Here is a 56,663-nt window from a genome sequence, read left to right on the forward strand (position 1 = left end):
AAGTATTGAATAAAAAGAAGCGCTCAGATGAGTTAAATTCAATTCATCTGAGCGCTATTTTTCTGAGATTTATGTCCCAGACCCTTTCTGACATTTATATCCCAGACCCCTTTGTTAAATTTTGATTATTTTTACTTGTTACCATTAAAAAACCGAGCTCAATGGCTCGGTATAAAAATGTCAGATTTATTTTTTAAATTGATTCTAAGTATTTTTGTCCTTTTTCTTTGTCGTAAACATTTTCCCATTTTGCAATAACTACTGTTGATAATGCATTACCACAAACATTGACACATGTACGTACCATATCAAGAATACGGTCAACACCAATGATTAGTGCTAGTCCTGCTGCCGGTATATTCATCGCACCTAACGTTGTTAATAGTACAACGATGGACGTACCAGGAACAGCCGCCATACCTTTAGATGTTACCATTAATGTCACCATCAACATAATTTGTTGGGACAATGTAAGATGATGGCCATACATTTGCGCCACAAATAATGCGGCAATCGATTGATACAATGCTGAACCATCTAAGTTAAAGGTATATCCAATAGGTATAACAAAAGATACAATATCTTTTGGTGAACCAAATTCTTCCATTTTCTTCATCATACTAGGCAATACTGCCTCAGAACTAGATGTTGAAAAGGCTAATAAAAGTTCACTTTTCAGTATTTTAATAATAGATAAAATACTAACTCCGCACATTTTAGCTACAATACCTAAAACAACAAGTATAAAGAATACCATTGCAAATACTACTAATAATACTAATTTCAATAAAGGTAAAAGTGCTGATGCACCAAATGTAATAATTGTTGTACAAATAAAGGCAAATACACCTAATGGTGCTAATTTTAAGATTTTATTAATCATCCAGAATACAGCATCTAGTGTCCCACTTAAGAATGCCTTAACAGGTTCACCCTTTTCTCCGATTGCTGCCAATGCTAAACCAAAGAATACAGCAAAGAAGATAATCGGTAATAATTCACCTTTTGTTAAAGCTTCGAAAAAGTTAGTAGGTACAATATTTACAATTGTATCAATGAAATGATTACCATATGTAGAATGTTCAGCTGCTTGTGCTGTTGTTTGATATTTTGAGATATCGCCAGAAGGTAATTTAGAACGATCTAATCCTTGACCTGGTTTAAACAAGTTTGCAAGGATAATACCTAATGCAATTGCGATTGTTGTTATAATTTCAAAATAAAGAATTGTCTTCCAACCATATCGTCCAACTGTTTTAGACTCACCTACACCAGAAATGGATAAAGCAAGCGAACAGAACACCACTGGAATTACAATCATTTTTATGAGATTAAGAAATACATCTCCAAATGGTTTAATGTAATTCGCAACTTGGTCTTGTCCATAAAGTAAAAGTCCGACGATAACCCCTAATACTAATGCAATTAATACTTGCATTGGTAAACTTATTTTTCTCTTGAATAGAGCCATACTGCAACCCCCTCATCTGACATCGCTTCATTATATCATTTATAAATAAAATTGGATATAAATTTTTAAAATATTACAGCGATAATGTTTAAATATTCTGTTATTTAACCGTATTAACATATCAGATACGCGTATATTGTAGCGCATCTGATAGTGTTTTTTAACTTATGGTTTATAGTTTTGGTCAAATGTATTATGTTTCGCACCCTTAATATTTTTCTTTGTTTCAGTATCGAAACCTTCTAAGAAAATACCTTTTCGTGTGCTAATTGGCTGAACAACATAAGTTAATTTTGGCTCATCTTTAAACACGATTTCTTTATAGTATACACCTTTTTTGGCACTATATTTTGTTTCCTCTTTTTTAATTAATCCTTTAAGATGCTTATCTTCTATGTAACTATCCACAAGCTGAATATTTTTATGACTTTGATACATTTTCATTCCAAAAAAGAAAGCAATTGCGACTACTAAAGAAATCACTAATATGATGATAATTCTGGTGATAACCTGCTTTTTGGTCATTGTAAATCTCCCTTTACTAAAATCTTTAACATGTCCGTTAAATTAAGGTACTATTCAAACTATTATGAATGAAACAGCACGATTTTTAAAGTATATCACTTCACTTGTAACAAATTTTTCTTAAAATATGTGAAATTGTTTACGAATATATTGTATATCAACTATAGATTTTATAATTATAAACTAATTGCATAAAACCTTGACATCCCTAACTATTCCTACTATTGTTATGGGATAAGGAGTGATTAAATGCAGCATAAAGAAAGCTATTTAGACAATCAGCTATGCTTTTTACTATATGTATCATCAAAGGAAATCATCAAAAAATACACCACGTATTTAAAAGAACATGACCTTACTTATACAGCTTACATCGTTATCATGGCTATAGAAGACAAAGAAAAACTGAATATTAAGACATTAGGTAATCGAGTTTATCTTGATTCAGGTACACTTACGCCTTTATTAAAAAAACTCGAAAAAAAAGGTATTGTCACACGCATACGTGAAACAAATGATGAACGCAACTTGCAAATTTCACTAACTGAGCAAGGTGTAGCATTAAAACCTGAATTAGCTTCTATTTCAAAAAATGTATTTTGTGATGCAGGCGTTAGCAAAGAGGAAGCACAAAAGCTCATCAAAATTATGCATCAATTTGTTGTCGATAATTTTTAACAATGATGATTACAAGCGATTAAAGTGACTATTCATTAACTCATTATTAGATGATACTTCTTGGCTGCTCATTTCAATCACTTGATGCAACATTTTATTGTTATATACTAATGATTATAATTATAAAAAGCCCTTGTTCATTGCGCACGTTTAACATCGCAAAGAATAAGGGCTTCTAAAACGTTGAGCAAGCAACTAGTCATAGGCTTATACTAACTTGATTTTATACATATTCCTTTTTATATAAGTGAAACATTGTAGCAAAAGCCACGACCCCAAATAATGCAAGTAAAATAAATGCTAAATGACTTGTGCCAGTTAGAGACTTTGCCAACGAAATAATCAAAGGTGGGAAAAAGCCCCCGAGGCCTCCCATCATAGAAACGATGCCATTCGCAGTACCTGATTCTTTAGAAAAGTATGATGGTACAAGTTTGAATACAAGACCATTTCCAATTCCTGCACAAACACTTATCATTAAACAACCAATGGTAAAGAGTGCGATATGATCTGATACCCCCAAAATAATTGCACCAATAATTAAAAATATAAAGTCCATCATTAATCCTTTTACGGCATTAAATTTATCACCTATCATACCTCCAATTGGACGTAAAAATGTAGCTAAAGCAATAAATACACCCGACCGAATACCCGCATCTACTTTATCTATAGTGAAATGATGCACTAAATAATTCGGTAAAAACAAACCAAATGCCACAAAAGCACCAAATGTGATAAAGTACCATAAACTTAAATAATATGTTCTATAATTACCAAATAAATCCTTCATTTGTGCGATTAAAGGAATTTTAACCTTCGGCTCTTTTCCATCTCCACATAAAAACATAATCAATGCAAAGACAGCTATAAATATAAGATAAAAGCGTACAGTTGTTTGCCAGCCAATAATCCCTGCAATAGGTGGTGCTAAAAAGGAAGATACTGCTGTACCAATATTACCTACACCATAAATACCATTTGCTAAACCAACTTTATCTTTAGAAAAATACTTCGGTATTGACGTTACACCCACAGAAAAGATGGCACCACCAACACCTAGAAAGAAACCAGATGTCATAAGCATGCCAGGTGTTTGTGCAAGACTCAAGAAGTAAATTGGAAATAATAGCACAATAAAACTACTGAAAAACACCCATTTTGCGCCAACCACATTGGTTAAATAACCAAATGGAACACGCAATATTGAGCCTAAAATTACTGGAATTGCTACAATAATTGATATTTGCACATCACTTACTTTAATATCTTGCGACATGAATGGCATTAATGGAGATATAATACTCCACGCCATAAATCCAACAACTAGACTCAATGTTTGTAAACCAAGTTGAAAGGCACCTTTTGTCCTAAACATTTTTTCACCTTCATTATTTATGTAATTAGTGTTAGTACATGCATGAGGATAGCAATCAACTATATGACATCACACACCCTACTTGAGACATATTTCTATAACACATACCAACTATAATTAAAGTTTATAATCCTTGTGAAAAATTGAACATAAGGATAATCCCTGATGTTTATAGGCAATTTCCCTATTTGTTATCGGTCGCTATTTATGTCATTTTAGTTCTGATATAAAAAATGCACAAAGACAATTTTTAATTTCAAATCATCTTTGTGCTATTATTTTGAGATTGATGTCCAACCTGTGTATGTTATTTCACTTTTTATTTTCTTGTTATACACCATCAATTTAAATAAGATCAAAAATCTAATAACTTTTTCTTGAGTGCATATTCTACAAGTTCTGGCTTAGATTTTAAGCCTAATTTTGACATAATATGCGTCTTATGTGCTTCTACCGTTTTAACGGAAACAAAGAGCTTTTCTGCAATTTCTTTATTGCCATAACCTTTAGCAATTAATGGTAAGATTTCCAATTCTCGTTTCGATAATATTTTAAAAGGATCATTTGTAGTGCCAGTATCATATTGTGGCTGATTGACAAACTCATTAACGAGAGATGTTGTCAGCTTCATATCCACATACATCTCACCTTGATAAACAGTCCTTACTGCTAAGATTAGCTGTTCATCTGGTGCATTTTTTAGTATATAACCTTTAGCACCATTTCTTAGAACATGGAATAAATATTCTTCGTCATCATACATCGTTAATATTAAGATTTTTGTTTCTGGAAAACTGTCTGCAATTTTACTTGTAGCAATTAAGCCTGATTCGCCAGGAGGCATACTTAAATCCATAATTAACACGTCAGGCTTATGCTCCATAACCTTTTGATATGCCTCTACGCCATCAGCAGCAGTATCTACAACTTCCATATCGTCTTGAAAATTCAGAATCATTGAAAACCCTGTGCGCACTACTGCATGGTCGTCTGCTATAACTATTTTCAATTGAATTCCCCTAACCTACATTAAATTGGTATTTCTAATGTAATAATTGTTCCTTTGCCAATTTGAGTATCAATATTTACATTACCATTGACTAACTCTGCACGTTCATTCATGCCATATAAACCTAGACCTGTTCCTTTAGGCTGTGACTGAGGATTAAAACCCACACCTTGATCAATCACTTCTGCAATGATGTGATTACCTGTATCTTGGATACTCACATCAATGTGATTCACGCTAGCGTATTTCAAGGCATTTAAAATACTTTCTTGCACAACTCGATACACAACGGTTTCAATGTCGCTATCATAGCGCTTACCCTGAATATTCGCCTGATAACTAATGGCTAATCCATAGGTTTGTTCAAAGTGTTTAAAATAAGATTTAAAAGCTGCTTCTAAGCCTAAATCATCTAAGGATGATGGCCGTAATTCGACAGAAATATTTCTAATATCGTCGATTAAATTGGCCATCAAGCTTTCAACTTGTTGGGCTTTATCGGTAATTAATACTTTATCTTGTTGATATTTTAATAATCTCAATTCAATATTAATATTTAATAATTCTTGTACAACACTGTCATGTAATTCTCGAGAAATACGTTTACGTTCGTTCTCTTGAGCGGCAATTACTTTTCGAATCATTTGACGTTGATACATTTTTTCTTGACGCTCAATTTGTGGAGAGATATTTTGCAAAGTAAACGCATAAATACCTTTTACGTCATCGATACATTGATATGTCGCAGTAAAAGGTTGTACCTGTTGATCTACAGTTTTCATAAACACTTGGAAGTTTGCATCTGTTGGTTGAGTCGTATCCATAAAACAATTCATACAGCTTTTTAATGCAAATTCGTTGGAATAGCCCTCACACTGACGACAAATTGCATTGGTCATGGTACTGTAATTGTTGTCTTCAGAAATAATTTCCTTTGCTGCATCATTCATTGCGATAACTTTACCGTATTTGTCTACAAAGACAATCTTTTCCTGTGTTGTTTTATAATATTGTTGTAATAACTGCTCTAATTGTTCTTCATTAATATTGAGCACTCCTATCACCTATCATCCTTCTGAAAATACGCTTAGTTTACCTTGAATATTAACCTTATCAAAATTGTCTGGCAATGGCTTATTTTGACGTTGACCAAGCAATAATACGCCCCATAACTCATTTTCAAACCATAGTGGAATCGCAATCAAACTCGTTAAATTTTCACTTAGTAAAATGGGGTACTTTAAGCGCTCTTCAAAGCCAATCTCTTGATCAACCTGCTCAATGATCATTCTTTTACCTGTTTTCATTACCATACCAGCGAGGCCACGCCCTTTTTTTAAAACAATTAGCTTATATCTATCGTTGGTATTGCCAGAAACAAATTGCCATTTAATTGGTGCGCCTGAGCGAAAGCGTTCTGGTGTCGCTATCGCAGCAAAATCATAGCCTTCACATTGTCTTAAAGTTTCTAAATCTGCTTGCAAACTGTTCGTTTCAATATAAGATCGAGGAGACAATATATTAACCCTTTCTTTAATGTTATTTATGTTTACGATAAATGATATACCGACGATTCACATATGATAATGGTACGCTCCATACATGGACTAACCTTGTAAATGGCCAACATGCCAGAATTGTAAATCCTAATAAGATATGACACTTAAATGATAGTGGGACATGATTCATCAACATGGCATCCGGTGAGAATGTAAATAGATGTCTAAACCAAATTGATATCGTTTGGCGATAATCAAAATCTGGCGTAACCGCATTTGTAACTAACGTCGAATAACATCCCATAAAGATAATAATGAGTAATAAGAGATTAACAAATATATCTGATGCTGAACTTAAGCGTCTAACATTCTTAAGTGTTAAGCGTCTACTTGTTAACAACAACATGCCAATCAACGTCATTATACCAAAGATACTACCAATATACACAGCGCCAAAGTGATACAAATGATTGCTAACACCTAAAAACTCTATCCAGTGTGCTGGAATGGCTAAACCAACAACATGCCCCAAAAACACAGGAATGATACCTAAATGAAATAATAAACTTCCCCATTTCAATTGTTTCTTCTCAATTAATTCGCTTGATTTAGCTGTCCATGAAAATTGATCATATTTATACCGCGCGATATGACCAATTACAAAAATAGCAACACAAAGATAGGGATAAATCACCCATAAAAATTGATTAAGCATGTGTTGTCACCCCTTTTGGTGCTTCAAGACATTCTTTTAATGTCTGACGCAAAGCACGGACCACATAGGCATACGGATTGTGATCCTCAGCCAACAAGTTTGCCATCGTATACGTGCCATCTTCAATAATCATAATGACTAACTGAATATTATCTTCCGCACGTGGATCATCATGCCATTGTGCCACATGTAAAAACTGCAACATTAGCGGTAAATAATCAGACAGTTCATTATCAACCATTTTCAAGCCAAACATCTCATATAAGACCTTTAATTTAGCCAACATCTGCCCGCGTTCTTTTTGTGTATCAAATTTATTATATGTCATATATAATGGTGCCTTCTTACTAAAATCAAAGGTATCCGTGTATATTGCCTTAATTTCTGATAAAGTGTACTGTTCCATCATTGTGCGATAAGCAACAAGGTCGGCATATGCAGGATGTGAAGGCGCTATGGTCTCTTGAAAGATATTTTGATTGAAAGTGATTTTTTCTGGAAAATTCAGTTGCTGTGCAATATAGCCAAAACTATCTTGATATTGTCTAAAATTTGCAAGATTAATCACGGAAAATACCTCCATAGAAATGATCATTATAAACTTCTTGTCCTGTCTTTCCAGAACCTACTGCTACGCCACAACCTTCACAATTTTCTCCAAAATATTCTCCACCATACCCTTGGCTACCTTGTGCACGATACGTATCTAAGTAAGTTTCTTTGTGTGATGTAGGCACTACAAATCGCTCTTCATATTTAGCTATACCTAACAAGCGATACATATCTTTTAACTGCTGCTCAGATAAGCCTAATCTTTCTAATTTATGCATCGCAAATGGTTGATTCGTTACTTGAGCACGCATATAACTTCGCATCATTGCCATGCGTTGCAAAGCTTCTTTCACTGGTTTCGTATCTCCAGCTGTAAACAAGCTTGCTAAATACTCAACAGGTAAACGCATTTCATCAATTGCTGGGAAGATCATATCTGGATCTTGCTTAGCACCTTTACCTTCAAAATAACTCATGATTGGACTAAGCGGCGGACAATACCATACCATAGGCATCGTTCTATATTCGGGATGTAGCGGAAAGGCCAACTTATACTCTATAGCCAACTTATATATCGGAGAATGTTGAGCTGCTTCGATCCACTCATGGTTAATGCCGTCCTTTTCAGCCTGTGCAATCACATCTTCATCAAATGGATTTAGAAAAATATCAAGTTGCTTTTCGTACAACGCTTGTTCATTTTCAGCAGATGCCGCTTCATGCACACGATCTGCATCATATAAAAGCACACCTAAATAACGCATACGACCCGTACATGTTTCAGAACAAACTGTAGGAAGCCCGGCTTCAATTCTTGGAAAGCAGAATGTACATTTTTCTGCTTTATTTGTCTTCCAGTTAAAATAAACTTTTTTATACGGACAGCCAGTCATGCAATAACGCCAACCACGGCAGGCTTCTTGGTCAACAAGTACAATACCATCTTCATCCCGTTTGTACATTGCACCAGATGGGCATGATGCCACACAACTTGGATTTAAACAATGTTCACACAAACGTGGCAAATACATCATAAATGTTTCATCAAATTGAAACTTGATATCTTCTTCAATTCGTTGAATATTAGGATCTTCTGGTCCAGTAACATGTGCACCTGCAAGATCATCTTCCCAGTTAGGACCCCATTGTAAATCCAACTTATCACCTGAAATAACTGAATGTGCTTTTGCTACAGGAGAATGTTGCCCTTGTTTAGCTGTTGTCAAATGTTCATAATTGTAAAACCATGGTTCATAGTAATCTTTAATTACTGGCATATCAGGATTATAGAAGATTTTTCCTAAAGCAATTTTTGACCAGCGACTCCCTGATTTAAGTTGAAGTTTGCCTTTATTGTTGCGCACCCAACCGCCTTTATATTGCTCTTGGTCTTCCCAACGTTTTGGATATCCAACACCTGGCTTTGTTTCTACATTATTAAACCACACATACTCCGCACCCGGTCTATTCGTCCATGTATTTTTACATGTCACACTACACGTATGACAACCAATACATTTGTCTAAGTTCAATACCATTGCAATTTGTGCTTTAATCTTCAAGCCAATTGACCTCCTTCATTTTTCTCACGGCCACATAGATATCTCTTTGATTGCCAATCGGTCCATAGTAGTTAAAGTGATAGCTTATTTGTGCATATCCACCAACCAGCTGTGTCGGTTTTAAATGAATACGAGTTGGTGCATTATGAGAACCTCCTCGCGTATCTGTGATTTCTGAGCCAGGTGTTTCAATATGCTTATCCTGTGCGTGATACATAAACATTGTTCCTCTAGGCATTCGATGAGATGTGACGGCACGCGCAGTCACAACACCGTTTCTGTTATATACTTCGAGCCAATCATTATCACTAATGCCATGCGCCTCGGCATCTTCATTTGATAACCAAACAACAGGTCCACCTCTAAATAATGTCAGCATGTGCTGATTGTCTTGATAAGTCGAGTGGATATTCCATTTACCATGTGGTGTTAAGTATCGTAATACTAGGGCATCTTGTCCGCCTTTCACCTGTTTATCTCGTGTGCCAAAGACCATCGGCGGTAATGTCGGTTTGTATACTGGTAAACTTTCACCAAATTGCTGAAATATTTCATGATCAATATAGTAGCTTTGTCTTCCTGTTAATGTTCTGAAAGGAACAAGTCGTTCGATATTTGTTGTAAACGGTGAATAGCGACGGCCATTTTTATTTGATCCAGGAAAAACGGCAGTTGGAATCACTTCTCTAGGTTGTGCAGTAATATTTAAAAATGATAGCTTTTCGGCTTCACGTGCGCTAGAAATATCTTTCAATGGCATACCGGTTTGTTGTTCTAAATCGGTATATGATTTTTGAGATAACTTACCATTCGTCGCAGATGAAACATTTAAAATCGCATCAGCCACTTTCCTTGCTGTATCGATACGTGGACGTTGATTTCTGATTGATGTTATGTCGTCATCATTCCATGTTCCTATCATACTTTTTAGTTCCTCATATTGTTCACCCGCATGATAACTCACACCATGCGCACCTATTTTCCCGTTTTCCAACAAAGGTCCTAACGTAACAAATTTGTTATATATTTGAGTGTAATCCCGTTCAACTACAGTAAAATTAGGCATTGTGCGTCCGGGAACTGCTTCTATTTCTCCTTTAGACCAATCTTTGACTTGACCGAATGGTGTTGAAATCTCTTGCTTAGAATCATGACCTAATGGTGTAGTCACAACATCCTTATAAGTACCTGGCAAATAATCTTTTGCCATTTCTGAAACTGCTTTACTTAATGTCTTATAGATATCCCAATCTGAGCGCGATTCCCATAGTGGATCTATTGCTGGATTGAATGGATGTACGAAAGGATGCATATCCGTTGATGAGATATCATGCTTTTCATACCAAGTTGCAGCTGGCAACACAATATCTGAATAGAGTGGTGTAGCTGTCATTCTAAAATCTAATGATACTAATAAATCAAGTTTGCCTATTGTATCGTCTCGCCAAGTAATTTCTTCAGGCTTATCATGCTCATTAGGTTCAGCCATCAAGCCAGATTTAGTACCTAATAAATGCTTCATAAAATATTCTTGCCCTTTTGCAGAGCTTGAAATTAAATTTGAACGCCAAACAAATAATGTTTTAGGATGATTCTTCTTCAAATCAGGATCTTCAATTGCAAACTGTGTTTCTTTATTTTTCACGGCATCAACTGCACGTTTAATAATTGCTTCGTTTGACGCATCGCCAGCTTCTTTCGCCTCTTCTCCAAAGAGTAAGCTGTTTTTATTAAACTGTGGATAAGATGGTAACCAGCCTAAGCGAGCAGCAGTCACATTGTAATCAGCAGGATGCTGGTGCTTAACATGTTGTGCAAGAGGTGAAGTTAAACTAGCTACATTGGATTCTTCATATTTCCATTGATCAGTCGCAAAATAAAACCAACTTGTACCATTTTGTAAGCGTGGTGGTGCTTGCCAATCTTTGGCAAAGGCAACCGTATTCCATCCTTCAATAGGACGACATTTTTCTTGTCCAACATAATGTGCCCAGCCTCCACCATTTACACCTTGACAGCCACATAACATGACCAAATTTAGAATTGAGCGATAAATGGTGTCAGAATTAAACCAATGATTAATACCTGCACCCATAATAATCATCGAGCGACCACCAGTTTCTATCGCATTTTGCGCAAACTCTCGTGCAATTTGAGTCACAGTCGATGCTTTAACACCAGTAATTGATTCCTGCCAAGCTGGTGTATACTTGGATTGCTGGTCATCATAGGATGTTGCCTCCATGGCATGATTGAAACGCTGTATACCATACTGACTGGCCATCAAATCATAAACTGTCGTCACTTGAACGTTTTGACCATTGGCTAACTGTAACGTGTATGTTGGAATTGGTCGCTTAAAGATTCCATCACCATCGCTATCAAAATATGGAAATTGAATGGTTTTGATGTCATATTCAGTATTCGCCATCGTCAGTGTTGGATTGATTGTTTGACCATCATCAGTTTCCAATTTAAGATTCCATTGTTTACCTTCTTCCCAACGTTGTCCCATCGTGCCATTAGGTACCACAAACTGTTGGCTCTCTAGATCATAAATCATTGGCTTCCATTCATTATTGTCACTGTCAATACCTAAGTCACTTGCACGTAAAAATCGCCCTGCTTTATAGCCTTGCTTATCTTGGTCTAACATAATAACAAACGGCATATCCGTATACTGTTTGGCATAATTAATAAACATTTCATTCGGCTCATTTTGGTAAAATTCTTGTAAAATCACGTGTGTCATCGCCTGAGCAATTGCAGCATCAGTACCTGGATGCGGTGCCAGCCAGTTGTCGGCAAACTTTACGTTTTCAGCATAATCCGGAGCGACCGAAATAACTTTAGTTCCTTTATAACGTACTTCGGTCATAAAATGCGCGTCCGGTGTACGTGTAAGAGGTACGTTTGATCCCCACATAATAATGTAAGCTGCATTGAACCAATCACTTGATTCTGGTACATCTGTTTGTTCACCCCATATTTGTGGTGATGCAGGTGGTAGGTCAGCATACCAATCATAAAAACTCAACATTTCTCCACCTAATAAACTAATAAATCTAGCTCCAGCAGCATAACTAATCATCGACATAGCTGGAATAGGTGTAAATCCAGCAATTCGGTCTGGTCCGTCTTTTTTTATCGTATATAAAAGCTGCGCCGCAATGATATCTGTGACATCTTTCCAACTAGCTCTGACGTGTCCACCCATACCTCTTGCTGATTTATATTGCTTAGCTTTTTCTTCATCTTCAACTATTGAGGCCCATGCTGCAATGCGATTACCGTTGTTTTCTTCAAGTGCTGTAGTCCATAAATCCAATAGTTTACCTCTAATATAAGGATATTTAACACGCAACGGACTATACTCATACCAAGAAAATGATGCACCACGAGGACAACCTCTTGGTTCAAATTCAGGCATATCCGGACCACAACTTGGATAGTCAGTTTGTTGATTTTCCCAAGTAATCACGCCATTCTTCACAAAAACTTTCCAGGAACATGATCCTGTACAATTGACCCCATGCGTAGTACGAACGACTTTGTCATGGCTCCAACGTTCACGATACATTTTCTCCCATTCTCTGCTTTTACTTTCTAAAATGGACCAATTACCGTTAAATTTTTCAGTTGGCTTAAAAAAGTTCAATCCAAATTTCCCCATCTATATGTCCTCCCGTAAAAGGTTTAACACGAGTGCTACATTCAACATTCATATCATTGTCTTAGTTACATTGTATATTTTTTCACAAAGTTCTAATATTAGGGAATTGCCTAATTGCCTTAGTTGAAACCCTAAATTTTCAAAAATAAAAAGAAGCGAGACAGAATTCATAATGACTTCTGTCCCGCCCCGGCGAGGTTAACTGCCAATATATAGTTTATAGCCTAAAACATAGTGATGTCCCAGACTCACACTTACTCCATATAGATATAATCACACTGATGTTGTGCGATGATATGTTGAAATAAATCGTGCTGACTTTGATGTGCTGTCTTACTTGGTTGTATCAGACATGGTGTTCCTATATCTGCTAAATGTTCAGCTTGTATTAGCGCCTGTTCTTTTTCACCTACGAGTATCTTTAATATGCTATCTCTGCTGTTAGCCTTAGGTATTTGTGACATATGTTCTACGATAGGACCAACCAAACAAATGCCAGGTTGTCCTTCTAAATTTATCTTAGTTAATTGCGCTTCGATGGTTGATAAACGCCCTATTACGGTTGTTTCGTTATACCAAGAAGCATTAAAAATCACTGCAATTGGATAATCTTCAGTTGATACCGCAGTAATTTGTTGAATAATATGCCCTAAACGCTTAACTCCCATATAAATGGCAAGTGTACCACCATTGTGTAAATTTCTAATATCTGTTTCATTGCTGACATCATCTTTGAAATGCCCTGTTGAAAAAGTGACACTTGGTGCAACTTGACGCATCGTTAGTCCGACATTCATAGTTGCTGCTGCAGCACTCGCAGACGTAATGCCTGGGACAATTTCTACTTCTATCGCTTGTTGTTTTAATGCCTCAAGCTCTTCATAAACACGACCAAATATCGCAGGATCACCACCTTTTAATCTAACAACATGTTTATATTGATGTGCCGCAGCAATCATTTTATGATTAATCTGTACTTGTTGAATGTGTTTATGGTATGGCTTTTTACCGACATTAACGAAGACTGCTTTCTCTGACGCATACTGTAAAATAAGTGGATTGACTAAACGGTCATACAATATAATATCCGCTTCTCTAATTAAACGTTCGGCTTGTTTCGTTAATAAATTAGGATTTCCTGGACCAGCGCCTACAAGATATACCTTGCCACCATTGGCTATAGACATACGTAGACATCTCCGTCAATGACTTCTACTGGATATACGGTTACACAACCTTCATCAGGTTCTTGAACTTCACCAGATGCTAAATCAATTTTTTGATCATGCAGGGGACAGTATACATATTCACCACTGACCGTTCCTTCTGACAAAGGACCTTGTTTGTGCGGACAAACATTATGAATAGCATGAATATGACCACTTTCAGTTAGAAATATACCTATTTCATTACCATCAACAATGACCTTTTTCCCTATTAAAGGTGTTAAATCATCGATTGTTAATACTTTTACTTTTTCTCCTGTTCTCATCGTTTACACCTTCTCAACTTCAAAGATTTTTTGTGCATGTTTATTGTGAACAATTGCTTGCCAAGGTTCTTCTGAAACTGCTTGTTTCGCATCCATGATACGTGTATATAATGCATCTTGTCTTTCAGGATCCAACAATACTGCTTTAACATTATCGAAACCTAAACGCTCTAACCAAGGAGCTGTACGCTCTGCATACACACCTGTTTCACGGTAATATTGCATCAATGCACCGCAAAGTTTAATCACTTCATCTTCTGTAGCTACAGTCGTTAAGAATTGACCTTTGGTTACTTCTGTACCACCGTTACCACCAATATAAATCTGGAAGCCATTTTCAACAGAAATAACACCAAAGTCTTTAACCCCTGATTCTACACAACTTCTTGGACAACCTGACACACCCATTTTAAATTTATGTGGTGTGTCGACATATTCAAATGTTTTTTCTAAACGAATTCCTAAGCGCGTCGTATATTGCGTCCCAAATCGACAAAACTCTTTACCAACACAGCTTTTAACAGAACGAGTTTTCTTTCCATAGGCAGATGCAGAACGCATGCCTAAATCTTGCCATACTTGTGGTAATTGTTCTTTTTTCAATCCATATAATCCGATACGTTGTGAACCAGTAACTTTAACTAGCGGTACATCATATTTTTTGGCTACTTGTCCAAGACGTATCAATTGATCTGCATCTGTGACGCCTCCACGCATTTGAGGTATGACTGAAAACGTACCATCATTTTGAATATTGGCATGATAGCGTTCATTAGCAAAACGTGACTCACGTTCATCTGCATGTTCATGAGGATAGACCATATTTAAATAATAATTAATAGCTGGTCGACATTTAGGACAACCATTTTTATCTTTAAAGTTCAAGACATGTCTCACTTCTTTAGATGTCTTTAAGCCTTTAGCTCTAATTTGTGTGACGATTTGATCTCTAGTCAGTTCTGTACAGGCACAGATTCCTGTTGGCTTAGCAGCGTAAAAGCCATCACCAAGCGTATACTCTAGAATTTGGCTGATTTGCCCTTTGCATTTTCCGCATGAATTACCCGCTTTAGTCATTTTAGTCACTTCTGCCACAGACGTTAAACCTTTAGATTTAATTGCATTTACAATGGTGCCTTTATCTACACCATTACAACCACATATCGTTTCGTCATCGCTCATATCAGCAATTGATAAACCAGCATCGGCACCTTTTTTCTGTAATAGTGCCATTAACGTATAATCTTCAAGTGATTCATGCTTTTTCATCATGCTATAAAACCTAGAGCCATCGTCCGTATCACCGTATAGTACAGCTCCCACAACCGCTTGATCTTTTAAAAACACTTTTTTATAAACGTTATCTACGCTATTAAATGCTTCTATACCGTGTACGTCTTCATCTTCAACAATTTGTCCAGCACTGTATAAATCGCACCCAGATACTTTTAAGGATGTGAATGTTGTTGAGCCATGATAGCCCTCTGTTTTTCTACCAGTTAAATAATCGGCTAACACTTTGCCTTGTTCATATAAAGGAGCAACAAGTCCATATACGTGTCCTTGATGCTCAGCACACTCTCCAACAGCATAAATATGTGCATCACTCGTTTGTAAATAATCATTAACGACAATACCTCTGTTGACCTCTAGTCCAGCATCACGGGCAACTTGCACATAAGGTCTGATACCCACTGCCATCACAATAAGGTCTGTTTCTATCACACGACCATCTGCTAATTTAATAGCTTCAACATCATCTTGACCAATAATTTCTTGTGAGTTCGCTTGTAACTCAATCTTCATACCTTGTTGTTCCAAATCCGCTTTGAGTAATGCGCCCGCCTTTGCATCTAATTGCATTTCCATCAACCAATCTGCTAGATGTAAGACAGTAACTTCCATGCCTTGATCTAATAATCCACGCGCACATTCTAATCCAAGAAGACCGCCTCCAATAACGACGGCACGTTTTTTCGTTTGTGCAATTGTCATCATTTGTTCAGTATCTTTAATTGTTCTCCAACCGATTACACTTGGCAAATCAGCCCCTGGAATAGGTAATACAAAAGCTGATGAGCCTGTGGCAAAGATACAAATATCATAAGAAACCGTTAGCCCTTTTGATGTTACAACATATTGTCCTTCGCGATTAACGTGCTCAACTGGGTCATCGATAATTAAGTTAATATCATGCGCTTTGTACCAATCAAATGGATTCATAATTGTGTCGTCAATCGTCATTTTATTTTGTAAAATATTGGATAGCATGATGCGATTATAGTTAGGATAAGGTTCTTTACCAATCACTGTAATGTCAAAGGTTGAATCGGAACGCTCTAGTATTTCTTCTATCGTGCGTATACCTGCCATACCATTACCTATCAACACTAATTTTTGCTTAGCCATAATGTCGCCCCTTTTAATCTTTTAAAGATTGCTGGAAATACCTATGCCCTTAAAGGTTCATTAACTTGATTAATAATATTCCAGCTATCACTTTTCAATTTTATTGTAGACCAATACAGGCCATTTTTGTGAATAAAATCACAAAATTAGGGAATTCCCTAACATAAAAAAACAACCAATAAAGTGCGAAACTTTACTGATTGTTACTGATATCATCTTTAATTATTTTCTTTAAAATGATAATTCCTCAAGACGTGCGCTAATAATATCTTTCAAAAGCGGATCGAAATTCAGAGATGGTGTAATAAGCAATTCTGATTGTATGTCCATTTGCGCGATTAGTTTTTTTACTTTATTCACTAAGCGTCCATCATATAAAAACATTGGCACGATAATTAACTTGGAAAAGCGCTTAGCTAACTTATCCAAATCATTTTTAAAGCTTATATCGCCATACAATGTTCTGGAGAATACAGGATAATCTGTAGCTAGCTGATGATTAAAGGTTTCTAATTCATCATGTGCTTGTGTATAAGAGCGACTACCATGTGCGATTAAAACAACTGCTACTTTACCTTTGTCATCTTTGTCGATATGAACTTGTTCAATGCGTTGTTGAATAATTTCCTGCATTAATGCATGCGTTCCTAAAGGCTGACTTAAGCGATAGTTAATATTTGGATGTTGCTCCTTTATTTGTGCTAATATTTCTGGAATATCCACTAAATAATGCATGGCAGAAAAGATGAGTAGTGGCACAATTTTAAATTCTGTTTCTCCTTGATTCAAATAATGCGTCATGATGCGTGAAATACTTTTTTCTTCACTTTCAATAAACGCCAAATCATATGGATAGCTTTCATGCTCTAACAATTGAGCCACAAAGCCTGTTAATGCCTCATTTTGATCTCCTTGACGCATGCCATGTGCGACTAAAATATTCGCTACCATCGTATCCCCCCGATACATGATTAATAATGTTGATTAAAATAATAAGATTTAATGTATCATAAGTCAATATTTTTCTAAAAAAGGAGCGTAACGTCCTACATAAAAGTCTGTTACACTCCAAAGCTGTATTTAGAATTTCTAAAATATAATCTATATATTTCATTATAGCATCTATATCATTTTAATTATTTAACTAAACTATCTCGTGTACCATTCAGGTAAGCATATACGAAACCAATAAAGATACCGCCACCTATATAGTTACCAATAAATGCAAAAACAACATTTTTCAATACACCTAACCATGACAAAGCATCCAAATTAAAGAAAGCCATACCTGCATATAATCCTGTATTAAAGACAACGTGTTCATAACCCATAAAGACAAAGACAATCACGCCACACGCAATGAAGAATGCTTTTGCTAAACCTTCTTTAAACTTCATAGAGACAAAAATACCAATATTGATAAAGAAGTTACAAAAAATAGCTTTAACTAAAATATTGTACCATGTCGAATCAATCGTTTTCTTATGTACCAATGCCGTTAAACTTTGAATCATTTCAGGTGTCATAATATGAGCAAATTTCATCAAGAAAAATAAAAAAATCCCACCAATAATATTACCAATAAAACAAAAAGTAATCACTTTCATTATTTTAGACATAGAAATCACTTTATAATACCAGCCCACAGTCAAGTACATAAAATTACTCGTCAATAGTTCTGAATTAGTTAATACGATCAATACTAAGGCTAAGCTAAATGCGATTGCACCAAGCAAATTAACCAGCCCGTCATTTGTTCCGGCAAACTGTGTCTTAACAGCAAACATAAATACTGTTACAATCGCCAATAAAAAGCCAGCCATGATCGCTTTTACCATATATCTCCCTGGCGTCTTATCAAGCATGACTTCCTTCATTTGCACTTGACCAGCTGCACTTTCAATTTGTGCACGTGTCGCATGTGTGTCATCAAGTGTCTTTGCATTTTTTAACATCTAAACTTCCTCCTATGTATGTCATCATTTAATATAGACCTATTATATCCATAAAGACATAATAAAACTATAAAGCTTTAAAAAAATACACATAATATATGAAAATTTTAAAAATTAAAATGTAACATACTATAAATTTATCGCTTTTGAAATAATACATGTATTTTCTATGAAAAGCAGCTTATGTATCACACAAATTCTAAATAAATCGACATTCTATATTTGAAACTAAAACATATAAAAAGCTTCCATTAAAGATTGAGCTCAACGCCCTCCCTAATGGAAGATACTTATATTACTATATTAAATCTTTTAAATATTTACCATTGTAAGAATATACCATGCGATACTAGCCAACATAATTACAAGATGAAACCACCAATCCATTTTAATAATGGCAATCACTTCTCTAATAAAAGCATTGGTGAAAAAATAGCTTTTCGTTTTACTGCCAACGCTGTAAAAATTTTTGAAATGCAATTTTTTCGCTAAAAACATCGCTCTTAGAATATGAAAATCATTTGTGCATATTAAAATATTAGGTTTATTTAATGGTAAATTTTCTATCATTTCCTTAGAAAAATATAAATTTTCATATGTCGTTTTCGATTGTTGTTCACAAATAATCTCATCCTCAACGATACCTTTATCTACTAGATATTCCTTCATAGCAACTGACTCAGGTCGCAGCTCATCATCACCCTGGCCACCACTCACTAAAAACAAATGCTGCTTATTATTTTGCTTTTGATAAATTTCTAAGCCTGCATTAATTCTACTAGCTAAAAGTGGTGTAACTTTATTATTTATTAAACCGGATCCTAGCACTAAAAAAATATCAATAGACTTATTGCTATTTAATGTTGAATAAAATATAGCTAAAAGCCAGCAGCTCAATATTAAGCCAAAAAAATACGTAAATATTAACGTAGTGAATAAATATGTTACAAATATATATTTTGACACATCATTGTTAACGATAAACGATACTGGAAATAAAGCAATCAAAATTACAATCCACATCGCTAACGATAAACTCAAAAAGTTTGTAAGACGACTGCCTTCATTTTTCAATAATTTTTCACTATCCCAAAATAAATAGAGAATAAAGGCGATAATCACGAGCATTGACAATAATAAATAACTACTTAAAACCATTAAGTTAAAATCAAATAATCTATTCAAATAATAAGATACTAAAATATACATTAAAACAATGATAATAGACGTACAGTAAATATTAAGTCGACTATTTGCTTTAAACAGTAAATATGCTATACCTAAAAGAATGAAAACAACCAATAATAATATATACATTTTTCCTCCTTTAATTAAATTCACTATAACACAACAATGTTTAAATGATTACTTATTTTGTTACTTACAAAAGTGTAAGTAGTAATATTTTTTTCTCGTGCTACGATGAAATTAATCACAGAGGAGGTATCTTAATGAACACTTACAAAATAGAAACCAAAAATTTATCCAAAAAGTTCAAAAACAATGTAGTCTTAAATGATATTAATTTAAAAGTTGCTCCAAACGAAGTCTATGGCTTATTAGGTATTAATGGCGCTGGAAAATCAACATTACTTAAAATCATTTGTGGTATATTATCCAGCTCACATGGCGAAATATTTTTAGATGGCGCACAGATGGTCAGAAATGATTTATCAAATATTGGCTCGTTAATAGAGTCCCCGCCCACTTATAACCATCTAAATGCTTATGATAATCTAAAAATCGTAGCTTTAAATGAAAATATACCTTTTGACAATATTCCACAAGTATTAAAAAAGGTCAAACTGAAAGTAGATAAACAGAAAAAAGTTAAAGATTTTTCACTGGGAATGAAACAACGTTTAGGCATTGCAATGGCGCTAATAAAAAAACCAAAGTTATTAATACTCGATGAGCCATCAAATGGCCTTGACCCTTATGGTATACAAGATTTAAGAACATTATTGAAAGATTTAACTCAGCAAGGTACAAGCATCATCGTATCAAGTCATATACTTTCCGAAATACAAATATTAGCTGATCATATCGGTATTATTCACAACGGTAAATTAAAGTATCAAAAAGAAAATAATACTAATGAAAATCTAGAAAAAATATTTTTCGATATTACAAAGGAGTAAATTATGATGAAAAATTTAAAGACTGAATTACTTAAATTAAAAAGTTCCTCAGCTATGTATATGCTCATTTCATCGCCATTAATATTTTTAGCTTTTGCAATATTTACGGCGTTATTTGCTCAAGGTCAACCTGATAAGAATGAACTTTCTCCATATTTATCTTTGACGTTTAATTTATGGCCGTTTTTCGTGATACCTATACTTACATGTATCGTTGCTAACTCTCTCCTCAATATGGAAATAAAAAACAATCATTTTTCTTATTACAAAAGCAACAATTGGTCTATTAACAGCATGATTAAAAACAAAATCATTGTAACCATCATAGGCTTTATCATTCATGCTATCTTGATATTTATCGTTTCAATGATTGGTAACGCATTAACTTCTGGTGCTCCAATAAACCCATTACTAATATTCGTGACGATAACACTTATTTTAATTTCTAGTTTATCGTTGATACCTATAAACTTTATTTTAGTGAGAAATACAGGTGTTTTTCTTGCGATATTTCTAAATCTTTTTTTATCAATATTAAGCATAATTACTATAACTATGACAAAAATATTTTGGATTCTCCCTTGGTCTTATATCGGTAGAATTCCATTAATCACTTTATCATTACATCCAAATGGTACTTTATTATCTAAGTCGAGCCCATTTTTTAATGATTTACATGCTTTATTAATCGTTTTAATCGTAAGTACCATTTATTTCGTTGCATTTTTCTTCTTAAATAATAATAAATCTTGGAGGATAAAATGATAAATGAATTTAAAATCATAAAATTAAAATTTATATCAGACATTTTAACCTATATACCACTCATGTTTACACTTTTTTATATTTTATGTATTGATCTCTATTTAGGTCCCTCATGGCATAAAACAGCTATTCAAATATATACTGGTTGCTTTAATGCAATTACGCCATTAATATTGTCCATCACAGTGTTTCAGACAATTAAATTTGAAGAGAGCATAGGACATTTCAACCATATTTTAAGTAAGACTAGCCGTTTATCATGGGCTCTAGCCACACTCATGTATATTTATATAAACTACGTCCTATCGTTAATCATTTCTACTTTAAATTTAATCATCATGAGTGAAAACTTAAATATTAGCTTATTTTACTTATTGACTAGTCTGCTATTTAATATTTTAATAACAGTCATCATATTTATGATCGGTCTCTTTATCAAAAGCGTGCTTGCAATTGTTGGAGGTATATTTAGTGTAATATTTAACATCTATTTTGGTATGGAAGTTTTAGGCGACCAGTCATGGTATTACATGCCAATCACATATGCTACACGCTATATTCCTATGTATATCCAAAATAGTGTACCTTATGTTTTAACGTTAATCCTATACGTTATGAGTTTAATCATTATTTATGGCTTTTTAATGCTAACCATTAAGAAATGGTCAGGTAGAAAAATTAATGATTAATTTATGAGGTACATCGTATTGATTATGAGGCTCATATAAGCAATATTTATCAAAACTTACAGTATAAGGAAAAATGCTATTAACGAATTGAAATAGTTCATTCATTAATAGCATTTCCCAATATATTCTTATAATAATAGGTTAAGTTGTTCAACATACCTATTGACGTTTGAGTTTTGATAAAATTTTTAATCCTAAAGCAAAGTAGCCATAGCCAAGCGCTAGTCTTAAGAGATATTTTAATGAAGGACTTTTAATCCACTTAGAATTAAATATTAATGTCGGTACCAATGTACTATATGCATATAAGACTAAAACTTTTAAATATCTTGATTTCATTGTTATCAACCTCTTTTCAAGATTATTTTAACGTAATCGCATTAATTAAAGCGTGTCATTTTCATGACAATTCTTTTTTTAGTAGTCGTTCAAGCTGAGTTAAAGTCTTTCGCATACCAGTTTCAACACCCATGGATAACGCTTGTTCAGCAGCTGTCGCAGTTGGAAAAATAGTCGTAGACGTCACTTCTGTTTGTTGCTTATTCAATTGTTTGAATTCTAATACCACTTTCATCCCTGGTAATCGTGTATCTTTATCACCGTCTTTTGTAGCAAAGAAATCAAAGTAAACAATCTGATACGGTGCTTGAACCATATGGTATTCGGTTAATGTATAACTAGTCGCTTCTGGTGTTGTAATAGCATAAAATGCTTTTCCACCAGTCACTGCTTCAAAATGATAGACCTTAATTTTAGCACCTGGTGGATGAAACCATTGTTCAAATAGTGATTGTGTTGTATAAGCCTTGAACACTTCAATGATAGGAGCATGAAATGTTATATGCGCAATGATTTGATTTAATTGGCGTTCAATGTGCATATGACCTATCCTCCTTTATATGTTAGTTGATCAATATGTTTTTTACGAAGTGCTTATTTATCAAGTTGTTGTTCCCAGCTTTTTATATCATATGGGTCTTTTACTTTTTTACCATTAATAAATACAGTTGGTGCTTTGGATATATGATGCTTCTTATATAATTGTTTATCTTTATCAGCCGCTTTCCATGACTGACTATTTTCTTGTTTATAATCTGCTTTGATTTTGTGCTTTTGTTGTTGACTAATATTAAGTTGATCTATTTGTTTGTCGATTAATTTTGGTGTAATCCATTCTTTGTCATCATTTTTCTCTTGTGCAGCGTATATTTTTTGTTGAAAATCTAAATATGCTTGTGGGGCAATAGCATTAACTGCATGGCCTGCACGCGCACCAATAATGGAATCTTTGCCTAAAAAAGCCATGTTGATGAATTGATAGTCTGCTTTACCTGTATCAATATATTTCTTTTTAATTGTTGGCATGACTTGTGTTTCTACTTTTTTACAATATGGGCACTTGTAATCGCCATACTCAACGATAAGGGGTTTATTATGTTTAGTAGCTTGTGGTGCACTTGGAGCGTCTTTCTTTTGTTGTGCACATGCACTTAAAATAACTAAAAAAGTCAATAATAGTATGATGGGTAATCGTTTTTTCATATGTGCTCCTTAACGTTTAGGTTAGTTCATATTTTCTTCTTTATAATCTGGATCGTGCTTTTGAATATATCCCTTTGCATCGAAATTTTCTTTAAAACTTATCGTTTTACCACTAAATTGATACGCATAATAGTGAATCTCATCATTATCACTAAGCGGTTTATATCCTAAAATGACATATTTGCCATGTTCAAAGACATAAATGTTAGCATCCTTTTTATCAAAATGCTTAACGACGTCGCCTTGATCATGTTTTGCTAAACGTTCTTGCTTATCATCTTGCATTTTAACCGCCTTATCTATCTTTTCGGTATATTTACCACTGCTGCAAGCTGTCAGCAGTAGAACGATTAATGTTAAGGCCATTGCTAACTTTTTCAAGTTATTCACTCCTAAGCTTTTAATTTATTTAATCTAGGATTCCCTATCATCCTTTAATACATGTCTAATCATACAACGATACGGGCAAACGTGCCAGTTGAAATAACAAGTTAATAAATGTTAAATAATATAATATTACTTTTATTCCATTTTCGAACTTATACAACTAAAGTATGATGGAATAATATGTGTATTTATAATGTAATTTTGTTACACTATACCTATTCAGTAAAATAGAGGAGTAGATTTAATATGAAGTTCATGACTATCACTGCAGAAGAATTCGATCAATTTACTAAAACACATTTTTCACATTATACCCAATCAAGTATGCATTACCTCACTCGCTCAGAAATGAAACATGATGTTCATTTGGTTGGCGTAAAAGATGACCAGAATGAAGTAATTGCTGCTTGTCTATTAACGGAAGCACCTGCCTTACGCTTCTTTAAATACTTTTACACCCATCGCGGTCCAGTCATGGATTACAGCAATATTGAATTAGTTCATTATTTCTTTAAATCTCTCACAAACTTTTTAAAACAACGCAAATGTCTTTATGTCCTTGTTGATCCATATATTTTAGAGAACTTACATAACGCAGATGGTGAGATTTTAAAATCTTACGACAATCGTGCAGTAATAAAAACATTAGAAGATTTAGGTTATAAACATCAAGGCTGGTCAGTTGGCTACGATATGATGAGTCAAATTCGTTGGCTTTCTGTACTGGATTTAAAAGACAAGAACGAAGATCAATTGATGAAAGAAATGGATTATCAAACGCGTCGCAATATTAAAAAAACCTATGAAATGGGTGTCAAAGTTAAAACATTGCCGATTGAAGACACGCATACGTTTTTCGAGTTATTCCAAATGGCTGAAGAAAAGCATGGTTTTTCATTTAGAGATGAACCTTACTTTATAGAAATGCAAAAAATATACCAAGATCATGCAATGCTAAAATTGGCTTATATCGATTTAAATGATTACTTGGCTACGTTAAAGGCAGATCGTGATAAATTGAAGCAACAGCTTTCAGACATAGAAACTGCTTTACAAGAGAGTCCAAACTCTAATAAAAATAAAAATAAACATACACAAGTAACGCAACAAGTTGCAAGTAATCAACGCAAAATTAAAGAAACTGAAACTCAAATGGATAAAGAAGGTCATATCTTAAATTTAGCGGCTGCATTATATATCTATAACGACCATGAAATGTATTATTTATCCAGTGGTTCAAATCCAAAATACAATGCTTACATGGGTGCATATCGTTTACAATGGGAAATGATTAAATTTGCGAAAGAACATCATCTCGACCGTTACAATTTCTACGGTGTTACTGGAGACTTTAGTGAAGATGCCGAAGATGCTGGCGTACAAAAATTTAAAGAAGGCTTTAACGCTCAAGTATATGAATACATTGGAGATTTTATTAAACCAATTAAACCGGTATTTTATAAACTACAACAATTTATCGCACATAGAAAATAATTAATTGGGTCAGGTTACCTAAAAAATTAAGAAGCAGGACAGAATTCATATAAAAATATCCAGTAAATAACTTTTATAAATTCATTTACTGGCTTCTTTATTTACTCGTATTGTTGGCTCGCTTTCTTAGGGGACAACTTCACCTTGTCCTGTTCATTCAAGAGTCTCACCAAAATACGGCGCATTTATATGTAATTTTATATCAACATAATTAAAAACAGTCTGGGACATCATTATGTTTTAAGTTATGAACTCTATATTGGCAGTAGTTGACTGGATTAAAAATACGCTTATACCAAGCTTTTTCAATCCTAGTCAACCTTGCCGGGGCAAGACTAAGAATTCATTATGAATTCTGTCCCGCTCCCTTTTTTATTTGTCCAAGAACTTTATGCCCCAGACTCCTAATCATTCTATGTTGTTATTCTTCATTAATGACATTCAAAAAGCGTCTTAGCTCATCTGTTTTTGGTTGATTAAATAGTTGTTCTGGTGGACCTTGTTCCCCGATAATGCCGTCATGAATAAACACGATACGGTTAGACACTTCTTTCGCAAAGCGCATTTCATGGGTCACAATAACCATCGTCATTCCCTCATCTGCAAGCTCTCTAATCACTTTCAATACATCTGTAACTAGCTCAGGATCTAGCGCAGATGTAGGTTCATCAAAGAGCATGACCTTAGGATTCATGGCTAATGCACGCGCAATAGCCACACGTTGTTGTTGTCCACCTGATAAAGCGTGGGGACGCTGGTCTTTGACACTTATTAAACCTACCTTTTCTAATAAAGCTAATGCTATACGTTCCGCTTCAGACTTTTTCATTTTCTTAACGGTAACTAATCCTTCCATCACATTCTCTAACGCTGTTTTATGAGGAAAAAGATTATAGCTTTGAAATACCATACCTGATTGTTTACGCACATTAATTTGTGACTTCTTATCATCTGCCGTGTAAGTAACACCGTTAACTGAAACCGTTCCTTCAGTTGGAATTTCCAATGCATTCATCATTCTTAATAATGTTGTTTTACCAGAACCAGAGCGCCCAATAAATGTGATGACTTCTCCTTTTTCTACCGTCAAATTGACGCCTTTAATCACTTCTTTATCATTGAAGGATTTATGAATATTGTTAAGTTCTATCATGAACGATACCCTCTTTCAATTTTAGATTCATATAATCCTTGGAGCACTGAAATAATAAAGCAGACAACCCAATACATGATGGCTACTAAAATATATATTGTAAAATATTCATACGTTGTTGAAGCCACCTCTTGTGCTTTACGGAACATTTCCGCTACTAAAATAAAGCCTAATAGCGATGTATCCTTTATCAAGCTTAAAAATGTGTTTCCTAAAGCAGGGATAGACACACGAATAGCCTGAGGTAAAATGATACGTTGCACCGTTTGACGATAAGTCATCCCAATGGAATATGCTGCTTCAGTTTGTCCTTTCGGAATGGAAATAATACCACCACGAATAATTTCGGATGCATACGCACCTACATTTAGAGATAAACCTATAATTGCAGCAATAACTGGTGCAAGTGTCCATTGATTATCTGCATCACCTGTGATTAATCTTCCTAATTCTGGTATACCATAGAAGATAATAAATAATTGTACAATCATTGGTGTGCCTCGAATAATTGAAACATATATACGTGCAATGGCTCTTAATATTCTACTGGTTGATATTCGCATTAAAGCAGTAAATAATGCAAGAATTAACCCAAGAACAAAAGTCACAATTGTAATCGGAATAGAATATTTAACTAATCCTTCTAACATAGGTCCGAAGGCTTGTCCAGCTGCGTCTAAAGCATGTTGCTGTTCATTATTGAGGTTTAGAAACATCTTCACCAAACCATTTCTTACCTATTTTAGCTAATTCGCCACTATCTTTTATTTTTTTCAAGCCTTCATTAAAGTCTTTAACGACTTTACTGTCAACCTTTTTAGAAAAAGCAAAGCCAGATTTACTTTGTTCTGCCTGACCTTTAATAGCTTTAATCTTAGCGTTCGGTTTTTGTTTTGTGTAGTCTAAATAAGATAAACTATCGTTAAAAGTACCATCAACACGATTAGATAATAATAAGTCCATAGATTGGTTAAATCCATCCACTTTAGTAATATCAGCGCCTTTATCTTTAGCTAATTTACCATAGTTAGATGTAAAGGTTTGCGCTAATTTTTTCCCTTTAACATCGTCAAATGATTTAATATCCTTTTCATTGTCACGCACAACTAACACAGCATTTGAATATGTGTAAGGCGTTGAAAATTGATATTTTTGTTCTCTTTCTTTATTGATGCCTACTTGGTTTGCAATGACGTCAAAACGGCCCGCATCTAAACCAGCAAACATTGAATCCCAAGATGTTTCATTAAATTTAAGTTTATAACCTTCTGCTTTTGCGACTGCTTTAATCACATCTATATCGTAACCAGTTAATTTATCTTGTTTATCATGATACGTAAATGGTGCATAAGTTCCTTCTGTTCCAACCTTTAAGGTTTTATCACTACTCGCTTTATCATCTTTAGATGATCCACCATTTCCACATGCTGCTAATACAAAAACAAGCGCAATTACTGTAAATAAAAGTCTTTTCATCTGAATAGTCCCTCCATATTCCTATTATTTCTATCAGAATAGAATAATTTTAATCCTATCCTTACTATTAGTCAATAAGGAGTTACTCATTACAATCATTTTTCATGCCTTTACATAAGCCTATTGACGCTGATTTTTTAACATAAAAGTAAGTAATAAACTAATAACTGTAATGATAACAGCAAATAAAAATCCAGCATGATAGCCATGTAACACCGCATCAATTTTTATTTGAGCTGTCATCTCAGCTTTGGTCATTCCACTATATTGTTGTATATCTGGCGAAAATGCTTGACTTGCTTGGGAAAGAATAGTGATTAAAGCCGCCGTCCCAATTGATCCAGAGATTTGTTGCGCTGTATTCGTCATGGAAGAGCCATGTGCATTTAACGCATGCGGTAATTGATTCATAGTATGTGTCATAATAGGCATTAAGCTCAGAGCGATACCAATCATTCGTATACCATAAATTGTTGTTAAAATAAGTGCCGACGTATGCTCATCCATAAAAATGAAATAACATGTTGTCACAATAACAATAATGACACCTATAAATGCTAACAATTTCACGCCAAAGCGTTCATATAATGCGCCCGAGATCATTGACATTATTGCCATCACTATTGCACCAGGTAACAACATTAATCCAGAATCTAATGCTGAGCGGTGTAAGACATTTTGTACAAACATCGGCAGCACGGTTTCTGAACCTATCATTGAGATCATTGTTACTGACATAATCGCTAGTCCAACGGCAAATTGCTTATTTTTAAAAACTTCAAAATTCAATAATGGTACGTCAAGTTGATATTGTCGCCACACAAATAAAGCAATAAAAATCACACCAACAATTATAGTTGTCAGCACAATAGGATTATTCCATCCGTCTGTTGCAATAGAGCTCACTCCATAAAGCAAGCCACCAAATCCTAATACTGACATTGTTATGGATAAAGTATCAATTGGGGCATACACTTTTGTGCCAACATTTTTAACCGTTTTTAAAGCAATTAAGAATGTGAATGCTGCAATAGGTGCTACTACGTGAAACAACGCTCTCCAATCTAAATATTCAACTAAATAGCCAGATAATGTCGGCCCAATCGCCGGTGCTAGTCCAATTACCAAGCCAAAGGTCCCCATATATTTGCCGCGTTCATGTGGCTCGAAAATATCTAAAATTGTTGTCATCATCAGTGGCATCATAATGCCAGATCCTAATGCTTGAATAATACGTGCGATTAATAAAACAGAAAAATGAGGACTAAATCCTCCAATTATCGTCCCAATAAAAAAGACAGCAATTCCGACTAGAAACACTTGTCGTGTCGTATAACGCTGAATTATAAAGGCAGACAAAGGAATAACAACACCGTTTGTTAATAAGAATGCTGTTGTTAACCACTGCACTTGTGAATACGCAATATGAAAATCTGCCATAATACTAGGTAACGCGGTTGTTAGCAGTGTTTCATTAAGCAATCCAAAGAATCCGCCAAATAACATCGTGATAATCATTGTAAGTTTTTGTTGTAGTGACATATGTTCCTCCCACTAAAATAACATCATACATTTCATAAATAATAGTTATTTTACTAATAAATTCAACACTCCCCTAATTTTTTGCTTAAAATAAAAATAAATCGTAATAATTCCTATTTACAAAATACTATTAATCCGTCATACTATATGAATAAGGGAGGCGATAATATGAAGCAAGATGTACAAACTGCACGTCGAAACTTAAAAAGCCCTAATATTAAAACTAGAAAACGTGCATTAAAAATTATCAAGCAACATAAACGCAAGTAACCCTATCACTCACTTAATAAATAGAAAACAAATTGTTGCATATTATTTTAATATTTCATTATTCATACTTATCTTTATTCACACTTATACTTTATATTTATCTTTATTTCTTAAGCACTTACATTAAATGACATAAAAGCCATTACGTCGCATTTCACGCAACGTAATGGCTTTGATTTATTAAAGATAATATTTATTTGTAACGTTTAAGTTATCATCTAATTCATAAACAAGTGGCGCACCTGTTTTAATTTCGTAACCGATAATGTCTTCATCTGAAACATCTTCTAAGTATTTGATTAAGGCGCGAATAGAGTTACCATGTGCAGAAACTAATACTGTTTGACCATCTAATAAATGTTGTGAAATATGGTCTGTCCAAATTGGTACAACACGATCTAATGTTGTTTTTAAACTTTCAGAGTATGGCATCATACGTTTATCTAAGTGACGATATTTTCTGCTTTGTAGATATTCTTCGCGTTGTGCTTCTGTTTCAGCTGGTGGTTCAATATCATATGAACGACGCCATTTATGAACTTGTTCTTCACCAAATTCTTTTCGCGCATCATCTTTATTTAATCCTTGAAGCTTACCATAATGTCTTTCATTTAAACGCCAGCTTTTATGCACTGGAATCCATAACTGATCTGATTCTTTAAGGATATAATTTGTAGTTTCTAGCGCTCTTTTTAACAGTGATGTATAGGCTACATCAATTTCGATGTTGTTCTCTTTAACCTTACGTCCAGCTGTGACTGCTTCGTTAATACCTTGTTCAGATAAATCGACATCAGTCCATCCTGTAAATAAGTTTTTTGCGTTCCATTCACTTTGTCCATGTCTACATAAAATTAATTTAGGCATGTAAAACACCTTCCTATAACTGAGATTTTCTTGTTGCAGTGAACAATGTATTTTTTTGTTACTTATATTATAAAACGACTTGCACAAGATTACTATCATTGACATGCTATTTTTGTAATAAATTACCTGAAATTGTGATCTAGCAGTGATATTTGTCGCAAAATTGCAAAAGTTGTTATTAAATTATGAGCTGTTAGTAACCACCAATGACTTAATCTTTGCTATAATTAAGTTTCCGTAATTGATTTTGATAACGTAAATAAGGGAACCGTTTTTCTTCATATTATCCTGTTTATTAAAGGAGTTTTTATTATGAGAAAATCAATATTAGCATTTATCGCTACGGTATCAATTGGGGCAGCAAGTGCTGAAACTTATACACATACGGCACATGCAAATGACTTAACAAATGAACAACAAAAATCAACACCACCTACCACACAGTCTATACAAACAACCTCTTCTCCTGAAAGTGATAACGATGTAGATGCTGTATATGACCGCTTTATGGCTGCAGGTGGGACTGAAGAACTTTGGGAAAAAATTGTGTTACCTGAATCAGGAGGCAATCCGCATGCTAAAAATGGAGAATATTTTGGCTTAGCACAAACTAAGTTATCTTGGGGCTATGGAACCGTTGAACAACAAACACGTGGCATGATTGAATATGCTCAGTCGCGCTATGGTTCAATCAATGCAGCAGTTAGATTTCGGACAACGCATGGATGGTGGTAAGAAAGCACACTAGGAACAGACAGCCATACATTACGGTGTATTGAATATAACAGAAGCGGGACTGAATTCGTAGTCCCGCCCCGGCAAGGTTGACTAGGATGGAAAAAAGCTTGGTATAAGCGTATTTTCAATCCCTTCAACAACTGCCAATATATAGTAAATAGCCTAGAACATAATTACGTTCTAGGCTATTTACTCATAACTTAAAATTTTTTAATTCAAAATCTATTGGTAATATGGTTCAGGATGGACATAAACAGATGAAATTCCCTTACCATGCAGATGGCTTTCAACCCGATCACAAATATCATGTGCCTCTTTAAGCGATAGTTTAGCATCAACAGCAATTGTTACATCTAAAAATATACTGCTACCATGATAACGTCCTTTTAAACTATTCACTTTAATCACATCCGCTACTTCCAACACATCATCACGATATTGTTGTAACTCTTCCTCATTAAAGCCGTCACTTAAGGCAAATATCGATTCTTTAAAAATGCCAAACCCTGTATAGATAATTAAAAAACCTAAAATTGTAGCTAAAATAATATCGACAATTGGTAAACCAAATTGTGTAAACACTAGCCCTATCGCCGTTCCTATACTCACTAAACTATCCGATAAATTATCTTTCGCTGCTGAGTTTAGTGAGCTGCTATTTGTTTTCTTAGCGAGTTGGCGATTAACTATATAAACAGCGAACATGATTATACCGCTAATTGCACTAATCACAATTGTTATCGCGCTTGGTGTGTGGTGGTCTCTTGTAATTAATCTAGGTACATTTTCAATAACAACTTGAATACCTACGAACATGATTATAAATGATACTAATAATGTTGATATATTCTCTGATTTTAAGTGACCATAAGGATGATTTTTATCTGCAGGTTTAATCGATATTTTCAAGCCTACAATCACTGCCAATGACACTACAATATCTGTCATATTATTTAAGGCATCCGCTCTTACTGCCGCAGAATCATAAATAAAACCTGTAAGATATTTCGTAACAGATAAAATAATATAAACAATCAAACTGAGATACGCGCCACGCTGTGCCAGTTTTAAATTTTCACTTTGCGACATTCAACTAACCACCTTAACATCCTTTATTAAAGCTAGTATGAATGAATTTTAATTGTTTTACAATAATTATTAATTTCGATATTTTTTGTAATAATAACATAACTATTTTATTAGAAGCACCTAAAATTTTAGTTATAATCACATACACTTTATGACACGTTAAAATTTGTCTCTAAGTATCCATTTAGACATAACAAATGTAATCGGTATGGTTATGATTAAACCGGCAAATGGTGCTATTTCTGATGGAAAATGTAGCCAGCGGACAAATATATATAATAACGCCGTTTGCATTCCCATATTGACAACTTGTGTAAACGGAAAACTTAAAAATTTAACTAGTGTCGGTTTAACTTTATAAACAAAATAACAATTTAAATAGTATGAAATAACAAAACTAACTACAAAACCGGTAATGTGGCTCACCATATAGTTTATGTCGAAGACCTTTAACAGTAATAAATAAACAATATAATAGTTTAGCGTATTGATGCCACCTACTATAATAAATCTTAAAATTTCATAATGTGTTGCATTTAATTTCATGATTGATTCCTCATTACCCTTCATCTTCTTTATTAAGACAGCGCCTATATTATCGTTTCTCGTACAAATAATATGCTATTAGTGTATTATTTTTCAAGCTATTTCTACTATAATAATAGTATAGCAATAAATGTCATAGACAAGGAGTGGCTTTATGTCCATAAAACATATTGTTATCGCACCAGATTCATTTAAAGAAAGCATGTCTGCTAAACAAGCAAGCATTGCCATCAAAGAAGGCTTTGAACGTGTTTTTAATAATACTGTTCATTATGAACTCATTCCTATGGCAGACGGTGGCGAAGGAACAACAGCAGCGTTAGTGGAAGCATTAAATGCTGATTGGCGATATATTCGTGTACGAGATCCATTATCACGACCAATTATGGCTGGATATGCCATTACACCGAATAAAGATACAGCAATCATTGAAATGGCAGCAGCTTCTGGACTCCATCTTGTTCAAGCTAGTGAACGTAATCCATTAATAACGTCCACGATTGGTACTGGCGATATCATTCTTGATGCATTGAATCAAGGTGTTAAACGTATCATTCTTGGTATTGGAGGTAGTGCAACAAATGATGGTGGTGCAGGCATGTTAACTGCACTTGGGGTTCAATTTCTCGACAACAATCATCAAATCTTACCACAAGGTGGCGGTGCGCTTGCTCAATTATCGAAAATTGACAGCACAAACCTTGATAAACGTTTAGCAAAAGTAACGTTTAAAGTTGCCTGTGATGTAACTAATCCATTATTGGGATTACAAGGTGCCAGTGTTGTTTATGGTCCACAAAAAGGTGCAACCGAAAAAATGATACCAAAGTTGGATTCCGCCTTGGCAAACTATCATGATAAAATAAAAATAGCTTTAAACAAAGATGTAAAAGATATCCCAGGGGCTGGTGCAGCTGGTGGCTTAGGGACTGGTCTACTTGCCTTTTGCCAAGTCACAATGATGAAAGGCATCGAGCTTGTATTAGAAGAAACTCAATTTAAATCTTATGCCGCGCAAGCAAATTTAGTCATTACTGGTGAAGGAAAGATAGATGGGCAAACAATTTATGGAAAAACACCTATTGGAGTAGCTAAAGCAGCTAAACAATTTCATTGTCCAGTCATCGCTATTTGTGGCTCATTAGGTGACAACTATGAAGCAGTGTATCATCACGGCATCGATAGTGTCTTTAGCATCATTGAACAGCCTGAGACATTAGATCACTTATTAGAGCATGGATATGATAATATGGTAAAAACTGCTGAAAATATTGCACGCTTGATTAAACTCTCATCGTCTTTTCAGCTCTTAAACAAACAAAACAACTGATTAAGTATTTCCCAGAAAATATTAGAGGTGATGTTACATGAAACGAACAGAAAAATATAGAGACAGTTATGAACAAGATAAAGAATATCAAAATCAGCAACAACGTCAGCAACACGCGCGTTATCAACAACAACGTTATACAAACCAACAGCAAGCACAATATCAAAATAACGGAGATAGATATCGTCAACAGCAAGCACGTTATGATGAAAATGGCAATCGTTATTACAATGATCGTGATTTTCGTAGAGAACAACAGTTAGAAGAAGATAATATAAGACAGAAAAAGTCTAAAAAATGGTTATATATTATCATCGCCCTGCTTTTAATTGTCGTTGCCGTGTTTGTGACACTTGCATTTATGGGTGGAGATAGTAATAGCGATAAAGTAAGTAACGATCCCAACGTATCACAGAACTACCAAAAACAAGTCAAAGATAAAGACGATAGTATTACAAGTCAAATTGAAGCGGCTAAAAATGATATCAAAGACAAAGTCAACACAGACAATACGATTCAAAAACTACAACAAGAAATCAATAGCTTAAAACAAAATGAACAAAATAATGCAGATTCAAAATTCACTAAATTTTATCAAGATCAGTTAGATAAATTAAAAAATGCCAACCAAGCACAACAAAACAATGCAGACCAAAGTAAAGTTGAAGGTATGCTTGATGATATCAATACTAAATTTGATAGTCTTAAAGACAAAATAGAAAATTTTATCAATAGTTTTAGTGGGAAATAAGTTACTCATTAAAGTTGAAGACCATTAGGTAACATTTTAATATATGAGCAGGACTGAAATCATTATAATGACGTTAGATTTCCGTCCTGCTCTTTTTCTTTTTTGCTTAATGCACTATCACAGCTATTTATATTATGGCAAAATGTTGGTATAATTAAAAAATTAAAATATTTAAAATAAAACATGAATTTAACATTCGAGGAGTCTTTTATGTCTCAGTCATTTCGTACGTTTCCTATTACTTTGTTAATCATATTAGGTGTTATTACTGCCTTTGGCCCTATGACCATTGATATGTATGTTCCTTCATTACCTAATGTACAACATCATTTCGGGTCATCCACATCAGAAGTTCAATTAACGCTATCCTTTACTATGATAGGCTTAGCCATTGGTCAATTTTTATTTGGTCCGTTATCAGATGCATTTGGTCGTAAAAAAGTTTTATTAATGATTTTAACGATATTTTTAATTGCTTCATTCGCGGCAACGCTAACGGACCACTTACCTCTATTTTTAATTTTACGTTTTGTTCAAGGCTTAACTGGTGGTGGTGCCATCGTTATAGCCAAAGCTTCAGCTGGTGATAAACTCCATGGCAATGCGTTGGCTAAGTTTTTGGCGGCGCTAATGGGTGTCAATGGAATAATTACAATTATCGCACCATTGATTGGTGGTTGGTCACTTAAACTAGGGTCATGGCATGTCATCTTTATTGTGCTAACAATTGTCACATTTATACTTATTATAGGTGTATTATCGCAAATGCCAGAAACAGCAAAAGATACACATTCCAAATTAAACTTTAGCCACATTTTTTCAGACTTTGGACAACTGTTGCGTAAACCCAAATTTGTCATTCCTATGCTATTACAAGGATTGACATATGTGATGTTATTTAGTTACTCATCTGCATCACCTTTTATTACACAAAAAATATATACACTTACCCCGCAACAATTTAGTCTGATGTTTGCAATTAATGGCATTGGGTTAATAGTTGTCAGTCAAATTGTGGCGACATTAGTTGAATATATCCATAGACACACCTTATTAGTTTATTTAAGTATCATACAAATTATTGGCGTAATTCTAATTGTTATAACTTTAACATATCATCTACCTATATCTGTATTGATGATTTCGTTCTTTATTAATATTTGTCCAGTTTCCTCTATTGGGCCTTTGGGTTTTTCAATGGCAATGGAAGAACGTACTGGTGGTAGTGGCAACGCATCAAGTTTACTAGGTTTGTTCCAATTTATTCTTGGCGGCATGATTTCACCACTTGTAGGCTTAGCAGGTCAATTTAATCCAATGCCCTACTTAATTATCATTAGTACTACAGCTGCCGTGTTCATTATTTTACAATTTACTTATTTTAAAATTAATAAGCCGTATATTAAATAAAATATATCCGTTTGGGACATCATTATATTTTAAGCTATGAACTAAATATTGGCAGTAGTTGACTGGAATGAAAATACACTTATATCAAGCTTGTTTCAATCCTAGTCAACCTTGTCGAAGCGGGACTATGAATTCATAATGAATGCTGTCCCGCTTCTATATTTTTATAACATTACCGTTTCGTTGTTAACTTGCTTACCTTATTCCGACTCTATCGGAAGCCATATTTCAGCTACATAATCATCACTTTCAATATCTCCTGGCAGGTAAAGTTCAAAGAAATTGGCATCTTTGATACGAAAACCTTCGCGTGGCAACAAGTTTACATGAATATGGCGCATTGTGCGTTGTATAGAATCTGGAAAAGGTCCACTTGTCGTCACAACTAAATAATCACCTTTGACTAATTGAACCTTTGAATATCCCTCATGCGGTATAGATTGATTTGTGACACCTATTAAATAATCCATTCGCCCGTCTTCGTGTGAAATACACACGCCTAATAAGCCATTTAGTGTGCCATCACTGTGGCGTGCTAATTCTTCATCGATATGTGCACTTATCACATCCTCCCAAAATGATGCAATATGTTTTTGAGCTTGTGTACCACTTCGATAACTTCGATGAAAACCAACAACTTGTATTTCTTCTAGCTGTTCTAATCTATATTGCATAAATCTATCCCCTTTTTATTTTTCTATAATTATTATAGCCACAAAATGAATCATTTAATCTAGTAGTCAAAACTTTTTAATATACGAATTTGGCATTGCGTTATATAATAAGTTGTATTATTTTTGGACAGTGTGTTTACACGTACCGAGGAGAACGATGTCATGAGTAAAACAATCTTAAACGTTAAACCAATCAGCCAACTTTTCCCTTTACCCTTAGTTATGGGATGCGAAGGCGTTTCTGCAGCAATGTTGCTGCAATATAATCATCATACTACGAAAGCCACAGATATTATGAAAAACTGGCCGACACATAAAAATAATCCGTATAAAGGTTATGTTGGTCATCAATTATTTATTAAGTTTGGACATCACCAAACGATTTTTCCTGAAGCGTTTGTCCCACATCTTCAACAATTTGATGCACGCGTCAGCAATGGTACAGGACATGCATTATCCGAACTTGAACAGATTATTGATCAAGGCCAACCTGTCATTATTTATCACACAAGTTTAGGACAAAAGCCATTACACAAAATCTATCATTTCGATCAAAAACCTACGCCGACCGTCGCAAATATTCATGTGACATTATTAATTGGCTACGACGATACCCATTATTACTACATAGATCCATTATGGAGTCACCTAGGTTGGAAAATTGTCTTTCCAGCTATATTACCAAATAAATTTCAAATCATTAAAATTAGTAAACAAAAAATGGCTACGAGTTATAATGCACCTGGTCAAAAATGCATTTATATCAATCCTAACAGTGAACAACCTAATAACCTCTCAAGTAATAGGTAACTTCGAAATGCATATTAAATACAAACAGAGCATGCTCTGTTTGTATTTGTCTATAAGTATTTCATTTATATTCGCTCTCTTATTTTAATTCGTTTTTAGAACCTCTTACCATGTAATTAATGTATGATACTTATCATTTTTAATCATTTAGCAACCTATGTTTCTTGTTAATCATTAATTGTAAAATCCATTAATGCATGATTGACTTCTGATATGATATCATCCGTTCGCCATTGCCGTTGATAGCCAAGACATGGGCAAAGATACGTTATGCCATTTTCTGTCAGTTCTTTTCTAAAATGCACATGCCCCATAATGCTATAACGTACAGGATAATCCTGATAGATACTGTCAATGTCTGTCGTCCCAATATAAGCATTAAAAAAATCAAATAGACGATGTGGTGTCGGAACCATAAATGCAGGGTGAGTCACAATATGCGTTACTATAATAAGTTTTCTTGGTGCTACTTGTGAAGCATGCGCTCGTAATTCATCAGCAAACTGTTTTGATAATTGCCGATCATCCACTGTCCAATCAATACGGACTTTGTCTTGCCAGGTCGCCCCATAATGCTTGCCGCTTTGTAACTGTTCTTCTGAAAAACGTTCATGTGCATAGCTATAATCATACCAAGCCGTTGAGCCTATAATTGCCCAATTGTCATTGATAATATAAGGCTGTGTCATGAGACACTCTGGTTGTTGACGAAAAGATGTGACAATATCAGTTGAGCTATGATCTAATTGATCTGACCAATAGTCATGATTGCCAGGTACAAATAGCACAGGAATATTTATTTGGGCTTTAACTTGAGAGATAAACGCACACGTCATTTGATAATTGTTAGAAATATCTCCGGCTATAATTAATAAATCCAATTGCCGCTTGATGGCACAGTCAACCAAAGCCTGCATGTAACCTTCACTATTTATATAAGTATGTCGATCGATATGTAAATCTGAAATAGTGCCTATTTTCATAAAACTTCCTACTTTGCTTGTTACTTATAATCATTATGTCACAAGCACTACACATTTTAAAATTTTGAAACTTACATATACCTAAAGATAATTGTAATTTCTATAATTAACTGTATAATAAAACCATATTTCATCATAATTACACATAAATATACATTATTATGACCTATAAAAAATATTTGACCTCAAAGTTTAAATAGCATATTTAGCTATGATTTCGACAAGCTTATCGTTTATATGGAGGATGACTTTATGGCACAGCAATTACAAAGAGAATTAAGCAATCGTCATATCCAATTAATAGCCATTGGTGGCGCTATTGGCACTGGTCTCTTTTTAGGTTCAGGCCAAACCATTTCGTTAACTGGCCCTTCCATATTATTGGCATATATGATTATTGGCATGGTGTTATTTGCTTTTATGCGTGCTTTAGGAGAGTTGTTGCTAAGTAATACGCAATACAATTCCTTTGTAGACATTGCCAATGACTTTCTCGGTCCTTTTGGCGGCTTTGTAATTGGATGGACGTATTGGATTAGTTGGATTATTTCCAGCATGTCAGACTTGACAGCTATGGGACAGTATTTTAGCTTTTGGTTTCCCAATTTTCCCCACTGGATTACGGTTTTATCTATCGTATTTATGCTAACTTTATTTAATTTATTAGGGGCGAAATTATTTGGGGAAATCGAGTTTTGGTTCGCGATTATTAAAATTATAACAATTGTCGCCATTATCCTTATAGGTTTGGTGATTATTTTATTTGGAATACACACTTATTATGGACAAGCTTCTTTTACTAATTTGGCACAGTATCAAGGGCTGTTTCCTCATGGTTCATTTGGCTTTTTAATGTCATTTCAAATTGCACTATACTCATTTGTTGGTATCGAATTAATTGGTGTCACTGCTGGGGAAACGAAGCATCCAGAAAAAACGATTCCACAGGCTATTAATAATGTACCTGTTCGCATATTATTATTTTATATTGGTAGTTTACTGGTCATCATGTCTGTGATTCCATGGGATAAAATTGGTACAAACAGTAGTCCTTTCGTAACAATGTTTAAATTAATCGGTATTCCATTTGCGGCTGGTATTGTCAATTTCGTTGTGTTAACTGCTGCCGCTTCTGCAACAAATAGTGGCATCTATTCCAATAGTCGTATTTTATTTGGATTGGCTAAAAGAGGCTTAGGCCCTCAACCGTTAACAAAAACAAATCATCATGGTGTTCCTTTTATTGCCATGCTAATATCGTCAGTCATCTTATTAGTAGCCGTATTACTCAATTATATATTTCCTAACGCGATACAATTATTTATCTATGTAACAACGCTATCTACTGTGCTCTTTATAGTGGTATGGTCCATGATTGTTGTGTCTTATATCAAATATGTACGTCAGCATCCCCAACAACATAAACAAAATACATTTAAATTATTAGGCGGACAGTGGATGGCCTATGTTATTTTAGGTGTCTTTGCTTTGATTTTCATTTTATTATTCTTTAGTAAAGAAACAAGAATGGCTCTATTTATCTCACCAATTTGGTTTATCTTTTTATTTCTTTTCTATCGGCGTCGCCTTGCAACAAAGATTAAAGAATAAATATCAAAAATATTCATCCCTCAATCACTTTAATATCGTGACTGAGGGATACTTTTTAACACTTCTTTATTTCATTCTAGGTACTTCATGATAAAATAACTATATTATCTATACTAGAAGGAGTGCGTTATGGAATTACTTGAAGCTTTCTTATTATTTATTACTGCAGTGATTATCAGTTCGATTATTTATAATCGCTTTCCTAAAATTCCTGCTGCATTTATACAAATCGCCTTGGGTGTCTGTTTATTCATACTCCCCATTCCGATTCACTTTAAATTTGATTCTGAAGTCTTCATGTTTGCGGTCATTGCACCGTTATTATTTGTTGAAGGCACTCACGTGTCGCGTACAAAGCTGATGGAGTACAAAAAGCCCATCGTCTTAATGGCCATGGCGTTAGTATTCGCAACAGTTATTGGTGTCGGCTATTTTATTCATTGGATTTGGCCTGATTTACCTATGCCAGCAGCTTTTGCTATTGCAGCGATTTTATGTCCGACTGACGCTGTAGCAGTATCCGCTATTACAAAAGGAAAAATGTTACCCAAAGGCTCAATGGCTATCTTAGAAGGCGAATCATTACTCAATGATGCTGCAGGTATCATTTCCTTTAAAATTGCAGTAACAGCCTTAGTTACAGGGTCATTTTCTGCCTTTCATGCCATAGGACAATTTATTGTGTCCACTATTTTAGGTATTTTAATTGGCATTATCATTGGCACTTTGGTAGTTCGTTTACGTATTTATCTTACAGCAAATAAAGGTTTAAAAGATAACAATACATTAACATTTATCCAACTTTTGACACCTTTTGTTGTTTATTTTATTGCCGAAGAACTACATGCATCTGGAATTATTGCCGTCGTCATTGCTGGTCTCATTCATGGCTTAGAGCGTGACCGTCTCATTCGTGCCCAAACGGAATTACAAATGAACTACAACCAGATTTGGACTACACTGAGTTATGCATTAAATGGCTTCGTTTTCGTAGTACTTGGCTTTATCGTTCCTGAAGTTGTGGATGAAATTATTCGCGTAGAGCCAGAAAATATTATGTTTTTAATTGGCATTACGCTTAGTATTGCCGTAGCCATTTATGTTTTTCGTTATATATGGGTGTATATTTGGTTTAAGGACTTTTATGCCCCTAAAAATGTGCAGTCTTATTTGGATGATGACAGTGGTTCTATTCCAACACGTAGTCGTTATGCATTTATCATGACGATGTGCGGTATTCACGGTACCATTTCATTATCAATGGCTTTAACACTTCCAGAATTAGTAGGTCAACAGCAACATTTTGAATATCGTAATGATTTATTATTTATCGCAGCCTTAATGGTGTTAATTAGCCTGATCTTAGCGCAAATTATACTGCCGCTCATCACACCATCAGCACATGAGACAGATTTCCAAGGAATGAGCTATCAATCGGCAAAGATTTTCATTGTACAGCAAGTCATTGACTCTTTTAAAGAAAAGTCAACCTCACAGCCAGACATTGACTATCGACCAATTTTAAACCAATACTTTAATGAATTATCTTTCTTATTAAATATAGAGCCTGATAATAAAAATACAAAGGAATTGCGCCGTTTAGAAGATATTGCAGAAAAAATAGAGACAGAAACGTTAGAACGTTTAATTGCTAAAGGAAGTATCACTAAGCAAGATATTTCGAATTATCGAGGTGTAATTGAATATTCTCAATTTTTTAGAGAAGCATCTTTCATCAAAAAGCTCTCACGCTTTATCAAATTATTCTATCTACGCCTTAAAGCACTTAAAAGCAGTGACAAATCTGAGCGTAATGATATACGTCAAAAATATCAAGATGGCTTTAAGCATGTGCAAAAAATTATGCGTATCGTCAACCATAATATCATCTTAAAAATGCGTGAAGAACAACATAGTGGTAACGTACTTGAAGTAAGCTTGGTCATTAATCGCTATACGAACCTTACTCAAACCTTACGTCAAAGTGCTTCAAAAATAAAAGCACGCCAAAAAAACGAATTAATTGTTAGCAATGAAACCCAACAATCATTAAAATTACAAGCACTATATACACAACGTGACGTACTCGATAAACTGATTGCCAACAATAAAATAACGAATGATATCGCGAAGCAAATTCGTGAAAATATCAACTATAATGAAATTGTGTTAGCCAGTGAATCAACACATTAATTGTACAAATATAAAGGTACGACCTCCTTAACTATGGAAGTCGTACCTTTTTAATGAATTTAAGAATCATGTACACCTTGGTCTAATACTTCTTTTTGCTCTTTAATGAATTTCATCATAGATAGATAATTACTGTTACCAAAATCCCTAGAACCACTCATAAATTCAATACCACTTAAATAAGCAACTTGTGGTTCTTTATCACTATTATAATTAAACGGTGAGAAAGTATAGAAAGCAAGTACTGGCACTTGATCTTCTTTCTTTTTCGCTGGTGCTTTAGCGATGACTGATACATTGACTAATGGAATACCAGAATATTTCATTTGTCCTATACCGTAAGACACTGGTTTAGGAGCTACCAATTGATTTAATGTTTTAATGTCTTTCATTTTGTCACCATCTAAAGCTTTTGCAAAATCAGCTGTATAGAATCCTGGTTCGATTGACGCATAAACGAGTTTACCATCTTTATATTTAGTTAAAATCTCAGCATAAAACTCTGGGATATTGCTCTTTCCTATTTTCTTACCACTTGGATCAACATACCAATAGTCAATTTGTTTCAGACCACCTGGATTTTTTATTTCTTTACGTTTAACACCTTTTTTATCTTTAAAGAAGTCATCAACTTCTTTCATAGATGCCCCTTTTGATTCTTTAACATAGTTATAATCTGCAATTTCAACCTTTTTCATAAGTTCTTTATAATCTTTCCAACCTTGCATACCTGTTTTATTTGTTAATGACTTTTCAGTAACAAGTGGATCCAACTTGCCCATGATGTCTACTTTTTCTTTTTTACTTGCTTTCTTTTCTAATTCTTTATATTCTTTTTCTTTGTCAGTCATCTTATCGTCATCTTTAATTTTAACTGTTTCAGTATCTGTTTTAGATGATTTATCCGATTTGGTTGATGACTCTTTGTTATCATTATCATGGTGTGAGCAACCAGCTAATGTAAGTCCTAATGCAAGTAAAATCATAACTATACCTTTACGCATATTTGTTCCTCTTCTCTATTCGTATTTAATACTAGCGTCATACAATTCAAAAACGATGTTATATTTAAATTTTACAATAGTTGACTTACTATTTAAATAACTTTTTTAATATTTTAAGCAAAATAAAAAAGAAATCCGTATAGCACATAAATTTCTATGACATGTTAAAAAAGGAGCGGAACAGAATTCATTATGAATTCGTAGTCCCGCCCCGGCAAGATTGACTCGGATTGAAAAAGCTTGGTATACGCATATTTTCAATCCAGTCAACGACTGCCAATATATGGCATTCATAGCCTAAAACATAATGATGTCCCAGACTTTTTATGCTTTTATTTTTGGATTTATATCCCCGTCTAACCTTTATCATCTGTACAACAGGGTTTAATTATTTTTTTAACTTATACGGAATCGTCGCAAGAATAACATTTTTTTGATAGAATAAATGCATTTTCAAGCGAATACTCGTTTGATTGTGTAAAAAGTTATGCCATGGCTTTTTAGTTACAAATTGAGGTACAACCACGGTGATGACATAGTTCTTATCATTAGCTTTTTTATTAATTTTATCAATAAAGCGTGATATTGGACGTATCACACTACGATATTCTGAACGTAAAATAACCAAACGTATATCTGGAAAATGAGCTTTCCATTTATTTTGCAAACATGTTTCATCTTTATCTCCAAATGACACATGCACAGCAATGACGTCATCTGCAATCATTTGCGCGTAATAAATAGATTTATCAACGGCAGATGTAATACTACTAATCGGTACTAATGCTAAATTTTTATCCACGATTGGCATGTCTTGAATCATCGCATTTGAACGTAATTGTTCGGCAATATCTCTATAATGCATTCGTATTTTTAAGAAGCCAATAACGACGATTGGCAAGAAAATGAGAATTGGCCAAACCTGATTAAATTTCGTAATTAAGAATATCATAAATACGACAAAAGTAATGGTACCACCAACTGCATTCGCAATCAGTTTGACAGCCCATCCTTTTTCTCGACCCTTTATCCATTTAATGACCATACCAAACTGGGCTAATGTAAATGGAATAAATACACCTGTGGCATATAATGGAATGAGATTTTCAGTCTTACCATCAAATAAGATAATTAAAATAATCGCAAGTACTCCTAAGACGATGATAGAGTTAGAATAACCTAATCTATCACCTCTCGCCGTAAACATGACTGGCATATATTTATCTTTAGCCATGCTTGCAGCTAGCATTGGAAAGGCCGTAAAACCTGTATTTGCAGCAAGAACTAGAATCATTACTGTCGTAGCCTGTACAAAATAATATGCCACATTCTGGCCTAATACATGTTTAGCTAATTGTGATAGTACCGTTGTTTCTTCTTGTGGTAAAATGCCATACCAATATGATAAGCCTACGATGCCCACTAATAAGAAGCCCAAAATACTACCCATAGCGATAAGTGTTTTAACTGCGTTATTAGGTCCTGGTTCTTTAAAGTTTGTTACAGCATTAGAAATCGCTTCTACCCCAGTTAATGACGATGCCCCAGAAGAAAATGCTTTTAATAGCAAGAATAAGCTTACTCCTGGCACAGCCGTTCCTACAGCTGATTGCATGTGTGGTTCTGCCTGACCTGTAGCTACTTTAAATGTTCCTATAATAATCATCACAATAAGGCCCACAATAAATAAATACACCGGATAAGATAACACCGTAGCAGATTCTGTTAAACCACGTAAATTTAACAATAAAATAAACAATACTAATAAACATGCAATTAACACTTTATGTGAATAAAGTGTTGGAATTGCAGCAACAAGTGCATCTGCACCTGATGAAATACTTACCGCTACCGTCAATATATAATCGACAAGCAAAGAGCCACCTGCGAGTAAGCCCCATTTTTCTCCCAAATTAGATTTCGATACCATATAGGCACCGCCACCTTTAGGGTAAGCATAAATGATTTGTCTATATGATAGTGTCAATGCTGCTAACAAGATAAGCACTGCAACTGCAATTGGTAAGGTATACCATGCTGCTGCAGCACCTACAATAGACAAGGTAAGCAGAATTTGTTCTGGACCATAAGCCACGGATGACAAGGCATCCGAAGATAAAATCGCTAATGCTTTAAATTTACTAATCTTTTCATTCTTTAATTCTCTATTTCTTTTAGGTTTGCCAATAATTAGTCTTTTAAATTGATTGAACATAACTACTCTTCCTTATTTATTACGTTTCGATGGATAAACTATACTCCCATCTCTAAGAAAAGTATACCGCTGTCATAGAAATTTAATAAATATTTTTGCCCAATTTGTTACAAATTGCCATAAATATTTAACTGCTTTACTATTGTTTTTATATTATAAAATAATTGCCAACAATATACGGAGCCCTTTATTGCGCGTTTTATAATTAAAATTGTTATAATGAGCATATGTTTTAAAATGAGTTGAGTGCAATAATTTAGCAAAATTAGGGGTAAATCACGTTGAAGAAGAAAATATTTGCCTTTTTAGGCGGAACCATCTTTGTGGTCACTATACTTACGATCGCCATGATAATCAATCACCATATTAATCAGAAGAAGACAGAAACGATGTTATCTAAGTCATCACAACATTATATAGATAAAATTATCACAAGTGAAATGGATAGTGGACATATTCCCGGACTATCTGTGTTGATTATGAAAGATAATAAAGTCTATTTAAATAAAGGATATGGCTATGCAAATACCAGTACTAAGGTAAAAGCCACACCGAAAACACGTTATGAAATTGCTTCAAATACAAAAGCTTTTACAGGCTATGCAATTTTACAATTAGAAAATGAAGGCAAACTGCATCTATCAGATAAAGTTTCTAAATATGTTCCTGGTTTTTATATGAAATATAAAGATAAGAGAATAGATGATATCACGATAAATCAGTTGATTGCACAAACGAGTGGCATTCCTGGAGATATTACAGATAATGACACCATTACCAGTAAAAATGATAGTCTAAGTGGTATCGTTGATAGCATAAAAGGACGTGAACTCAATAATAAACCAGGTGATCAATTTGAATATTCAAATATGAATTACGACATTTTGGGATTAATTGTGCAAAAGGTCTCAGGCCAATCTTATTCTAGTTACCTTGAAAACCAAATTTTCTCACCACTCAATATGCATCAAACCTATGTTAAAGGTGATACCGAGAAAAAAGGTTCAACAGCTCAAGGTTATGAAATCAAGCATGGCAAAGCCGTAAAAGATAATCCTAAATATAATGTTGGTGATGGCCCAGCCGCTTATATGGTATCTAGTACAAGAGATTTAGAATCATGGATGAGCCGTCAACTTAACCCAACACAAGCCACGCAATCTTTAGTTCAGTCTTCACATAAGCCGAAAGTTAAAACGGCAGACGATAATAAAGCGCCTAGTTATGCAACTGGCTGGTTCGTTGATGACTCAGAAGCAAATACAATTGTATATCATCCTGGTACCCTTGAGAACTTCTCATCGTATATCTTGCTAAATAAAAAGAAAAACTATGGCATTGTTGTGCTGGCCAATGCCTATTCAGATAAAACACCTGACATAGCTGAAGATTTGAACAGTCAAATTTTAAATAACAAAAATTACACAACAATTGAAAATGCAATTAATCAAAGTTCATTAGTTTCTTACGTCATTATCACTTTAAGTCTGTTCATCACAATTGCCATTGCTTTTTACATGTTACGTCGAATAATCAATATCTATCACGGTACATTTGTCATTCATGTTCAATGGAAACTTTTAGGTTACTTTTTAATTATTATGGCTGTCTTTATTAGTCTCATGACAGCTATCTATTTGCTACCAGATTTAGTTATGGGCAACACCAATTGGGACTTTATCATGGTATGGTTACCACTGCATGCCAAACTGGCATTGTGGTCTGTTATGCTCACTATCTTATGCGCTACTATCACATTAGTAACGATGCTATTCTCTAAGAAAAAAAGATAAATTTTATCGTTAAACCTAATTAATTTGAAATAAAAATTAATTAGGTTTAGTTATTTTTTTAATCTTTGTGTTATGCTATGTTTAACAATTATTTGTTGAAGGAGCTTAGCAATGAATAAACATACACGACTCTTATTCTTTAGCTGCATACTGCTACTAGCTGGCTGTAATTATTCAAAAAAACAACATCAAACGGGATTCTTTTTTTATGTATTTGTTAAACCTATCGATTGGCTGTTACACAGCATAGGTCAACTCTTTCACAGCTATGGTATTGCTATTATTCTCATTGTCATCATTATTCGTTCCATTCTGTTACCGCTAATGTTAAATCAAATGAAACAAATGCATACATTACGAGAAAAACGTGCCATCGTACAAGATGAAATAAGTGACATTCAAACACAAATGCGCCAAGCTTCAACGCCAGAGATTCGTAAAGAAGCGAATCAATTGTTGTTAGCTAAATATAAAGAATATGGTATTAGTCCATTTAAAAGTATTTTAGGATCTCTTCCAATCTTTATTCAAATTCCAATCATTTTAGGATTGTTAGCTTGCATTAAGCATCCAACCTCTGATGCATTGGCACAACATCCACATTTTTTATGGTTTAACCTCATGCATCCAGATATTTGGTTGGCATTGTTAGCTGGTTTACTTTACTTCATTCAACCACTGGTCAATGCAATCCATTATCCTAAAGGACAACGCAAAACTTATTATACTATGATGGTGCTTTCTCCTTTATTCATCGTTTATGCTTCGCTGCATTCAGCTGCAGCTATTAGTCTCTATTGGGTTGTTAGTGCTTCATTCTTAATTGTACAAACTCATTTTGGCCATCGTCGATATAAGAAACAAGCTCAGGCGGCAGCAATACAACTTGAAAACTACATCGCCCAACGTGATCAAACATCTTCACAACACTGACATATGTAAAAAGCACGCAAGTCCTCCACCGAAGACGCGCGTGCTTTCTATTATCTCGCTTAATTATTGAATTGGATTCATGCCATCTTTCCATGATTTATATTGTAGCGTGCCACCTTGTGACTTAAATTTCTCATTTGATACGCCACGTTCGAATGGCTCTGAAGGTGTAATATTCACTTTAGGATTAACCTTTAGTTGTTGTTTATACCATTGTGCAAAGTCAGAACCTTTGACCGGTTCATCATCTGCAACATTATAAATACCGTTAGCAATTAACTTTGCTTGGATAGAAGTTTCTACAGCATCATCTAAATGAACAAATGACGTCACACCATCTGATAATGTTACCTCACCATCAATAAATTGATTATAAATCATGCCATCCTTGCCATACCATGTTCCTGGACCATATAACCAACCAAAGCGTAAAACTACATAATTATCCATACGTGCTGTTTGTTCCTCTAAACCTTCAACACCTTCAACCGTAATTTTACGATCACCAGTAGAATGATCATCTAATGGTGTCTCTTCTGTAGCTAAACCTTCTCCAGGTTCATAAGTAAATGCGATACTTTGGGCAATGACTTTTTTCACATGATGTTTTAATGCAGCATCAATTAAATTTTTAGAGCCATCAATACGTACTTTTGTATTTGCTGCCATATCAACCTTTTTCAAATCTGTGATTTGATTAATAATTATTTCGGGTTGAAAGTCAGCAATCGCTGCTTCAATCGTGTCAGCTTTTAATATATCTCCAATGTATGCTTTAACATTTGCAGCTTCTAATCTTTGCTTGCCTTGCTCAGAAGTCGTAAAGCCAGCTACATCGTACCCTTCTTCTAATAGACGTTGCGTTAATTTTGTACCAATTAGTCCTGTCGCACCTGTTACAAATATTTTTACCATATGACGTCACCTCGTCCTTATTTTATCATCGTAGCACTCAACAATATGTTGCAGCATTAAAGTTAACACTAGTTACATTTCACATGTGCACATTGTGTTTAAAAACATTTTTTAAAATTAATAATGTAATATGCATACTTTAAAGTTGATTTTTAAATAGTAACATATCAAACAGCTGAACTCCATTATCACAAACTGGATAGTCATAATTGGTAATAAAAAACTTTCTTTGTTTCAACATACTTAAAACCAAGACTACGATAAAATGATTGTGTTACAGGACTATCACTTGTACCACCATACATTGTCGTACCACGATAGTCAGTAAAATTTTGTTCCATTAAACGTCTATCAAGCCCTTGGCACTGGTAATTGATGTCAACAGCAATATTTTTAATTTCATAGAAATACGTATTTCGCATGGCAATCACTGCAATGGTGATAAACGTTTCTCTCTCTAAATAACCCACGACGTATGATCATATGGATCATAAAGATAACGCAGTATAGCTTATCGTACAGGATTCTTAGTTATCACTCGATATATCAGTTCTTCCATCGTCTATTCCTTTTGTAAAAAAAGACTGAGCATACACATTATCAATTGGTAATTAATTATAATGCTTGGTCTCAGTCTTTCATTAGTGATTTTATTTCGCTTGTCGTTGGCTCTCTTTAGCATGGATTAAGTTCGTTACAAATTGGTTCACAGGTGCATCGATACCATGTTCCTGTCCTAATCGTGCAACCGCCCCATTGATGTAATCTATTTCTGTAAGACGTTGATTATTGATTAAATCTTGATACATCGAAGGAAAATGTGGTCCTACTTTATGGTTTAAATCCACTAAGTAGTCATAAATATCATCTACGTTTAAATGTACCCCGTCAATGGTTGCCACTGCTAATATTTCTTGCGTTAATTTATAAACTAAATTTAGTGCATATTCACTCGCATTTAATGTTGACAAACGACATTCTAAGACTGTACATAGTGCATTTGCTGTTCCATTTACGCAAATCTTTTTCCAAATCGATTGTTGTAAATTTTCGCTTTTCAATGGATTTAATCCTGAATGTTTCAAAATATCAAAAACAACATCAACATTTGCCTGTCCTTCAGGTATTAATGCACCAATTTCAACTGGTCCAGCACCCATTAAATGTGTATGTCCTGGTGATTCAAGGCCTGCTGTCCACACCGTCACACCACGTACAATGCGTGCTTCATCTACATAATTAACGATGACATCTTCATGTTTTAATCCGTTCATCGTACAAACCATAATCGTGTGTTCATGAATATGTGGCTTAATCTGTTCTAACATGTCACTTAGTTGCATTGATTTAGTAAATAGAAAGATGACATCATACTGATCACCTTTAGGAATTTCTGTATCGTGATACATTGGGATATTTAAATGATTTGCTTCCCCATTAATATCGATATGTAAACCATCTTGTTTGACAGCTTGCGCTTGTGGTTCCCAGCCGTCAATAAATGTCACATCATAATTTTGTTTATACATCATAGCGCCAAAGCCACTACCTAAAGCACCAGATCCTGCAATTGCTATCTTCATGTTTGTATGCTCCTTCTTTCACCTTAATTAATTTTAAAATACTACTTAACTATGTTAGCGTCAACAACATTAACATAATATTCTTAATTTTTAGATAAAATGGACTAAAAATTTTGAGACAACACTTATTTTATAAGTCGTTGCCTCAATGATGTTCATAAAAATGCTCCATACTAATATTTTTACGGTGTCATATTGGTGCGTTTTGGTACAAGTAATAAGATCATAAAGAATGCTAATACTGCAATTCCAGCGTTAAAGAGCACACCTGCAGCACCGCCCCACTGTAAATTCATTGCTGATGCAAATAGGCCATAAATTGTGCTGGACATAGCAACACCAAAGGCATTCCCTAATGACGATGCCATTTTGTAGACGCCAGAAGCGACTCCTACTTTCTCATCCGGTGCTTCGGCAACTGCCGTATCAGTTGATGGTGTCGCATACATTCCAAGTCCAGTACCAAAAAGCAGATACCCTACAACGCTAGAAATGATATACCATATATCTGGCAAGAACGTTAATGACAGTAATAATAAACCTATAAATGTAAACGCACTACCAAATAACAATGGTCGTTTAGCACCTTGTGCTTGTAAAATCTTTTCTCCTACACGAATCATGATTAATACTGATATTAAATAAGTAATAGAAATCATACCAGCTTGTCCTGATGTAAAGCCTAATTTTTGTTGATAAAACGTATTAATAACTACAATCGTACCACCAGCAACGCCATTTAACATAAAGTTTGATACTGTAGCACCACTATATCCTTTATTTCTGAATAAATGAAAATCTACCAATGGATTATCAGCTTTATTTTCATAGATAAGAAAAGCAAAACCCGCTATAAAGAACACAACAAATAATGTGAGAATCATTGGTGAGAATAGTCCTTTATCTGATGCTTGCGTCACTACAACATTGACACTTAACAATGTGATCACTAATAAAATTAGTCCAATAACGTCAAATTTTTTAACTTCTGAGCCTGTTGTTTCAGCTTTCGTTTCCGGTGTATGTTTAATTAAAAAGAATGCAACAAATGACAGCGCTATTGAAATAATAAATATCCAGTGCCATCCAATTGTAGATGCGACCCAACCGCCAAATAAAGAACAAATACCACTGCCTCCCCATGATCCAATAGACCAATAGCTTAATGCACGTTGGCGTTCTTTACCTAAAAAGTATGTGTTAACAATAGCCAGTGTTGCAGGCATGATACATGCTCCAGCAAGTCCTTGTAAAGCACGTCCTGTAATAAGTAGCCAAGGAAATGGTGCAATAATAATTAATAATGAACCCACGATATTTAATGCTAGCCCTAAATAGGTCATCTTGACACGGCCAAACTTATCAGCGATGTCTCCAGCACCTACGACAAACAAGCCAGCAAACAGGGAAGTTAAACTAACAGCAATGTTAATTGTCCCTATATTGGCATTAAATGAAGACTGCAGCGCTGGTATAACACTCACTACTGATTGCGCAAACAACCAAAACGTGAGGACCCCAATAATAATACCTGCTAGCAGTCGATTATCTCCCCTAAATTCTTGTGAAGTGTTCATAATAAAAAATTGCCTCCTAAAATTTCAAACTGAGATGAATGATTGTATATTGAAAACGTTATCATATCTAAAGCTTAAATGGAATTACATACTTAATTATATTATAAAAGCATGTTAACTATTATTTCTCTAAATAGTCGGAATATATGTTTATAGATAAATATTTTACTCTATTCATTTTCAATTTTCCACAGTTAACAAAACAATGACTGTTTAACACATGAGCATAAAAACCTGTTAAAATACTGTTATATAACACTTTTCAGTTATTTAGAAGTGGAAAATATTTTTTTGGGAGTATGGCACAATGTTCAACCTTTTTATTTTATTATTAGAACGTGTAGGGCTCATTATTATCATTGCTTATTTATTGATGAACACAAGTCATTTTAAAACAATGATGGGAGAGCGAGAAAAATGGCGTTCACAGTGGCAATTGTTAATTATTTTTGGCCTATTTGCGATTACTTCAAATTTTACAGGCATTGAAATTAAAGATGGTCAAATTATTTCAAGCAATATTTATTATCATTTAAATTCTGAAGCTTCCATGGCAAATACACGCGTGTTAACGATAGGTGCATCCGGATTAATTGGGGGTCCATATGTTGCCCTTTTTGTAGGTATCATATCTGGTTTATCACGCATGTATATCGGAGGCGCGGATGCCTACACCTATTTAATTTCATCTATTATTATAGGTTTAACATCAGGGTTTATCGGACATTTAGCCATTAAAAATCATCGTTATCCAACGGTTCTACAAGGGGCAGTTATCGGTATTATCAATGAAGCGATTCAAATGCTATGTATATTAATATTTTCAGAAGATACCACTGCTGCTATTGAACTCGTACAATTAATATCTTTACCCATGATTTTAATTAATAGTATTGGCACCGCAATTTTCTTAAGTATTATTTTATCCACATTGAAACAAGAAGAACAAGCACGTGCCGTTCAAACTCACGATGTATTACAAATAGCTAATGAAACACTGCCTTATTTTAGAGCAGGGCTTAATGAAGCTTCTGCTAAACGTGTGGCAGAGGTGATTTTACCGCTTATGAATGTCTCTGCCGTAGCAATCACTAATAAAAAAGATATCTTAACACATGTGGGCGCAGGAAGTGATCATCATATTGCCAAAAAAGAAATCATTACAAATTTGTCCAAAGAAGTGATTAGAAGTGGACAATTAAAAGAAGCCGAATCTAAAGAAGGCATTGGTTGCAATCATGACAATTGTCCACTTGAAGCCGCAATTGTTATTCCACTTTATACCAATCATAATGTCGTTGGCACATTAAAATTCTACTTTAAAGACAAACACGATGTTACAAATTCGACGAAGCAGTTAGCACGAGGCTTAGCCGAGATTTTTTCAAGTCAGTTAGAACTGGGTAAAGCAGAAACACAAAGTAAATTATTACGTGATGCAGAAATTAAATCATTACAAGCGCAAGTTAATCCGCATTTCTTTTTCAATGCTATCAATACAATATCAGCATTAGTACGCATTGATAGTGAAAAAGCACGTAAATTACTGTTACAACTAAGCCAATTCTTTCGTTCAAATTTACAAGGTGCGCGCAATAATACCATCACATTAGAAAAGGAATTGCAACAAGTTGAAGCATATTTGTCACTCGAACAAGCGCGTTTTCCTAATCGATTTCATATCGATTATCACATCGATAAACAATACCACCACATTTTGATACCGCCATTTATTATTCAAATATTAGTGGAGAATGCGATTAAACATGCGTTTAAAAATAGAAAAGCAAATAATCATATTACCGTCACTGCTAGTCAACACGACGATGCGATTCAATTAACTGTAACTGACAATGGTCAAGGTATTCCAAAAGAACGCATACCATTGTTAGGTCAAATAAGCGTCAACTCTGAAACAGGCACTGGCAGTGGTTTAGAAAATTTAAATCGTCGATTAATCGGCTTATATGGCCCAACTTCACAACTCTCTATTACTTCTACAAATAAAGGAACTCGTGTCAGTTGTATGATTCCTTATCATGAACAAAAGGAGGATATTTAAGTGAACATATTAATCGTAGATGATGAACCTTTAGCACGTAATGAATTACATTATTTATTAGATAATATTCCAACAGTAAAACATGTGGAAGAAGCTGAAAATATATCAGAGACTTTAGAACATTTACTATATGCGTCTTTTGATGCTGTCTTTTTAGATATTAATCTCATGGACGAAAGTGGTATTGATCTTGCAGAAAAAATAAAAAAGATGCAACATGCACCTTACATTATTTTTGCAACGGCACATGACACCTTTGCAGTTAAAGCCTTTGAGTTAAATGCTACAGACTATATATTAAAACCATTCGAGCAACAACGCATTGAACAGACGATAGAAAAAATTGCCCGCACCAAACAGTATGTAAATTCAGCGGCAGATCAAAATAAATTAGAACCACAAAATCATCAAAATATAAACACGCATACGAAGCAAACCGTACTGCCGATTGAGGTGGATGAACGCATTCATGTGCTTAATGTAGAAGATATTGTAGCCGTAACCGTCAATAATGGCATTACAACCATTCATTCAGTAAACCAAGATTACCAAACTTCTGAAAAGCTCAATTATTATGAAAAGAAATTACCCACAACACAATTTCTTAAAATACATCGTTCAACCATTATTAATAAAGTGCATATTAAGACTGTAGAACATTGGTTTAATTATACCTATCAACTTACCATGACGTCTGATATCAAGCTACAAGTTAGCCGATCATATATGAAAACATTTAAACAAGAAATAGGTATAGATTAAAGCATAAATCTAACACACGAATCAAATGCAAGACGCTGATTCGTGTTTTTTCTTATTTACAGGATTAATTTAGTTAATATTTTTACATTGTTTTAGTGAAGATTTACAGTCTATGAACAGGATAAGACATAAATTCCAAAATAATTGCACAAAGATGATTAGAAATTAAAAATCCTCTTTGTGCTTCTTTTATATACAATACTTTTTTGATTGGCAGGTATACCAGTGGACTCTATCACGTTGAAATGCACTTCACTTTGTTGGGTCCACCCCAGCTTGCGTTGTCCGTAGAAATGCGTTTTGCATTTCTTTTTGCTGGGGCCCCCACCCCAGCTTGCGTTGTCCGTCGGCTTTCTTTTCGAAAGCCTTTTTGCTGGGGCCCCCACCCCAGCTTGCGTTATCCGTTGGCTTTCTTTTCGAAAGCCTTTTTGCTGGGGCCC

52 protein-coding genes are annotated in these 56,663 nt (G+C 34.4%); 17 read left to right on the forward strand and 35 right to left on the reverse strand.

The window, feature by feature from the left end:
• Positions 1–193 precede the first annotated feature (193 nt).
• On the reverse strand, positions 194–1,471 hold the full coding sequence (locus HMPREF3267_RS10265) for a cation:dicarboxylate symporter family transporter (protein WP_002460267.1): 1,278 nt from the start codon (positions 1,469–1,471) through the stop codon (positions 194–196).
• Positions 1,472–1,636: 165 nt separating this feature from the next.
• Positions 1,637–1,996, reverse strand: coding sequence for a DUF3139 domain-containing protein (locus HMPREF3267_RS10270; RefSeq protein WP_002460268.1), 360 nt, complete (start codon positions 1,994–1,996; stop codon positions 1,637–1,639).
• Between the two features lie 249 nt (positions 1,997–2,245).
• Between HMPREF3267_RS10270 and HMPREF3267_RS10275 the strand changes: the two genes are divergently transcribed.
• A complete protein-coding gene (locus HMPREF3267_RS10275; protein ID WP_037540505.1) occupies positions 2,246–2,674 on the forward strand; it encodes a MarR family winged helix-turn-helix transcriptional regulator in 429 nt (142 codons plus the stop codon).
• A gap of 223 nt (positions 2,675–2,897) precedes the next feature.
• Here HMPREF3267_RS10275 and HMPREF3267_RS10280 read toward each other — a convergent pair whose 3' ends face one another.
• The 14 genes from HMPREF3267_RS10280 to HMPREF3267_RS10345 form a co-directional block, all read right to left on the reverse strand.
• Positions 2,898–4,052: a nitrate/nitrite transporter gene (locus HMPREF3267_RS10280; protein WP_002460271.1), complete on the reverse strand. Its 1,155-nt coding sequence runs from the start codon at positions 4,050–4,052 to the stop codon at positions 2,898–2,900.
• 355 nt (positions 4,053–4,407) lie between these two features.
• Positions 4,408–5,061, reverse strand: coding sequence for a nitrate respiration regulation response regulator NreC (nreC, locus tag HMPREF3267_RS10285; protein WP_002460273.1), 654 nt, complete (start codon positions 5,059–5,061; stop codon positions 4,408–4,410).
• Between the two features lie 20 nt (positions 5,062–5,081).
• Entirely contained in the window at positions 5,082–6,116 is a 1,035-nt protein-coding gene (gene nreB, locus HMPREF3267_RS10290) for a nitrate respiration regulation sensor histidine kinase NreB (RefSeq protein WP_037553719.1), read from the reverse strand.
• A 12-nt stretch (positions 6,117–6,128) separates the two neighbouring features.
• A complete protein-coding gene (gene nreA / locus HMPREF3267_RS10295; protein ID WP_002478710.1) occupies positions 6,129–6,578 on the reverse strand; it encodes a nitrate respiration regulation accessory nitrate sensor NreA in 450 nt (149 codons plus the stop codon).
• A 22-nt stretch (positions 6,579–6,600) separates the two neighbouring features.
• Positions 6,601–7,275, reverse strand: a complete 675-nt coding sequence (gene narI / locus HMPREF3267_RS10300; RefSeq protein ID WP_002478709.1) for a respiratory nitrate reductase subunit gamma — start codon at positions 7,273–7,275, stop codon at positions 6,601–6,603.
• A complete protein-coding gene (gene narJ / locus HMPREF3267_RS10305; protein WP_002478708.1) occupies positions 7,268–7,843 on the reverse strand; it encodes a nitrate reductase molybdenum cofactor assembly chaperone in 576 nt (191 codons plus the stop codon). Before narJ ends, narI begins: the two co-directional genes overlap by 8 nt.
• Positions 7,836–9,389, reverse strand: a complete 1,554-nt coding sequence (gene narH, locus HMPREF3267_RS10310) for a nitrate reductase subunit beta (RefSeq protein ID WP_062078037.1) — start codon at positions 9,387–9,389, stop codon at positions 7,836–7,838. Before narH ends, narJ begins: the two co-directional genes overlap by 8 nt.
• A complete protein-coding gene (locus tag HMPREF3267_RS10315; RefSeq protein ID WP_002460281.1) occupies positions 9,379–13,062 on the reverse strand; it encodes a nitrate reductase subunit alpha in 3,684 nt (1,227 codons plus the stop codon). Before HMPREF3267_RS10315 ends, narH begins: the two co-directional genes overlap by 11 nt.
• A 254-nt stretch (positions 13,063–13,316) precedes the next feature.
• Positions 13,317–14,249, reverse strand: a complete 933-nt coding sequence (cobA, locus tag HMPREF3267_RS10320; RefSeq protein ID WP_002478707.1) for a uroporphyrinogen-III C-methyltransferase — start codon at positions 14,247–14,249, stop codon at positions 13,317–13,319.
• Positions 14,240–14,554 (reverse strand): nitrite reductase small subunit NirD, encoded by a 315-nt coding sequence (gene nirD, locus HMPREF3267_RS10325; protein ID WP_002460283.1) that lies wholly within the window; start codon positions 14,552–14,554, stop codon positions 14,240–14,242. Before nirD ends, cobA begins: the two co-directional genes overlap by 10 nt.
• 3 nt (positions 14,555–14,557) lie before the next feature.
• Positions 14,558–16,963, reverse strand: coding sequence for a nitrite reductase large subunit NirB (nirB, locus tag HMPREF3267_RS10330; protein WP_062078039.1), 2,406 nt, complete (start codon positions 16,961–16,963; stop codon positions 14,558–14,560).
• A 231-nt stretch (positions 16,964–17,194) separates the two neighbouring features.
• Entirely contained in the window at positions 17,195–17,914 is a 720-nt protein-coding gene (locus tag HMPREF3267_RS10335; RefSeq protein ID WP_002492799.1) for a sirohydrochlorin chelatase, read from the reverse strand.
• Between the two features lie 185 nt (positions 17,915–18,099).
• The gene (locus HMPREF3267_RS10340; RefSeq protein ID WP_002460287.1) at positions 18,100–18,918 is read right to left on the reverse strand and encodes a formate/nitrite transporter family protein; all 819 of its coding nucleotides are present in this window, start codon (positions 18,916–18,918) and stop codon (positions 18,100–18,102) included.
• 312 nt (positions 18,919–19,230) lie between these two features.
• Positions 19,231–20,235 carry a YdcF family protein gene (locus tag HMPREF3267_RS10345; RefSeq protein ID WP_062078041.1) on the reverse strand — a complete coding sequence of 335 codons (1,005 nt, stop codon included), beginning with the start codon at positions 20,233–20,235 and terminating at the stop codon, positions 19,231–19,233.
• Positions 20,236–20,369: 134 nt separating this feature from the next.
• Here HMPREF3267_RS10345 and HMPREF3267_RS10350 point away from each other — a divergent pair, with 134 nt between their 5' ends.
• From HMPREF3267_RS10350 to HMPREF3267_RS10360, 3 genes are read left to right on the forward strand one after another with little or no spacing between them, the layout of a single operon-like run.
• Positions 20,370–21,059 carry a lantibiotic protection ABC transporter ATP-binding subunit gene (locus HMPREF3267_RS10350; RefSeq protein ID WP_002492834.1) on the forward strand — a complete coding sequence of 230 codons (690 nt, stop codon included), beginning with the start codon at positions 20,370–20,372 and terminating at the stop codon, positions 21,057–21,059.
• Between the two features lie 6 nt (positions 21,060–21,065).
• Entirely contained in the window at positions 21,066–21,824 is a 759-nt protein-coding gene (locus tag HMPREF3267_RS10355; protein ID WP_225306484.1) for a lantibiotic immunity ABC transporter MutE/EpiE family permease subunit, read from the forward strand.
• On the forward strand, positions 21,821–22,513 hold the full coding sequence (locus HMPREF3267_RS10360; protein WP_062078043.1) for a BsaG family lantibiotic immunity ABC transporter permease subunit: 693 nt from the start codon (positions 21,821–21,823) through the stop codon (positions 22,511–22,513). Before HMPREF3267_RS10355 ends, HMPREF3267_RS10360 begins: the two co-directional genes overlap by 4 nt.
• Positions 22,514–22,913: 400 nt before the next feature.
• Here the strand turns inward: HMPREF3267_RS10360 and HMPREF3267_RS10370 are convergent, their stop codons facing one another.
• Genes HMPREF3267_RS10370 through HMPREF3267_RS10380 form a run of 3 tightly spaced genes read right to left on the reverse strand, consistent with a single transcriptional unit; the run spans position 22,914 to position 24,436 of the window.
• Entirely contained in the window at positions 22,914–23,393 is a 480-nt protein-coding gene (locus HMPREF3267_RS10370) for an SRPBCC family protein (RefSeq protein ID WP_062078045.1), read from the reverse strand.
• A 53-nt stretch (positions 23,394–23,446) separates the two neighbouring features.
• Positions 23,447–24,055: a thioredoxin domain-containing protein gene (locus tag HMPREF3267_RS10375; RefSeq protein WP_002460296.1), complete on the reverse strand. Its 609-nt coding sequence runs from the start codon at positions 24,053–24,055 to the stop codon at positions 23,447–23,449.
• Between the two features lie 21 nt (positions 24,056–24,076).
• On the reverse strand, positions 24,077–24,436 hold the full coding sequence (locus HMPREF3267_RS10380; RefSeq protein ID WP_002478697.1) for a DUF4467 domain-containing protein: 360 nt from the start codon (positions 24,434–24,436) through the stop codon (positions 24,077–24,079).
• Between the two features lie 252 nt (positions 24,437–24,688).
• On the opposite strand from HMPREF3267_RS10380, the gene HMPREF3267_RS10385 reads away from it, so the two are divergent.
• Complete coding sequence (locus tag HMPREF3267_RS10385; RefSeq protein WP_070823874.1) at positions 24,689–25,936, forward strand: aminoacyltransferase; 1,248 nt, start codon at positions 24,689–24,691, stop codon at positions 25,934–25,936.
• A gap of 421 nt (positions 25,937–26,357) precedes the next feature.
• On the opposite strand, the gene HMPREF3267_RS10390 is transcribed toward HMPREF3267_RS10385, so the two are convergent.
• From HMPREF3267_RS10390 to HMPREF3267_RS10405, 4 genes are all read right to left on the reverse strand, one after another.
• On the reverse strand, positions 26,358–27,089 hold the full coding sequence (locus HMPREF3267_RS10390) for an amino acid ABC transporter ATP-binding protein (RefSeq protein ID WP_002460301.1): 732 nt from the start codon (positions 27,087–27,089) through the stop codon (positions 26,358–26,360).
• A complete protein-coding gene (locus HMPREF3267_RS10395) occupies positions 27,086–27,805 on the reverse strand; it encodes an amino acid ABC transporter permease (protein WP_012990739.1) in 720 nt (239 codons plus the stop codon). The genes HMPREF3267_RS10390 and HMPREF3267_RS10395 overlap by 4 nt, the downstream gene beginning before the upstream one ends.
• Complete coding sequence (locus HMPREF3267_RS10400) at positions 27,786–28,565, reverse strand: transporter substrate-binding domain-containing protein (RefSeq protein WP_002460303.1); 780 nt, start codon at positions 28,563–28,565, stop codon at positions 27,786–27,788. Before HMPREF3267_RS10400 ends, HMPREF3267_RS10395 begins: the two co-directional genes overlap by 20 nt.
• Positions 28,566–28,685: 120 nt before the next feature.
• Entirely contained in the window at positions 28,686–30,107 is a 1,422-nt protein-coding gene (locus HMPREF3267_RS10405; protein ID WP_002460304.1) for an MDR family MFS transporter, read from the reverse strand.
• A gap of 168 nt (positions 30,108–30,275) precedes the next feature.
• Between HMPREF3267_RS10405 and HMPREF3267_RS12545 the strand changes: the two genes are divergently transcribed.
• A complete protein-coding gene (locus HMPREF3267_RS12545; RefSeq protein WP_002478693.1) occupies positions 30,276–30,377 on the forward strand; it encodes a putative metal homeostasis protein in 102 nt (33 codons plus the stop codon).
• A gap of 180 nt (positions 30,378–30,557) precedes the next feature.
• Here HMPREF3267_RS12545 and HMPREF3267_RS10410 read toward each other — a convergent pair whose 3' ends face one another.
• On the reverse strand, positions 30,558–31,244 hold the full coding sequence (locus HMPREF3267_RS10410; RefSeq protein ID WP_002460306.1) for a 2,3-diphosphoglycerate-dependent phosphoglycerate mutase: 687 nt from the start codon (positions 31,242–31,244) through the stop codon (positions 30,558–30,560).
• A 312-nt stretch (positions 31,245–31,556) separates the two neighbouring features.
• On the opposite strand from HMPREF3267_RS10410, the gene HMPREF3267_RS10415 reads away from it, so the two are divergent.
• The gene (locus tag HMPREF3267_RS10415; RefSeq protein WP_002460308.1) at positions 31,557–31,979 is read left to right on the forward strand and encodes an aggregation-promoting factor C-terminal-like domain-containing protein; all 423 of its coding nucleotides are present in this window, start codon (positions 31,557–31,559) and stop codon (positions 31,977–31,979) included.
• Positions 31,980–32,204: 225 nt separating this feature from the next.
• Here the strand turns inward: HMPREF3267_RS10415 and HMPREF3267_RS10420 are convergent, their stop codons facing one another.
• The gene (locus HMPREF3267_RS10420; protein WP_002460309.1) at positions 32,205–33,071 is read right to left on the reverse strand and encodes a cation diffusion facilitator family transporter; all 867 of its coding nucleotides are present in this window, start codon (positions 33,069–33,071) and stop codon (positions 32,205–32,207) included.
• Between the two features lie 159 nt (positions 33,072–33,230).
• Entirely contained in the window at positions 33,231–33,617 is a 387-nt protein-coding gene (locus HMPREF3267_RS10425) for a GtrA family protein (protein ID WP_002478691.1), read from the reverse strand.
• A 154-nt stretch (positions 33,618–33,771) separates the two neighbouring features.
• Between HMPREF3267_RS10425 and HMPREF3267_RS10430 the strand changes: the two genes are divergently transcribed.
• The 3 genes from HMPREF3267_RS10430 to HMPREF3267_RS10440 all read left to right on the forward strand — a co-directional run bounded on the left by HMPREF3267_RS10430 (position 33,772) and on the right by HMPREF3267_RS10440 (position 37,108).
• Positions 33,772–34,947, forward strand: coding sequence for a glycerate kinase (locus tag HMPREF3267_RS10430; protein WP_062078049.1), 1,176 nt, complete (start codon positions 33,772–33,774; stop codon positions 34,945–34,947).
• A 37-nt stretch (positions 34,948–34,984) separates the two neighbouring features.
• Positions 34,985–35,698, forward strand: coding sequence for a hypothetical protein (locus HMPREF3267_RS10435; RefSeq protein WP_002460313.1), 714 nt, complete (start codon positions 34,985–34,987; stop codon positions 35,696–35,698).
• 210 nt (positions 35,699–35,908) lie between these two features.
• Positions 35,909–37,108: a putative multidrug effflux MFS transporter TcaB gene (locus HMPREF3267_RS10440; protein WP_002478689.1), complete on the forward strand. Its 1,200-nt coding sequence runs from the start codon at positions 35,909–35,911 to the stop codon at positions 37,106–37,108.
• A gap of 200 nt (positions 37,109–37,308) precedes the next feature.
• Here HMPREF3267_RS10440 and HMPREF3267_RS10445 read toward each other — a convergent pair whose 3' ends face one another.
• Positions 37,309–37,782 (reverse strand): GyrI-like domain-containing protein, encoded by a 474-nt coding sequence (locus HMPREF3267_RS10445; RefSeq protein WP_002460315.1) that lies wholly within the window; start codon positions 37,780–37,782, stop codon positions 37,309–37,311.
• A 162-nt stretch (positions 37,783–37,944) separates the two neighbouring features.
• On the opposite strand from HMPREF3267_RS10445, the gene HMPREF3267_RS10450 reads away from it, so the two are divergent.
• Complete coding sequence (locus tag HMPREF3267_RS10450) at positions 37,945–38,592, forward strand: C39 family peptidase (RefSeq protein ID WP_002478688.1); 648 nt, start codon at positions 37,945–37,947, stop codon at positions 38,590–38,592.
• 167 nt (positions 38,593–38,759) lie between these two features.
• Here HMPREF3267_RS10450 and HMPREF3267_RS10455 read toward each other — a convergent pair whose 3' ends face one another.
• Positions 38,760–39,575 (reverse strand): metallophosphoesterase, encoded by an 816-nt coding sequence (locus HMPREF3267_RS10455; protein WP_002478687.1) that lies wholly within the window; start codon positions 39,573–39,575, stop codon positions 38,760–38,762.
• Between the two features lie 252 nt (positions 39,576–39,827).
• Here HMPREF3267_RS10455 and HMPREF3267_RS10460 point away from each other — a divergent pair, with 252 nt between their 5' ends.
• Together HMPREF3267_RS10460 and HMPREF3267_RS10465 are read left to right on the forward strand one after the other, a co-directional pair.
• Positions 39,828–41,186, forward strand: coding sequence for an amino acid permease (locus HMPREF3267_RS10460; protein ID WP_062078053.1), 1,359 nt, complete (start codon positions 39,828–39,830; stop codon positions 41,184–41,186).
• Between the two features lie 129 nt (positions 41,187–41,315).
• Positions 41,316–43,379, forward strand: a complete 2,064-nt coding sequence (locus HMPREF3267_RS10465; protein WP_002460321.1) for a cation:proton antiporter — start codon at positions 41,316–41,318, stop codon at positions 43,377–43,379.
• A 59-nt stretch (positions 43,380–43,438) separates the two neighbouring features.
• Here HMPREF3267_RS10465 and HMPREF3267_RS10470 read toward each other — a convergent pair whose 3' ends face one another.
• Both HMPREF3267_RS10470 and HMPREF3267_RS10475 read right to left on the reverse strand, forming a co-directional pair.
• Complete coding sequence (locus tag HMPREF3267_RS10470; protein WP_002478684.1) at positions 43,439–44,383, reverse strand: hypothetical protein; 945 nt, start codon at positions 44,381–44,383, stop codon at positions 43,439–43,441.
• Between the two features lie 388 nt (positions 44,384–44,771).
• Positions 44,772–46,598, reverse strand: a complete 1,827-nt coding sequence (locus tag HMPREF3267_RS10475; RefSeq protein WP_002460323.1) for an APC family permease — start codon at positions 46,596–46,598, stop codon at positions 44,772–44,774.
• A gap of 281 nt (positions 46,599–46,879) precedes the next feature.
• Between HMPREF3267_RS10475 and HMPREF3267_RS10480 the strand changes: the two genes are divergently transcribed.
• On the forward strand, positions 46,880–48,391 hold the full coding sequence (locus HMPREF3267_RS10480; protein WP_062078055.1) for a serine hydrolase domain-containing protein: 1,512 nt from the start codon (positions 46,880–46,882) through the stop codon (positions 48,389–48,391).
• Between the two features lie 111 nt (positions 48,392–48,502).
• The gene (gene yidC, locus HMPREF3267_RS10485; protein WP_002492843.1) at positions 48,503–49,324 is read left to right on the forward strand and encodes a membrane protein insertase YidC; all 822 of its coding nucleotides are present in this window, start codon (positions 48,503–48,505) and stop codon (positions 49,322–49,324) included.
• Positions 49,325–49,387: 63 nt separating this feature from the next.
• On the opposite strand, the gene HMPREF3267_RS10490 is transcribed toward yidC, so the two are convergent.
• The 4 genes from HMPREF3267_RS10490 to HMPREF3267_RS10505 form a co-directional block, all read right to left on the reverse strand.
• Positions 49,388–50,239 carry an NAD-dependent epimerase/dehydratase family protein gene (locus HMPREF3267_RS10490; RefSeq protein ID WP_070866803.1) on the reverse strand — a complete coding sequence of 284 codons (852 nt, stop codon included), beginning with the start codon at positions 50,237–50,239 and terminating at the stop codon, positions 49,388–49,390.
• Between the two features lie 203 nt (positions 50,240–50,442).
• Positions 50,443–50,709 (reverse strand): GNAT family N-acetyltransferase, encoded by a 267-nt coding sequence (locus HMPREF3267_RS10495; RefSeq protein ID WP_062078060.1) that lies wholly within the window; start codon positions 50,707–50,709, stop codon positions 50,443–50,445.
• Between the two features lie 180 nt (positions 50,710–50,889).
• A complete protein-coding gene (locus HMPREF3267_RS10500; RefSeq protein WP_002492820.1) occupies positions 50,890–51,822 on the reverse strand; it encodes a 2-dehydropantoate 2-reductase in 933 nt (310 codons plus the stop codon).
• 182 nt (positions 51,823–52,004) lie between these two features.
• Complete coding sequence (locus HMPREF3267_RS10505) at positions 52,005–53,399, reverse strand: MFS transporter (RefSeq protein ID WP_002478679.1); 1,395 nt, start codon at positions 53,397–53,399, stop codon at positions 52,005–52,007.
• A 307-nt stretch (positions 53,400–53,706) separates the two neighbouring features.
• Here HMPREF3267_RS10505 and HMPREF3267_RS10510 point away from each other — a divergent pair, with 307 nt between their 5' ends.
• Together HMPREF3267_RS10510 and HMPREF3267_RS10515 are read left to right on the forward strand one after the other, a co-directional pair.
• The gene (locus HMPREF3267_RS10510) at positions 53,707–55,461 is read left to right on the forward strand and encodes a sensor histidine kinase (RefSeq protein WP_002460334.1); all 1,755 of its coding nucleotides are present in this window, start codon (positions 53,707–53,709) and stop codon (positions 55,459–55,461) included.
• Positions 55,462–56,223: a response regulator transcription factor LytR gene (locus HMPREF3267_RS10515; protein ID WP_002460335.1), complete on the forward strand. Its 762-nt coding sequence runs from the start codon at positions 55,462–55,464 to the stop codon at positions 56,221–56,223. It abuts the gene before it with no gap.
• 158 nt (positions 56,224–56,381) lie between these two features.
• Here HMPREF3267_RS10515 and HMPREF3267_RS12680 read toward each other — a convergent pair.
• Positions 56,382–56,663, reverse strand: a 282-nt coding sequence (locus tag HMPREF3267_RS12680; RefSeq protein ID WP_218117571.1) for a hypothetical protein, incomplete at its 5' end; no start/stop codon positions are given.

The sequence above is a fragment of the Staphylococcus sp. HMSC62D11 genome (genome assembly GCF_001839145.1).
GTDB lineage: Bacteria > Bacillota > Bacilli > Staphylococcales > Staphylococcaceae > Staphylococcus > Staphylococcus lugdunensis.

Excerpts from the sequence above, each read along its gene's own strand:
- narI (WP_002478709.1), bottom strand. The coding sequence starts at position 7,275 with ATGCTTAATCAATTTTTATGGGTGATTTATCCCTATCTTTGTGTTGCT.
- HMPREF3267_RS10430 (WP_062078049.1), top strand. The coding sequence starts at position 33,772 with ATGTCCATAAAACATATTGTTATCGCACCAGATTCATTTAAAGAAAGC.
- HMPREF3267_RS12545 (WP_002478693.1), top strand. The coding sequence starts at position 30,276 with ATGAAGCAAGATGTACAAACTGCACGTCGAAACTTAAAAAGCCCTAAT.
- HMPREF3267_RS10385 (WP_070823874.1), top strand. The coding sequence starts at position 24,689 with ATGAAGTTCATGACTATCACTGCAGAAGAATTCGATCAATTTACTAAA.
- HMPREF3267_RS10470 (WP_002478684.1), bottom strand. The coding sequence starts at position 44,383 with ATGCGTAAAGGTATAGTTATGATTTTACTTGCATTAGGACTTACATTA.
- HMPREF3267_RS10390 (WP_002460301.1), bottom strand. The coding sequence starts at position 27,089 with ATGATAGAACTTAACAATATTCATAAATCCTTCAATGATAAAGAAGTG.
- HMPREF3267_RS10455 (WP_002478687.1), bottom strand. The coding sequence starts at position 39,575 with ATGAAAATAGGCACTATTTCAGATTTACATATCGATCGACATACTTAT.
- HMPREF3267_RS10265 (WP_002460267.1), bottom strand. The coding sequence starts at position 1,471 with ATGGCTCTATTCAAGAGAAAAATAAGTTTACCAATGCAAGTATTAATT.
- HMPREF3267_RS10435 (WP_002460313.1), top strand. The coding sequence starts at position 34,985 with ATGAAACGAACAGAAAAATATAGAGACAGTTATGAACAAGATAAAGAA.
- HMPREF3267_RS10275 (WP_037540505.1), top strand. The coding sequence starts at position 2,246 with ATGCAGCATAAAGAAAGCTATTTAGACAATCAGCTATGCTTTTTACTA.
- HMPREF3267_RS10335 (WP_002492799.1), bottom strand. The coding sequence starts at position 17,914 with ATGGTAGCGAATATTTTAGTCGCACATGGCATGCGTCAAGGAGATCAA.
- nirB (WP_062078039.1), bottom strand. The coding sequence starts at position 16,963 with ATGGCTAAGCAAAAATTAGTGTTGATAGGTAATGGTATGGCAGGTATA.
- HMPREF3267_RS10400 (WP_002460303.1), bottom strand. The coding sequence starts at position 28,565 with ATGAAAAGACTTTTATTTACAGTAATTGCGCTTGTTTTTGTATTAGCA.
- HMPREF3267_RS10415 (WP_002460308.1), top strand. The coding sequence starts at position 31,557 with ATGAGAAAATCAATATTAGCATTTATCGCTACGGTATCAATTGGGGCA.
- HMPREF3267_RS10370 (WP_062078045.1), bottom strand. The coding sequence starts at position 23,393 with ATGCACATTGAACGCCAATTAAATCAAATCATTGCGCATATAACATTT.
- HMPREF3267_RS10500 (WP_002492820.1), bottom strand. The coding sequence starts at position 51,822 with ATGAAGATAGCAATTGCAGGATCTGGTGCTTTAGGTAGTGGCTTTGGC.
- HMPREF3267_RS10405 (WP_002460304.1), bottom strand. The coding sequence starts at position 30,107 with ATGTCACTACAACAAAAACTTACAATGATTATCACGATGTTATTTGGC.
- HMPREF3267_RS10510 (WP_002460334.1), top strand. The coding sequence starts at position 53,707 with ATGTTCAACCTTTTTATTTTATTATTAGAACGTGTAGGGCTCATTATT.
- HMPREF3267_RS10445 (WP_002460315.1), bottom strand. The coding sequence starts at position 37,782 with ATGCAATATAGATTAGAACAGCTAGAAGAAATACAAGTTGTTGGTTTT.
- HMPREF3267_RS10420 (WP_002460309.1), bottom strand. The coding sequence starts at position 33,071 with ATGTCGCAAAGTGAAAATTTAAAACTGGCACAGCGTGGCGCGTATCTC.
- HMPREF3267_RS10270 (WP_002460268.1), bottom strand. The coding sequence starts at position 1,996 with ATGACCAAAAAGCAGGTTATCACCAGAATTATCATCATATTAGTGATT.
- HMPREF3267_RS10375 (WP_002460296.1), bottom strand. The coding sequence starts at position 24,055 with ATGAAAAAACGATTACCCATCATACTATTATTGACTTTTTTAGTTATT.
- HMPREF3267_RS10360 (WP_062078043.1), top strand. The coding sequence starts at position 21,821 with ATGATAAATGAATTTAAAATCATAAAATTAAAATTTATATCAGACATT.
- HMPREF3267_RS10440 (WP_002478689.1), top strand. The coding sequence starts at position 35,909 with ATGTCTCAGTCATTTCGTACGTTTCCTATTACTTTGTTAATCATATTA.
- HMPREF3267_RS10355 (WP_225306484.1), top strand. The coding sequence starts at position 21,066 with ATGAAAAATTTAAAGACTGAATTACTTAAATTAAAAAGTTCCTCAGCT.
- HMPREF3267_RS10315 (WP_002460281.1), bottom strand. The coding sequence starts at position 13,062 with ATGGGGAAATTTGGATTGAACTTTTTTAAGCCAACTGAAAAATTTAAC.
- HMPREF3267_RS10395 (WP_012990739.1), bottom strand. The coding sequence starts at position 27,805 with ATGTTTCTAAACCTCAATAATGAACAGCAACATGCTTTAGACGCAGCT.
- HMPREF3267_RS10350 (WP_002492834.1), top strand. The coding sequence starts at position 20,370 with ATGAACACTTACAAAATAGAAACCAAAAATTTATCCAAAAAGTTCAAA.
- HMPREF3267_RS10465 (WP_002460321.1), top strand. The coding sequence starts at position 41,316 with ATGGAATTACTTGAAGCTTTCTTATTATTTATTACTGCAGTGATTATC.
- HMPREF3267_RS10410 (WP_002460306.1), bottom strand. The coding sequence starts at position 31,244 with ATGCCTAAATTAATTTTATGTAGACATGGACAAAGTGAATGGAACGCA.
- HMPREF3267_RS10505 (WP_002478679.1), bottom strand. The coding sequence starts at position 53,399 with ATGAACACTTCACAAGAATTTAGGGGAGATAATCGACTGCTAGCAGGT.
- HMPREF3267_RS10460 (WP_062078053.1), top strand. The coding sequence starts at position 39,828 with ATGGCACAGCAATTACAAAGAGAATTAAGCAATCGTCATATCCAATTA.
- HMPREF3267_RS10425 (WP_002478691.1), bottom strand. The coding sequence starts at position 33,617 with ATGAAATTAAATGCAACACATTATGAAATTTTAAGATTTATTATAGTA.
- HMPREF3267_RS10280 (WP_002460271.1), bottom strand. The coding sequence starts at position 4,052 with ATGTTTAGGACAAAAGGTGCCTTTCAACTTGGTTTACAAACATTGAGT.
- HMPREF3267_RS10450 (WP_002478688.1), top strand. The coding sequence starts at position 37,945 with ATGAGTAAAACAATCTTAAACGTTAAACCAATCAGCCAACTTTTCCCT.
- HMPREF3267_RS10475 (WP_002460323.1), bottom strand. The coding sequence starts at position 46,598 with ATGTTCAATCAATTTAAAAGACTAATTATTGGCAAACCTAAAAGAAAT.
- HMPREF3267_RS10345 (WP_062078041.1), bottom strand. The coding sequence starts at position 20,235 with ATGTATATATTATTATTGGTTGTTTTCATTCTTTTAGGTATAGCATAT.
- HMPREF3267_RS10340 (WP_002460287.1), bottom strand. The coding sequence starts at position 18,918 with ATGTTAAAAAATGCAAAGACACTTGATGACACACATGCGACACGTGCA.
- nirD (WP_002460283.1), bottom strand. The coding sequence starts at position 14,554 with ATGAGAACAGGAGAAAAAGTAAAAGTATTAACAATCGATGATTTAACA.
- yidC (WP_002492843.1), top strand. The coding sequence starts at position 48,503 with ATGAATAAACATACACGACTCTTATTCTTTAGCTGCATACTGCTACTA.
- HMPREF3267_RS10490 (WP_070866803.1), bottom strand. The coding sequence starts at position 50,239 with ATGGTAAAAATATTTGTAACAGGTGCGACAGGACTAATTGGTACAAAA.
- cobA (WP_002478707.1), bottom strand. The coding sequence starts at position 14,249 with ATGTCTATAGCCAATGGTGGCAAGGTATATCTTGTAGGCGCTGGTCCA.